General features: G+C 39.0%; 51 protein-coding genes and 1 pseudogene (2 of these 52 only partly in view). 38 read left to right on the forward strand and 14 right to left on the reverse strand.

The features are described 5' to 3' along the window. The 4 genes from AB1A65_RS10095 to AB1A65_RS10110 form a co-directional block, all read left to right on the forward strand. A protein-coding gene (locus tag AB1A65_RS10095; RefSeq protein WP_366588526.1) for a glycoside hydrolase family 3 N-terminal domain-containing protein crosses the window boundary here: on the forward strand, positions 1 to 957 show its final stretch. 1,905 nt of this gene lie to the left of the window's left edge; the window shows 957 of its 2,862 coding nt (coding positions 1,906-2,862); its start codon lies off the left edge, out of view; its stop codon occupies positions 955 to 957. Between the two features lie 29 nt (positions 958 to 986). Beyond that, positions 987 to 2,129: an N-acetyl-alpha-D-glucosaminyl L-malate synthase BshA gene (bshA, locus tag AB1A65_RS10100; protein WP_366588528.1), complete on the forward strand. Its 1,143-nt coding sequence runs from the start codon at positions 987 to 989 to the stop codon at positions 2,127 to 2,129. A gap of 65 nt (positions 2,130 to 2,194) precedes the next feature. Next, positions 2,195 to 2,575 carry a hypothetical protein gene (locus tag AB1A65_RS10105; RefSeq protein WP_366588530.1) on the forward strand — a complete coding sequence of 127 codons (381 nt, stop codon included), beginning with the start codon at positions 2,195 to 2,197 and terminating at the stop codon, positions 2,573 to 2,575. Positions 2,576 to 2,692: 117 nt separating this feature from the next. Further along, positions 2,693 to 3,868, forward strand: a complete 1,176-nt coding sequence (locus AB1A65_RS10110; RefSeq protein WP_366588532.1) for an OmpA family protein — start codon at positions 2,693 to 2,695, stop codon at positions 3,866 to 3,868. 91 nt (positions 3,869 to 3,959) lie between these two features. Here AB1A65_RS10110 and AB1A65_RS10115 read toward each other — a convergent pair whose 3' ends face one another. Then, positions 3,960 to 4,991: an ATP-grasp domain-containing protein gene (locus AB1A65_RS10115; RefSeq protein ID WP_366588534.1), complete on the reverse strand. Its 1,032-nt coding sequence runs from the start codon at positions 4,989 to 4,991 to the stop codon at positions 3,960 to 3,962. Positions 4,992 to 5,225: 234 nt separating this feature from the next. Then, positions 5,226 to 5,885, reverse strand: coding sequence for a NeuD/PglB/VioB family sugar acetyltransferase (locus tag AB1A65_RS10120; RefSeq protein WP_366588536.1), 660 nt, complete (start codon positions 5,883 to 5,885; stop codon positions 5,226 to 5,228). A 501-nt stretch (positions 5,886 to 6,386) separates the two neighbouring features. Here AB1A65_RS10120 and AB1A65_RS10125 point away from each other — a divergent pair. Both AB1A65_RS10125 and AB1A65_RS10130 read left to right on the forward strand, forming a co-directional pair. Then, on the forward strand, positions 6,387 to 7,928 hold the full coding sequence (locus AB1A65_RS10125; protein WP_366588538.1) for a fibronectin type III domain-containing protein: 1,542 nt from the start codon (positions 6,387 to 6,389) through the stop codon (positions 7,926 to 7,928). Positions 7,929 to 7,980: 52 nt separating this feature from the next. Further along, on the forward strand, positions 7,981 to 9,363 hold the full coding sequence (locus AB1A65_RS10130) for a tyrosinase family protein (RefSeq protein WP_366588541.1): 1,383 nt from the start codon (positions 7,981 to 7,983) through the stop codon (positions 9,361 to 9,363). Between the two features lie 79 nt (positions 9,364 to 9,442). Here AB1A65_RS10130 and AB1A65_RS10135 read toward each other — a convergent pair whose 3' ends face one another. Together AB1A65_RS10135 and AB1A65_RS10140 are read right to left on the reverse strand one after the other, a co-directional pair. Further along, on the reverse strand, positions 9,443 to 9,817 hold the full coding sequence (locus tag AB1A65_RS10135) for a heavy-metal-associated domain-containing protein (RefSeq protein ID WP_366588543.1): 375 nt from the start codon (positions 9,815 to 9,817) through the stop codon (positions 9,443 to 9,445). A 12-nt stretch (positions 9,818 to 9,829) separates the two neighbouring features. Continuing rightward, positions 9,830 to 12,001: a TonB-dependent receptor gene (locus tag AB1A65_RS10140; RefSeq protein ID WP_366588545.1), complete on the reverse strand. Its 2,172-nt coding sequence runs from the start codon at positions 11,999 to 12,001 to the stop codon at positions 9,830 to 9,832. Between the two features lie 236 nt (positions 12,002 to 12,237). Here AB1A65_RS10140 and AB1A65_RS10145 point away from each other — a divergent pair, with 236 nt between their 5' ends. Beyond that, positions 12,238 to 12,618, forward strand: coding sequence for a hypothetical protein (locus AB1A65_RS10145; RefSeq protein WP_366588547.1), 381 nt, complete (start codon positions 12,238 to 12,240; stop codon positions 12,616 to 12,618). A 40-nt stretch (positions 12,619 to 12,658) separates the two neighbouring features. Next, positions 12,659 to 14,017, forward strand: coding sequence for a CoF synthetase (locus AB1A65_RS10150; protein WP_366588549.1), 1,359 nt, complete (start codon positions 12,659 to 12,661; stop codon positions 14,015 to 14,017). Positions 14,018 to 14,050: 33 nt separating this feature from the next. Here AB1A65_RS10150 and AB1A65_RS10155 read toward each other — a convergent pair whose 3' ends face one another. After that, positions 14,051 to 14,674: a sugar transferase gene (locus AB1A65_RS10155; RefSeq protein ID WP_366588552.1), complete on the reverse strand. Its 624-nt coding sequence runs from the start codon at positions 14,672 to 14,674 to the stop codon at positions 14,051 to 14,053. 304 nt (positions 14,675 to 14,978) lie between these two features. Here AB1A65_RS10155 and AB1A65_RS10160 point away from each other — a divergent pair, with 304 nt between their 5' ends. The 17 genes and pseudogenes from AB1A65_RS10160 (at position 14,979) to AB1A65_RS10240 (ending at position 35,205) form a co-directional block, all read left to right on the forward strand. Continuing rightward, the gene (locus tag AB1A65_RS10160) at positions 14,979 to 17,021 is read left to right on the forward strand and encodes a hypothetical protein (protein ID WP_366588555.1); all 2,043 of its coding nucleotides are present in this window, start codon (positions 14,979 to 14,981) and stop codon (positions 17,019 to 17,021) included. 186 nt (positions 17,022 to 17,207) lie between these two features. Beyond that, positions 17,208 to 18,323 (forward strand): GDP-mannose 4,6-dehydratase, encoded by a 1,116-nt coding sequence (gmd, locus tag AB1A65_RS10165; protein WP_366588557.1) that lies wholly within the window; start codon positions 17,208 to 17,210, stop codon positions 18,321 to 18,323. 2 nt (positions 18,324 to 18,325) lie between these two features. Next, positions 18,326 to 19,411, forward strand: coding sequence for a GDP-L-fucose synthase (locus AB1A65_RS10170; RefSeq protein WP_366588559.1), 1,086 nt, complete (start codon positions 18,326 to 18,328; stop codon positions 19,409 to 19,411). Between the two features lie 49 nt (positions 19,412 to 19,460). After that, positions 19,461 to 20,786: a flippase gene (locus AB1A65_RS10175; protein WP_366588561.1), complete on the forward strand. Its 1,326-nt coding sequence runs from the start codon at positions 19,461 to 19,463 to the stop codon at positions 20,784 to 20,786. Between the two features lie 136 nt (positions 20,787 to 20,922). Beyond that, the gene (gene asnB, locus AB1A65_RS10180; RefSeq protein WP_366588563.1) at positions 20,923 to 22,776 is read left to right on the forward strand and encodes an asparagine synthase (glutamine-hydrolyzing); all 1,854 of its coding nucleotides are present in this window, start codon (positions 20,923 to 20,925) and stop codon (positions 22,774 to 22,776) included. A gap of 467 nt (positions 22,777 to 23,243) precedes the next feature. Beyond that, positions 23,244 to 23,528 (forward strand): annotated as a pseudogene (locus AB1A65_RS10185) (CatB-related O-acetyltransferase); the annotation flags it as partial. 1 nt (position 23,529) lies between these two features. Next, a complete protein-coding gene (locus AB1A65_RS10190; protein ID WP_366588566.1) occupies positions 23,530 to 24,690 on the forward strand; it encodes a hypothetical protein in 1,161 nt (386 codons plus the stop codon). A 1-nt stretch (position 24,691) separates the two neighbouring features. Continuing rightward, the gene (locus AB1A65_RS10195) at positions 24,692 to 25,867 is read left to right on the forward strand and encodes a hypothetical protein (RefSeq protein WP_366588568.1); all 1,176 of its coding nucleotides are present in this window, start codon (positions 24,692 to 24,694) and stop codon (positions 25,865 to 25,867) included. A gap of 95 nt (positions 25,868 to 25,962) precedes the next feature. After that, positions 25,963 to 26,841 (forward strand): hypothetical protein, encoded by an 879-nt coding sequence (locus AB1A65_RS10200; RefSeq protein ID WP_366588570.1) that lies wholly within the window; start codon positions 25,963 to 25,965, stop codon positions 26,839 to 26,841. Between the two features lies 1 nt (position 26,842). Continuing rightward, positions 26,843 to 27,964: a UDP-N-acetylglucosamine 2-epimerase (non-hydrolyzing) gene (gene wecB / locus AB1A65_RS10205; protein ID WP_366588572.1), complete on the forward strand. Its 1,122-nt coding sequence runs from the start codon at positions 26,843 to 26,845 to the stop codon at positions 27,962 to 27,964. Further along, complete coding sequence (wecC, locus tag AB1A65_RS10210) at positions 27,964 to 29,178, forward strand: UDP-N-acetyl-D-mannosamine dehydrogenase (RefSeq protein ID WP_366588574.1); 1,215 nt, start codon at positions 27,964 to 27,966, stop codon at positions 29,176 to 29,178. The genes wecB (AB1A65_RS10205) and wecC overlap by 1 nt, the downstream gene beginning before the upstream one ends. Before the next feature lie 24 nt (positions 29,179 to 29,202). Further along, positions 29,203 to 30,261, forward strand: coding sequence for a hypothetical protein (locus AB1A65_RS10215; protein WP_366588577.1), 1,059 nt, complete (start codon positions 29,203 to 29,205; stop codon positions 30,259 to 30,261). Positions 30,262 to 30,278: 17 nt separating this feature from the next. After that, entirely contained in the window at positions 30,279 to 31,289 is a 1,011-nt protein-coding gene (locus AB1A65_RS10220) for a polysaccharide biosynthesis protein (RefSeq protein WP_366588579.1), read from the forward strand. Beyond that, positions 31,282 to 31,710: a sugar epimerase gene (locus AB1A65_RS10225; protein ID WP_366588581.1), complete on the forward strand. Its 429-nt coding sequence runs from the start codon at positions 31,282 to 31,284 to the stop codon at positions 31,708 to 31,710. The genes AB1A65_RS10220 and AB1A65_RS10225 overlap by 8 nt, the downstream gene beginning before the upstream one ends. 5 nt (positions 31,711 to 31,715) lie before the next feature. Further along, positions 31,716 to 32,858 carry an NAD-dependent epimerase/dehydratase family protein gene (locus AB1A65_RS10230; protein WP_366588583.1) on the forward strand — a complete coding sequence of 381 codons (1,143 nt, stop codon included), beginning with the start codon at positions 31,716 to 31,718 and terminating at the stop codon, positions 32,856 to 32,858. Between the two features lie 20 nt (positions 32,859 to 32,878). Beyond that, a complete protein-coding gene (wecB, locus tag AB1A65_RS10235; RefSeq protein ID WP_366588585.1) occupies positions 32,879 to 34,012 on the forward strand; it encodes a UDP-N-acetylglucosamine 2-epimerase (non-hydrolyzing) in 1,134 nt (377 codons plus the stop codon). After that, a complete protein-coding gene (locus AB1A65_RS10240; protein WP_366588588.1) occupies positions 34,000 to 35,205 on the forward strand; it encodes a glycosyltransferase family 4 protein in 1,206 nt (401 codons plus the stop codon). The genes wecB (AB1A65_RS10235) and AB1A65_RS10240 overlap by 13 nt, the downstream gene beginning before the upstream one ends. Positions 35,206 to 35,275: 70 nt before the next feature. Here AB1A65_RS10240 and AB1A65_RS10245 read toward each other — a convergent pair whose 3' ends face one another. Both AB1A65_RS10245 and AB1A65_RS10250 read right to left on the reverse strand, forming a co-directional pair. After that, entirely contained in the window at positions 35,276 to 36,613 is a 1,338-nt protein-coding gene (locus tag AB1A65_RS10245) for a UDP-glucose/GDP-mannose dehydrogenase family protein (protein WP_366588591.1), read from the reverse strand. A 140-nt stretch (positions 36,614 to 36,753) separates the two neighbouring features. Continuing rightward, positions 36,754 to 37,779 carry an NAD-dependent epimerase/dehydratase family protein gene (locus AB1A65_RS10250; RefSeq protein WP_366588594.1) on the reverse strand — a complete coding sequence of 342 codons (1,026 nt, stop codon included), beginning with the start codon at positions 37,777 to 37,779 and terminating at the stop codon, positions 36,754 to 36,756. Between the two features lie 398 nt (positions 37,780 to 38,177). Between AB1A65_RS10250 and AB1A65_RS10255 the strand changes: the two genes are divergently transcribed. The 4 genes from AB1A65_RS10255 to AB1A65_RS10270 are packed head-to-tail and all read left to right on the forward strand — an operon-like array spanning position 38,178 to position 44,433. Next, a complete protein-coding gene (locus AB1A65_RS10255) occupies positions 38,178 to 39,311 on the forward strand; it encodes an aminotransferase class I/II-fold pyridoxal phosphate-dependent enzyme (RefSeq protein WP_366588596.1) in 1,134 nt (377 codons plus the stop codon). Further along, positions 39,308 to 41,257: a nucleoside-diphosphate sugar epimerase/dehydratase gene (locus AB1A65_RS10260; RefSeq protein ID WP_366588598.1), complete on the forward strand. Its 1,950-nt coding sequence runs from the start codon at positions 39,308 to 39,310 to the stop codon at positions 41,255 to 41,257. Before AB1A65_RS10255 ends, AB1A65_RS10260 begins: the two co-directional genes overlap by 4 nt. A 12-nt stretch (positions 41,258 to 41,269) precedes the next feature. Continuing rightward, the gene (locus AB1A65_RS10265; RefSeq protein ID WP_366588600.1) at positions 41,270 to 42,034 is read left to right on the forward strand and encodes a polysaccharide biosynthesis/export family protein; all 765 of its coding nucleotides are present in this window, start codon (positions 41,270 to 41,272) and stop codon (positions 42,032 to 42,034) included. Positions 42,035 to 42,072: 38 nt separating this feature from the next. Continuing rightward, complete coding sequence (locus AB1A65_RS10270; RefSeq protein WP_366588602.1) at positions 42,073 to 44,433, forward strand: polysaccharide biosynthesis tyrosine autokinase; 2,361 nt, start codon at positions 42,073 to 42,075, stop codon at positions 44,431 to 44,433. A 2-nt stretch (positions 44,434 to 44,435) separates the two neighbouring features. Here the strand turns inward: AB1A65_RS10270 and AB1A65_RS10275 are convergent, their stop codons facing one another. Further along, complete coding sequence (locus AB1A65_RS10275) at positions 44,436 to 45,179, reverse strand: CpsB/CapC family capsule biosynthesis tyrosine phosphatase (RefSeq protein ID WP_366588604.1); 744 nt, start codon at positions 45,177 to 45,179, stop codon at positions 44,436 to 44,438. A gap of 290 nt (positions 45,180 to 45,469) precedes the next feature. Between AB1A65_RS10275 and AB1A65_RS10280 the strand changes: the two genes are divergently transcribed. From AB1A65_RS10280 to AB1A65_RS10315, 8 genes are all read left to right on the forward strand, one after another. Then, positions 45,470 to 46,747 carry a HAMP domain-containing sensor histidine kinase gene (locus tag AB1A65_RS10280; protein WP_366588606.1) on the forward strand — a complete coding sequence of 426 codons (1,278 nt, stop codon included), beginning with the start codon at positions 45,470 to 45,472 and terminating at the stop codon, positions 46,745 to 46,747. Beyond that, positions 46,737 to 47,441 (forward strand): response regulator transcription factor, encoded by a 705-nt coding sequence (locus AB1A65_RS10285; RefSeq protein ID WP_366588608.1) that lies wholly within the window; start codon positions 46,737 to 46,739, stop codon positions 47,439 to 47,441. The genes AB1A65_RS10280 and AB1A65_RS10285 overlap by 11 nt, the downstream gene beginning before the upstream one ends. Positions 47,442 to 47,515: 74 nt before the next feature. After that, positions 47,516 to 47,749, forward strand: a complete 234-nt coding sequence (locus tag AB1A65_RS10290; RefSeq protein WP_366588610.1) for a hypothetical protein — start codon at positions 47,516 to 47,518, stop codon at positions 47,747 to 47,749. 76 nt (positions 47,750 to 47,825) lie between these two features. Beyond that, positions 47,826 to 48,920: a HAMP domain-containing sensor histidine kinase gene (locus AB1A65_RS10295; RefSeq protein ID WP_366588612.1), complete on the forward strand. Its 1,095-nt coding sequence runs from the start codon at positions 47,826 to 47,828 to the stop codon at positions 48,918 to 48,920. A gap of 5 nt (positions 48,921 to 48,925) precedes the next feature. Beyond that, positions 48,926 to 50,245, forward strand: a complete 1,320-nt coding sequence (locus AB1A65_RS10300) for a sigma-54 dependent transcriptional regulator (RefSeq protein WP_366588614.1) — start codon at positions 48,926 to 48,928, stop codon at positions 50,243 to 50,245. A 214-nt stretch (positions 50,246 to 50,459) separates the two neighbouring features. Then, on the forward strand, positions 50,460 to 50,879 hold the full coding sequence (locus tag AB1A65_RS10305) for a GreA/GreB family elongation factor (protein WP_366588616.1): 420 nt from the start codon (positions 50,460 to 50,462) through the stop codon (positions 50,877 to 50,879). A 36-nt stretch (positions 50,880 to 50,915) separates the two neighbouring features. Further along, on the forward strand, positions 50,916 to 51,260 hold the full coding sequence (locus AB1A65_RS10310) for a hypothetical protein (protein WP_366588618.1): 345 nt from the start codon (positions 50,916 to 50,918) through the stop codon (positions 51,258 to 51,260). A gap of 61 nt (positions 51,261 to 51,321) precedes the next feature. Then, the gene (locus AB1A65_RS10315; protein WP_366588621.1) at positions 51,322 to 52,014 is read left to right on the forward strand and encodes a hypothetical protein; all 693 of its coding nucleotides are present in this window, start codon (positions 51,322 to 51,324) and stop codon (positions 52,012 to 52,014) included. A gap of 195 nt (positions 52,015 to 52,209) precedes the next feature. Here AB1A65_RS10315 and AB1A65_RS10320 read toward each other — a convergent pair whose 3' ends face one another. The 6 genes from AB1A65_RS10320 to AB1A65_RS10345 all read right to left on the reverse strand — a co-directional run bounded on the left by AB1A65_RS10320 (position 52,210) and on the right by AB1A65_RS10345 (position 56,932). Continuing rightward, complete coding sequence (locus tag AB1A65_RS10320; RefSeq protein ID WP_366588623.1) at positions 52,210 to 52,851, reverse strand: DUF6266 family protein; 642 nt, start codon at positions 52,849 to 52,851, stop codon at positions 52,210 to 52,212. 177 nt (positions 52,852 to 53,028) lie between these two features. Continuing rightward, positions 53,029 to 53,685, reverse strand: coding sequence for a hypothetical protein (locus AB1A65_RS10325; RefSeq protein WP_366588625.1), 657 nt, complete (start codon positions 53,683 to 53,685; stop codon positions 53,029 to 53,031). Between the two features lie 211 nt (positions 53,686 to 53,896). Then, positions 53,897 to 55,549 carry a mercury(II) reductase gene (merA, locus tag AB1A65_RS10330; protein WP_366588627.1) on the reverse strand — a complete coding sequence of 551 codons (1,653 nt, stop codon included), beginning with the start codon at positions 55,547 to 55,549 and terminating at the stop codon, positions 53,897 to 53,899. After that, positions 55,549 to 55,905, reverse strand: coding sequence for a heavy-metal-associated domain-containing protein (locus tag AB1A65_RS10335; protein ID WP_366588629.1), 357 nt, complete (start codon positions 55,903 to 55,905; stop codon positions 55,549 to 55,551). Before AB1A65_RS10335 ends, merA begins: the two co-directional genes overlap by 1 nt. A 47-nt stretch (positions 55,906 to 55,952) precedes the next feature. Further along, positions 55,953 to 56,558, reverse strand: coding sequence for a mercuric transport protein MerTP (gene merTP / locus AB1A65_RS10340; RefSeq protein WP_366588631.1), 606 nt, complete (start codon positions 56,556 to 56,558; stop codon positions 55,953 to 55,955). Continuing rightward, positions 56,555 to 56,932 (reverse strand): metalloregulator ArsR/SmtB family transcription factor, encoded by a 378-nt coding sequence (locus AB1A65_RS10345; protein ID WP_320230523.1) that lies wholly within the window; start codon positions 56,930 to 56,932, stop codon positions 56,555 to 56,557. The genes merTP and AB1A65_RS10345 overlap by 4 nt, the downstream gene beginning before the upstream one ends. A gap of 630 nt (positions 56,933 to 57,562) precedes the next feature. Between AB1A65_RS10345 and AB1A65_RS10350 the strand changes: the two genes are divergently transcribed. Further along, positions 57,563 to 57,671, forward strand: partial view of a hypothetical protein gene (locus AB1A65_RS10350; RefSeq protein ID WP_366588633.1) — the 5' portion only. 50 nt of this gene lie beyond the right edge of the window; 109 of the gene's 159 nt are visible here — the first part of the coding sequence; its start codon is at positions 57,563 to 57,565; the stop codon falls past the right edge of the window.

The raw sequence follows: 57,671 nt of genomic DNA on the forward strand, positions 1-57,671 counted from the left end.
TTGATCATGAAAATGGAAGAAGAGGGTAAGATAGCGTTGAACGATACTTTCAAGGAATTGGTTCCTGAGTATGAGAGTACCGAATTAAAGGATGTAACCGTTTTGAAGGCCTTGTCTCATTATGGACGTTTGCCGGCTTGGATTGCCTTTTATTTGGATACGCTGACCAAAGACCGCAGACCTTCCCCCGATTTTTACAGCCGTAACCCCTCTCAAGATTTTCCGTATCAGGTGGCGGACCACTTATATCTTACCAATGCGTATAAAGACTCCATTTACAATCGCATAGGTCGTCAAAGTCTAAAATCTAACCGATACCGTTATAGTGATGTTGGCTATTATGTTTTCAAAAAGTATATTGAAGATATCTATGGCAAATCCATTGACAATTTGATCAATGAATTTCTTTACAAACCAATGGGTTTGCAGTATACGGCATTCAATCCGCTCCAGAAATACCCTAAAGAGAAAATTGTTCCTACGGAAGAGGATGACTATTACAGATACCAGACCATTCAAGGCTATGTGCACGACATGGGTGCTGCCATGCAGGGTGGAGTAGGAGGGCACGCAGGTTTGTTCAGCAATGCCAATGATGTGGCCAAAATAATGCAGATGTACCTTCAGGGCGGATATTATGGAGGAGAGCGATTTTTAAATGAACGGACCGTAAAGAAATTCAACACCTGTTATTTCTGCAATAAGAATGTTAGGCGGGGTGTCGGTTTTGATAAACCACAACTTGAAGAAAGTGGCCCAACCTGTGGATGTGTTTCTCCTAAAAGCTTTGGGCATAGTGGTTTTACAGGAACTTACACTTGGGCCGATCCCGATGCAGAGCTTGTGTATGTATTTTTGTCCAATAGAACCTACCCATCCGCCACAAATACGTTGTTGATCAGGTCGGGGTTGCGAACCAGGATTCAACAAGCTATTTATGATTCCATTATAAATTAGACAACAAATATTGACTTAGATTTGTAGTCATGAAAATTGCAATTGTTTGTTACCCTACATTTGGTGGTAGTGGTGTTGTTGCCACTGAACTGGGTATAGCTTTGGCCGAGAGGGGCCATGAAGTTCACTTTGTTACCTATAAACAACCGGTACGTCTTGGATTATTGGGGAATAATATCCATTTTCACGAAGTACACGTGCCAGAATATCCACTTTTTCATTACCAGCCCTATGAATTGGCTTTGTCCAGTAAATTGGTGGATACCATCAAGTTGTATGGTATAGAACTTCTTCATGTGCATTATGCCATCCCCCATGCTTATGCGGGTTATATGGCGAAGAAAATGCTTCAGGAATACGGTATTTTCATTCCTATGATCACCACGTTGCACGGAACTGATATAACCCTGGTTGGGAAACATCCATTTTACAAACCAGCGGTTACATTTAGCATCAATAAATCCGATGTGGTCACATCTGTTTCAGAGGCGTTGAAACAAAGTACCTTGGATATTTTTGATATTGAAAAGGAGATTGAGGTCATTCCCAACTTTATAGAAAAATCCAAGTATAGTACTGATTATACGGATTGTCAACGCTCCTTGATGGCCAAGGAAAATGAGCGAATTATAACCCATATTAGTAATTTTAGGAAGGTAAAACGAATTCCAGATGTAATTAAGGTCTTCCATAAGATCCAAGAAGAAATTCCTGCAAAATTGATAATGGTAGGGGAGGGCCCTGAAAAAGAAAAAGCAGAGCAACTCTGTGACAATCTGGGGATGAAAGACAAGGTTTTATTTTTGGGTAACAGCACCGAGATAGATAGAATTCTTTGTTTTTCAGATTTATTTTTATTGCCCTCGGAAACGGAAAGCTTTGGATTGGCAGCGCTAGAAGCCATGATCAATAAGGTGGCCGTAGTCTCCAGCAATACAGGCGGAATTCCCGAGGTTAACAAAGATGGCGTCTCTGGGTTTATGTCCAATGTGGGAGATATTGACGATATGGCATCCAAAGCGTTGCAGATTCTTCGGGATGATGCTGTTTTGGAAAAATTCAAACAAAATGCCTACAATGTTGCTTCAAAGTTTGATATTGTACACATTTTGCCTCTCTATGAAGAGTTATACGAGAAAGCCTTTAAATCCCGCTTTAAGAATACCTTTTAGGCATGAGATTTTTAATGCTCTTATTGCTTGCAAGCTGTTTGCTTTCATGTAAAGCCCAACAAAAGATGGCTGGAGAAGAAATGGAAAACCTAGTTTTGGTGACAAGTGATGGATATAGTGGGATTGTCGAATATGAGGTGATGCTCATCAAGGATACCAAATCTCTGAACAAGTTCTATTCGCAAGTCAACAAAACCAGAAAACCAGGCCTTCCAGTGCCGATGCTGGATTTTTCAAAAGAAATGGCCATTGTGGTTTGTTTGGGGGAACAAAAAGGAGAACGAACACCTCAATTGTCCCAACTCAGTGAAACTGAAGAAGAACGTACAATAGCCATTGAGTTATCTGATTCAGAAAAGACAGAAAGTTACATTTCCTACCCATTTTACGTGTACAAATTGCCGATTTCTTCAAAAACGATTAATTTTCAAAAAGTCGGTTGGTAAGAGTTTTTTTACAACCGTTTTTACTTCTTATCGAAAATAAGCGCACTTGAAAGTGCAAAATTTATCGTTTTAAACGGTTGACCTAGCTTTGTTCTTGATAACCTCAAATCTTACATAATGAATATTTCTAGATTGTCCTACGTGGCTTTGGCATGTATTTTAACCACATCTACTTTTTCACAAGAGCCGGAATTGGAGTTGACCAAGAAGGATAGTATTGTAAATAGCTATTGGCTGGTGACTTTGGGAACTAATTTTGTAGATGACTCTGGTGATGAATTTGGCGAACTGTTTGATTTTAGTGAAGGCTGGAACGCTGTTCCGTACCCATCCCGAATAAGTATTGGGCGTTATTTTAAAAATGGAGTGGGTCTAGAAGCCATTGGAACATACAACAAATACAAGGAGGGAAAAATAGTTGATAACGTAGTCAATCCAGAGGATGTGGATTATTTTGGTCTTGACTTTAGAGTAAGTTATGACCTTAATAAGATTTTGGGTGAGACTGGTTTTTTTGACCCCTATATAGGTATTGGAGCGGGGTACACCGATGCAAATAATCAGGGTAGGGGAACGTATAATGCCATAATTGGTTTTAGAACATGGTTTTCTGACCATTGGGGGCTTGATTTCAATTCCACTGGCAAGTGGACCATGAACACTGAAAACTCAACCAACCACATTCAGCATGCTGTAGGAGTTGCATACCGTTTTGAAGTTGAAAAGGAATTATCTCGCAAGGGTAAGGAAAAATTGGCTATGCTCAAAGAATTGGAGGAAGAGCAACAACGTGTGCAGGATTCCATTGCAAAGGCTGAGGAAGAAGCCCGTTTATTGGCAGAACGTTTGCAAAGAGAAAAAGAAGCTGCAGAACTGGCAGCCGCCGAAAAAGCTAAAAAAGATGCTGAAGATGCAAGACGTGCCGCGTTACAGAATAAAATCAACAATTTGGGCAATGTTTACTTTAAGCTAAACTCATCTTATCTCACTTCCAAAGACAAAGAATTATTGGATAAATTGGTTGCTATCATGCAGGATGAACCAAATATTACCGTTAAAATTACAGCACACACAGATTCTAGGGGAACTAAACCGTACAATCAATGGTTATCGGAGCGAAGAGCAGAGCGCACGGTGGAATATGTGGTATCTAGGGGTATTTCAACGAATAGAATCAGTCATGGAGCATTTGGCGAAACCCAATTGGTAAATGATTGTGAGGATGGGGTTCGATGCACAGAGGAGCAGCATTCAAAAAATAGGAGGTCGGAATTTGAGATTGTAGAATACTAATTGAAGGTAAAAACGAGGACTATTCATAGAAAAGAGCCGAGCTACATTTGTAGCTCGGCTCTTTCATTTAAGATTAAAAAGAAAATATCATTTAAGGGTTTATATTCTTTATCGGCATCATCCTGTCACATTTTGAAAACATAAGCCCCCCAACGAAGCTGTTATGATGGTCAACTGAATTTTCACCATTGAGCCATGCTATATAAATAGCAGGAGTGTTTATGCCTGCTTCATGTGAAAATGGGTATCCACCTCCAAATCGCGGATTCATTTCCAAATAGAATACTTCACCATCTTTGACAAAAAAGTCACAGTCCATATTACCTATATGCTTGGTTTTTTTAGCGATGGTTTCAGCTATTTTGGAAAAGTTGTGGTCAATCACTGAAATGGCTTTGTCCGTTTCACCAGATCTCATGGCTATTTTTTTTCGGATAAAAGAACCGTAATGATTGCCTTTAAAATCGTTTAAGATGTCTATTCCATATTCATCACCTTCTATTTTTTCCTGAATTAAAATACTTTTTTCAATATCACTGGAGCTCGCATTTTTTAATATTGACTTCTGAATCTTAATTCGCTGTAACTGATAGGCAAGTTCAAGTTCCTCTTCGTTTTCAACAATATCAATGGCAATTGATGCACTTCCCCATCTTGGCTTAACAATCAAGGGATAGTGAAGTTCACCTTTGTCCATAGCATTCTTGGCATCCTTTAAAGTTAAAAACGTTTTTGGGGTGCCAACACCAATTTCCTTAAAATAAGTAAATGTTTTCCATTTGTCAAAGGCAATGTCAATCACTTCTGGGTCGGAAACTATGACTTTGGCTCCCAACGATTCCAATTCATCTTTATGCTCAGACAGGAGAGGAAGCTCTAAATCATTCAGAGAGATAATGGCATTGATTTTATGGGACGCAACAATTTCCTTTAAATGGTCCATATACCCAGAGTCATAAATGGGAGGGACTTTGATGGCTACATCGGCATCAACAAGTGCGGGAGCAGTCAATTGGTTATCCACTGCGAACACACGCCCATTTCCATCTAGCGCATCTTTAAAATAATTGATCAAATAGTTTCTGCGACCTGCACAGGTGAACAGAATGTTGGTTTTTCTCATTGAATGGTGTTGTTTGGCTATTCGATTATGACCTATGTTTTAAAAAGGAAAGATTTAGGTTCCTTTATTTGAAACTTTGAATATACTAATCTTGTCGTCATAATCAATTTTCAATTATCCAAGGTCGATATATGGTTCAAAAAAATGGATAAAAGTGTGCTTGACAAGTAATTATGTATTGCTTAAGGTGTATCTTTTTTGGAAGGACCTATGTTCTTGAGTGGTTTTTTTATACTATTTTATGGATGATTTATGTTGTTTCATAAGCGAACGACCAGGATTTCCTACCATGGTTGTATGGGGCTCAACTGTTTTAATGATTACACTGCCCGCTCCAATGAGTGCCCCTCTCCCAATTTCATCGATATTGGACATAATTGTAGCCCCAATACCAATGTAAGAGTGTTCTTTGAGCGATAGATTGGCACCAATATTTACGCCTGAAGAAATAAAGACGCTATTTTCAATGGTTACGTGGTGACCAATCGTGGATCCTATGCTTATCATCACATAGTCTGAAGTGACCGTATGTGGCATTATTACGCTGCCTGCCAGAATATAATTGGCCTCACCCAGTTGTACACCGGGTCCTATTATCGCGGTATGATGGATGAAATTGGGGATATTGTATCCTAATCTTTTGGATTCGCTTAAATACTTTTCACGGACAATATTATCACCTATGGGACAGTAAACATTGTTTATCCACTCTTTAAAACTGTTTTTTTTAAGACTTTCAAAGTCGCCAATAACGGGAATACCCATTATCTCCTTTCCCCACAGATTGGGGTCGTCGTCAATGAAACCAATAATGTCTATGCCAGATTCAATCATGTATGAGGCGTAAGTTTGGCCATAGGTTCCAGCACCAATAATTACGGATTTATCGTTCATTTCTTTGGGGATTAAATAAATGATTGGAATACTTTGGAAAAGAAACTTTGTGTTAACCCTTTTCCCCGATATGGAAAAATTGAAAAACGTCCAGGCTCATTAGTATTTGGGTTTTCTTCATGATATTTGGCATTTGAGGTTAAAAAATGGGGCAAAATTTTAAAGAATTCAATCTTTATTAATTACAAATTACGTTAAAAATTCGGGATTTTAAGAATGAAAAGGGCATTAATTTTAGCCTTTTCCAGTAGGATTTTTGACGCAATCAGACAATAAGATCCACAAGTCACCTGACTTAATTATAGACGAATTGAGTAATCTTGTTTTTTCTAATTCATTCTGTCCAAGAATTTTATCTTTGGAAGCGCTTTTGGCAAGGGTGACATTTAAAGTATTTTTTTGCGTTTCATCGATAATTTATGCCAAAAAAATTGACTCGGTACAAAGAAGCATATTTTTGTTCTAAACCCCTGGACTCTCAACTTTAAATGCTCTTTGTAAATGTTTAAAAAATTACTTCTTGCTTCACTACTTTTCGGAGTTTCAAATACGTTTGCGCAAAACTTATATGACGACTCCAACGCTGCTTCACCAACCAACGAATCAAATACGACTACAGGTTGGAACGGAACCGCACTTCTATTTTCAGACAACTCTGATGCCCAATCTGGAGCTTTCTCCATTCGAGCGGAGTCCAATGGCAACAATGGGACTTATGTACAATACAGTTTCGATGCAGTTGTAGGTCAAACCTACACTGTTACGATTTGGGCTCGGGAAGGAGCCCAATCCAACCAACCGGCCTTTGCCAATTGGCAGGGATTAAGTGGATTTAGCACTACCGCTATTACTGGTGGTAACTGGGTTCAATATGTATTTAATGTTACGGCAACGTCAACTACTCCTGGCATTAGAGTATACACAAGTCCTTGGTCGGCAAGATTAGTTGCTGGAAATGCTGTTCTGGTTGATAATATTACAATCCTTCCTGAAGGTGCTACAACCGACACGGAGGCGCCTAGTGCCATCACGGATTTGGCCTCCTCGAACACGACATTGACCACCACGGACCTTACCTGGTCGGCCTCCATGGACAACGTAGGGGTGACCAATTACGAGGTGTTCAGGGACGGGGTCAGCATCGCCAATACGGGCACAGCCACGACCTTCAACGCAACGGGCCTTACACCAGGCACCAGTTATGATTTTACGGTGTTCGCCGAGGATGCCGCCGGCAACACCTCTGCGGTGAGCAACACCGAAACAGTGAACACTTTGCAGGCACCCGATACTGAGGCACCGAGCGCCGTCACGGATTTGACCTCCTCGAACACGACATCGACCACCACGGACCTTACCTGGTCGGCCTCCACGGACAACGTAGGGGTGACCAATTACGAGGTGTTCAGGGACGGGGTCAGCATCGCCAATACGGGCACAGCCACGACCTTCAACGCAACGGGCCTTGCGCCAAGCACCAGCTATGACTTTACGGTGTTCGCCGAGGATGCCGCCGGCAACACCTCTGCGGTGAGCAACACCGAAACGGTTAACACTTCTGCGGGTACAGGGATTGTTGACTATACTTCTGAAAATGCTAATTTGATTACAGTTGATTGGACCGCGAGGGATTTGTTTGCGGACAGGAATGTGGGTATTGGAACAACAGATACGCAAGGTTACCGTTTAGCGGTTGCTGGAAACGTAATTGCGGAAGGAGTAAAAGTAGAGCTACAAGGTAATTGGCCAGATTTTGTATTTACTGATGATTTTAATCTTTTGGACTTGACCGAAGTGAAGAAATTCATTGAAGAGCATGGTCACCTCCCCAACATTCCAAGTGCTGAACAAGTACAGGAAGAGGGAATTGATTTAGGTGCAATGAATGCCAAGTTATTGCAGAAAATAGAGGAGCTTACCTTATATATCTTATCGCAGGAGGAAGAGATTAAATCCCTAAAGGAAGAAAATGCAGTAATAAAGGATATAGTCAACCGACTGGATATATTGGAAAATAGCCAAAATAATAAAACAAAAGATTAGAGAAATAGGACTTCTTTCCAATAAAAAATAGAATATGCCCAGTTTATCTTATATGAAAAAAAACGCTTTGATAATTGGTTTGATTGTGAGCCTTTTTTTGGTCCAAACTTCGCTTGGCCAAAGTATTCGAAAAGGATTTGACGAAATGACAGATTATGAAATTTCTGAACTGGTAGATGCGCTCTACGAAATAAGGAATGGTCCCGATCTAATGAATGATTTGGCAAATTTCCACGGGCAGTTCTTCAATTTTGATAACACCGCGGATCCTACACGACTCGATTTACATTTTAATTTACCTGATGAATCAAGTAGGGAAATTTTCTTGGCTTGGCACCGAAGAATGATATTTGAAGTTGAACAGGCTTTGCAAGAGGTAAATCCAGAAATAAGCCTTGGTTATTGGGATTCATCCATATATCAGTCCCCAACTGATGCTTTATGGGATGAAGACTTTTTAGGGAGTTTTAATACCAATTGGAGTTTGGGCAGGAATTTAGGATCAAATGGTCCGCTTCCTACGGCCACAGATGTTTCCAATTTAATGGCAATGAATGACTTCCTCATATTTTCCAATGAATTGGAACGTCGTCCCGTTCACAGAGGTGCGCACGTCTGGACAGGAGGAGCCATGCCAACCCCACTCTCTCCAAGAGACCCGGTATTTTACTTTCACCATTCATTTGTAGACAAGGTGTGGCAAGATTGGGAGGAAATACATCAGAGTTCATCCTATATTATCACCTCAATGCTTCGTTATGACGGAACGTATGTCTTTGACGGTCAGACTTTGCCATCAGTTGACCCAAATGATATCACTGATTCCAGGGTCTATGGTGTTTTTTATGCAGAAAATCAGCTTGCACAGTTGGACAACTATATCGTTAGCAACACCTACAATCCAGAAGAGATTTTCTATTACCAATTTACTATAGACGCCGGGGACAATTTTTTGGTGCCTGCCGGTGCAGTGGCACGATTTGAGTCTGTGAATGAAATAAATCTAACCCCAGGGTTTGAAGCGGCTCCCGGATCATCGTTTCAAGCCGTTATTGATACCCAGAATGCAGGTGCTGGTAAAATAGCCCCTTTGTTTGCCCAAAACCGGGAATACAAGCCGTACCCTTTCTCCGAAAAGTTGTTTGAACCCATTGTTTGGGAGGAGGGAGGAGATCTTTTGGATGATAAGCCTATTATTATTTCTGCTGCTCCAAACCCCTTTACGGAGAAAATAACCATTAAGTTGAATAAGCGTAAGGATTGTGTGATTGAAGTCTTCAATATGATGGGAATGAAGATTAAGGAGGAAGCGTTCCAGAATACCGATACAATGGTGATAAAAAACCTCTATGGTTTATCGTCTGGATTTTATGTAATCCGGGTTACGGATGCCAATGGGGAAATTCTCGTGGTAAAAAGAGTTGTTAAGATGTAAAAAACTCCTTATAAAGAGAACATAAAAAAGGGAGCTAAATTTCAGCTCCCTTTTTATTGCTCATAAAAGTATAAAGAACTCATTTTTTATGGTTCCCCATATCGTGATCCAAATGAATGCTGTTGGGGTCTCTATATTTACAACATTCCGGTAACTTATCATAGACCTCTTCTGAAGCAGTAAATCCTTCAGAATCATGACCAACCTCAGCAATCCTCTCTTTAATAATATCAACAGAACATTTTCTTTCGTCAATAATGGCCTCAAAAGCTTTGGTATCTGGATTCCAGGTAGCATATTTCACACCCTTTAATTTAATGGCAGCTTTTTCGATGCGACTTTTACACATACCACAGTTTCCCTTTACCTCAAAAGACACAGATTTGTTCTTGTCCTGCGCATGTCCTGAGCTCATTACCATTAGAGCTATAAATGATAGTAAAATCGTTCTCATATACGTATTGGATTAAATTTTATATCTGAAACCTAAAAAATAGGTGCTTTTCAATACAGGACCATATAAAAGTGTGCTATCAAAATATGGTCCAAATGGGTCATTGCTCGATAGAATCGGCATATTTTGGGTAAAATTACCCATGTTTTCACCCCCTATATAACATTCAAACTTGCTTGAAAACACTTTGGTTACCTGAGCATTCATAATCAAGTAGGATGGTGAATAGGTGGGTAATTGATATTCATCTGGATTGCTCATAGTGTTTGGTAACCGTTGACTGCCCAACCAATTGGCGGTAAAGTCGAATCGCCATTGGCCTTCACTAACTTTTGGTGTCTCATAGCCAAGATTGATAAAAAACCGATACTTTGGCTGTAAGGGTCTTTCTAGAGAGCCTTCTACATCATAATCCGTAACCACATCAAAAAATTTGTAAGTAGATCTTAGATAAAAATCTTGAAGGATTTCATAGTTCAAGTCTATCTGCAGACTATTTGAATAGCTATTTCCAGTAAGGTTGTAAAAAGAAATTTCTCCAGGGGTTTCCCAATCCACCACCACCTGATCAATAAACTGTGTACGGTAAAAGTCAATGGAAAAATCCAAAACCCGGCTCCACACATATAATTTTTGGATAAAACTTACCCCATAATTCCATGCCTTCTCTGGCTTTAAGCCATAGTAGTTTCCATTACTTTCTGTAATTGCAATTTGTCTTGAAGAAGCAAATAATTGTTGATTCTCCGCAAAAATATTGGCACCGCGTTTGCCTCTGCCAAAAGAAGCCCTAAGACTGGCTTTATCCCAAAGTGAATACCTCAAATGAAATCGTGGTGTAACAAAGGTTCCTAGATTGTTATGTTGGTCAATTCGAAGTCCTGACTCAAAACTAAGTCCTTCCAAATTGTCATACGTGTATTCAAAAAAGGCTCCCAAGGAATTGTCATAACGACGGTAGGGCGTCTCATTTACCAACTCATTAAAACCATCATAAGTAAGACTTACTCCTGTCTTGAATTTGTGCAGGGTACTCCCAATGATACTGTTGAATATGAGATTGCTGTAAAATGATTTATGGTTGATGTCATAAACATTTAAGCCATAAAAAGCATCTTGGTCATGCGTGGTATAGGTTGTCTGAAAACCAAAACTTTGATAGGGAAGATCAGGAAATACATAGCCCAATTTGGCAGAAAGATCCAGCCGGTCTGTGTTGATGACACTTCCCCAAGCATTGGTGGTCAATTTATCCGTATTGACATTAAAATCAGTCTGTCCAATTTCCTTAGTATCTCCCAAATATTGAATATTGGCGTAACTGACCCACCCACTTTCAGGATTTAAATATTGCCAACGATTCATAATATTTATCTGTTTTGTCAATGGGGTGTCTAAAAAGGAATCACCATTATTGTCAATATAGCCATTCCTGAGGTTGGAATGGACATATAGGCCTACGCCAAGTTCGTCGGATAGGCTATGGTTAAATCGGGAATTAAATTCGTACCGCTCATAATTATTGGCGTACATGTTCAGAAAAAAACGCTTATCCGTTAAAGGTTTTACCAACTCGGAGTTAATATGTCCGGAGATGCTTTCAAAACCATTTAGTACACTTCCTGCACCTTTTGTTATTTGAATGCTTTCAATCCATGATCCAGGGGTGAAAGATAACCCAAACACTTGTGAAGCTCCTCTAATGGAAGGCATATTTTCTTGGGTGAACATAAGGTAAGGACTGTTTAGTCCCAACATTTGAATCTGCTTGGCACCTAGAATGGCGTCAGATACATTTACATCGACTGCAGGATTGGTCTCAAAACTTTCAGAAAGATTGCAACAAGCAGCTTTTAACATCTCTCTGCTATCCACAGAAACCACATTTTGTACCTTGAACAGTGATTTTTGAATAGGGGCCACCTCTTTTTCCACAACCACCTCGTCCAAGACCACATTAGGATATAATACAATATTGCCTAAATTAGGTCGGTTCACCGGAATTGTATCCGACCGATACCCCATAAGGCTAACAATTAGTTTTTTAGAATTAAGGTTAAATGGAATCTTGAAATTTCCCAATGAATCTGTGGTAGTGCCCTCTGTACTATTGGCCCAGTACACATTTGCGTAGGGCAAAACAATGGTTTTCCCCTTATCATTGTACTCAAGAACCTTCCCCACTACCTGAATTTGGGAATGGCAAAATTTTCCAACAATCATTAAGGAGAAAATCAGGAGAAACCTCATTTCAGCGAAAGTGATTTTATACACAAATCTACTGCATTAGACACTCATTGCATGATTATCGCCATGAATTTAACAGTCATGTGCAATTCATAGATTTTTTTGGAAGTTAACAGAATATTGATTTTTAATGCTTTGCTTAGCAGTACTTTTAAACAACTGTACATATCACTATGAACTTCATTAAAATTGGTTTCTTGGTCGTATCATTGATGCTTTGTTTTCTTGATGCCAAATGCAAGGATGAACATAGGCCATCTCAAGAAAATGTAACCAAAATAAGGGTCATCAATAATAGCGGACATCAATTTGAGCATGTTACCTTGTTTTCAATGAAGTTTGGGGATTTACAGCCTAATGACACATCGGAATATAAAATATTAAATTATGATTCCTTGCGCGATGACCCTTTGATTTATGCCGTTATGGAGGGTGATAATTTGGGAAGATATTTAAGAATACCAGATAAAAATATAAGACACTATACCTATGTTATGGATAGTGTAAGTAGTGGTATTTTATATGTGAGCTCTTTTGAAGACTCTGTTGATTAAGAAGTTCTATCAATTAAAATAAACGTACAACTAAATTAATATGGTCAAAGTTTTGGAACAGTTGCGAAATGTTGCTTTTTGGTCCTTGGATGCAATCAAGGGTGGTCACATAAGGAAACATTGTTCGGAAATTAGAATGGTACTGAAAGCTCCCGAGTCTGATGAATCGAGACTGACACGGGAAAATAACCTTGATAGGTTATTGGAGCACGCTGTACATACAGTTCCATTTTACTATGCCATAGAAAAACGACCATATAGCCTGCAAGATTTTCCCATTGTTGAAAAGGAAACTATTCAAAAAAAGTTTGAACTATTTAGAAGTGAAGTACATTTGAACGGGTACAATCATGAAGTTACCACCAGTGGATCTACTGGAAAACCTTTTAAAATCCTTCAGAACAAAGACAAAAGGAACAGAAATACCGCGGACACATTTTTCTTTGCGCAAAGAGCTGGATTTAAATTAGGCTCAAGACTGTACTACCTCAGATTATGGGATAAGCAATACAAAAAAAACAGACTACTGACCCTTCTCCAAAATATTGCTGCATACTCGGTAGATGACCTTACAGAAGCGAATTTGGCCAAGCTGGTACATGAGCTGGAACATAGCTCATCCAATAAAAGTCTGTTAGCATACACTTCTGCCTTGAACACGGTCTCCAAGTATGTTGAGCAACAATTGGGAAGGTCTTTACATTGTAAATTCGACTCCATCATATCTATAGCCGAAGCTTTGAATCCAGGTGTAAAGAGTAGGGCGGAAAAATATTTGGGCACTGAAGTTGTCTCCAGGTACTCGAACAGCGAAAATGGAATATTGGCCCAGCAAAAGGTGAACGATGGTACGGGGAACTTTGAAATTAATTGGGCGAGTTATCATGTGGAATTACTGGATTTGAATGAAGATAAACCTGCCAGGCCTGGTGAAACGGGTAGAATAGTGATTACAGATCTTTTTAATTATTCCATGCCCATGATACGTTACGATACCGGTGATGTGGGTGTAATGGATTATGACCCGGAAAAGCAAGCTATTGTCTTTACTAAAGTTGAAGGAAGAAAAATGGATATGTTCACCAATACAAAAGGGGACTACATATCTTCTCATATTATTCATCACATATTGCAGTTTAAGGGTATTGAACAATTCCAGTTTATCGAGGAAGAAGATGGTGATTATACAATAAAGTTGAAAGTTTCTCCTCTTTATGACCGGAATGATGAGGGAAGGATTCGAAATAAGTATATGGAATATTTTGGAGAAGATGCCATAATACATGTAGAGTATGTGGACGACATTCCGTTGTTGCCTTCAGGGAAAAGAAAATTGGTGATCAACAAAAATAAGGGGGCAATAAAACAATCATCCCCTCAGTTATCCCCCAAGATTTGATAGGGGCTATGCCAATAGGAATTTAGGTTTAATTTAAGCTTTAGGTTTGTTCATTCTTTCCTCATCAAAGCTTGGCATACCGGATTCGTTATCTAATGCAACATCTTTTCGTAACAAAACCTTTAGGGCGGTCTTAAATAAGATTTTCATATCCAAGGCGAAGGACAGGTTTTGCACATACTCTATGTCCTTTTGGAGTTTTGTGTCCCAATCTATAAGGTTTCTACCAGATACTTGAGCCAAGCCGGTAACCCCTGGCCTAACCGTATGCCTAATTTTTTCCTCTTCGGTATAATAGGGTAAGTACCTCACTCGTAAAGGCCTAGGACCAATTAAACTCATGTCGCCCTTAATGATGCTTAATAGTTGGGGAATTTCATCCAGTGAAGATTTCCGTAAAAAAGTGCCAAATTTGGTGACCCTTAACTCATCAGGCAAAAGTTTTCCATCATTATCGGTTTTATCCGTCATGGTTTTGAACTTTAGAATCGAGAAAACCTTCTCATTTTTTCCCGGTCTAGGTTGAAGAAAAAATGGTTTACCATTGTTGACAAAGAGCAGAACGAACCAAATAATAATGAAAATAGGAGATAACAGTACAAATCCAATAACCGCCAAGACCAAGTCAAGTACTCTCTTCAAAAATAGCTTATACATTACAAAAAGTTGAGTTTTGGTAATAACGTCGCTTTTGTGAAGCCATTGTATCGGGACATTAAAAAGTCAGTGTAATTTATCTTTAAGTCAAAATTAACAAAATGTTCTGTTTGAAAGTAGGACAAAGGCTTGGATATTAATAAATGTTAAAATATCTTGCCGTTCATCGATTTTCGGGTATCGACGAAATCCATTTGATCCTAAAATCACGTACTGGATGTGTATTTCATCGAATAATTTAGTTTTTGGACGAAATAAGTTTGAAGAAGTACTAATTTTAAAACCCGAAATCTCGTTTTAACCCATGAAGTTATCTTATTGTACCCCACGAGCCATGCTATTTTTGGTCACATTAGTGTTATTTTTTTCATCTTGTGCCAAAGATAGTGACCTATTTGATGAGTATGTAATCGAACCTGACGAAGAGGTTGTTGAACCTGGAGATCCAGATCAAGACCCGGATCCAGATGAAGATCCGAATCCAGATGAAGACCCAGACCAAGACCAAGATCCAGATGAGGATCCTTTTGACGGGATTGACTTTAGTACACCTGACAATCCTGAGAACACCAATAAAATTGAAGGAACTTATACGCCTACATCCATGGCAGATATTACCAATCCTGCCAATGCCAATTTAAAAGCAGTCATTTCCCAATCTTTCAATTGTAATTCCTGCACCTTTGCCGCTGGTCAAACCATTGAACCTGCAGGGGGTGTTATTTCTGGTTCCAATATTAATTTAAATGGAGCTTATATAGAAAATACCTATAAACAAGCGTTTGCTCCTTCAGTTACCTTCAGTGAAACATACAATGCCTCTAGGGTAAGCCCAGAAACGTTTGGGGCCAATGCTGGGGATAATTCAGATGATACAGACGCCATTGATGCAATGATCAACAACGTTGAGTTGGCTGTAACTGCCAATGGAGGTACCTACATAAAAAATAGGCCTACAAATTACAGAAGATCAGGTATCTTGGATTGGAACATGAATGGCGCAGTTCTTAAAGTTACTAGTGCTGCCGGTTTCAATACAGGTCAAGTTTCTGTAGATGCTGTTTTTGATATCACCAATTTATCACCGACCATTTACAATGGAGAGTTCGACGGAACAAATACCTATGGAAGACTGTTTTATTTGCATGGTCAGGAATATTTTAGGTTCCAAGATCTTTATGTGCACAATTTTTATGCATCTACCACCTACCGCGCAGTTGCTTTCAGATTTACCATAAACGCTTCAGAATCAGGATTTAAATATGGTGAATTTTCCAACTGTGTAATTGACCAGATTGTAGCCCAGGGTGATGGAAATTATAACAATGCACCTGCTGGTATCTCAAAAGGATGGTGGTATACAATTTCAGGTATCAATTACAGTGATCCTTTTACAGTATTGCACACCAACAATAAAGTCACCAATATTATTGGTGATGATGCTGAAGCATTCTATGCAATTCAAGGTGGAGGTTCACTTGATCACGATAGCAAATTTGTTTTTGACAACGAGGATTACAGATATTGTACAAGAAGGGCAATTAAAGCCTGTGTCTCCAATGTGGAAATTAAGAATAGTTACTTTGAGGAGATTCCTGAATCCATGTTTAACTCTGCCCAACAAATGGGGACTATGATTGACTTTTTTAGCACCCAGAGCAGTAATCTTATTCAGAACATTTATGTACATGACAATGTTATTAGAACTGTCCCGGGAAGTGACGCTCACTATTACCTTCTGTCGATGACCGAGGTTGATGGAGCTGTTATCACCAATAACACCTTTACCATGGAGACCACCGGAAATTATGGAGGTGTGCGGTTAGGTTCCAACACCAGTTCATACAATGGAGCACTGAAAAACATCAATATTACAGACAATGTGTTTAACAATTGCTATGTGAACGCCATGTACAATTATGCTCCGGTTGCCAATGAACCCATTAATGTGGATGGAAACGTTTTTAATTTCACCGCATCCCAAGGAATTGATATAGGTGCAATGCGTTTCTCACAGAATAGTGGGAGCCAAGGCTATGTTAATTTCATAAATAACGACATAAATGTAGACGCCTCATCTGCAAATGGTATTAATGGTGTCATTGCCAGCAATGGTGTTGATGTGGTTGGAGTTAATCTTGAAAACATCAATATAAACTACTCTAATTCGCAATCTTCAAGACCTTTTGGTTATTTAAGAGGTAATTTCAACAGTAGTAACACAATCAAGAATTGTAACCTTACTGGCGCCAGTGGTATAAACGCCTTAGAAGTGCTCGGCGGAACTCAATCGGTTCAACTTATAAATAGCACCGACGCTAGCGGAAACCCCATTACCATAAAATAGAAATTTAATCAACAAACTCACTTTATAGACAAAAAAGAGAAGCTTAACTAAGCTTCTCTTTTTTTTCGATTATAGGTCGTGCTTTTAATGGATTATTGACTCTCCATCCAGAAAAGAATACATTTCATATAATAATACTTGTCATATAGGGTTTAATACACATCTTTGTAATTAAATTTCAAAAACGTGGCAAAAAAAGCATTGATTACTGGGGTGACCGGACAAGATGGCGCCTATCTTAGTGAATTTCTTCTAAAAAAAGGGTATGAAGTACATGGTTTAAAAAGGCGTTCTTCCCTTTTTAACACAGACCGTATTGATCACCTGTACCAGGACCCACATGTAGAAAACAGAAATTTCATCCTACATTATGGGGACATGACTGACAGTACCAACCTAATTCGTTTGGTGCAAGAAATACAGCCCGATGAAATATACAACTTGGCAGCAATGAGCCACGTTCACGTAAGCTTTGAGACACCTGAATACACAGGAAATGCAGATGGTTTGGGTACACTCCGTATTTTGGATGCCGTTCGATTATTGGGATTAGGTGAGAAAACCCGGATTTATCAGGCCTCCACATCAGAACTATATGGAAAAGTCCAAGAAGTACCACAAAGTGAGACAACACCATTTTACCCCCGAAGCCCATATGCTGTGGCAAAAATGTACGCATACTGGATTACGGTAAACTATAGGGAGGCCTATAATATGTATGCATGTAACGGGATACTTTTTAACCATGAATCACCCATTCGAGGAGAAACTTTTGTGACCCGAAAAATAACAAGGGCCACTGCCCGAATCGCATTGGGACTTCAGGACAAATTCTATCTAGGAAATTTGGATGCTCAGAGAGACTGGGGCCATGCTAAGGATTACGTACGCATGATGTGGATGATTTTGCAAGCAGATGAACCTGAGGATTGGGTAATTGCAACTGGAAAAACAACCCCAGTTCGTGACTTTGTGCGCATGAGTTTCAACGAAGTGGGAATTGAATTGGAGTTCAAAGGAAAAGGTGTAGATGAAAAAGCCTATGTAAAGGCATGCCACAACCCAAATTACCAACTTGAAATTGGTAAAGAAGTGTTGGCCGTAGATCCACAGTATTTTAGACCAACCGAAGTCGACCTTCTGATAGGGGATCCAACAAAAGCAAAAACCAAACTAGGTTGGATACCCGAATACGATTTGGAAGGATTGGTAAAGGATATGATGAAAAGTGACCTAAAACTGATGCAAAAAGAACAATACTTGAAAGAAGGAGGCTATCGCATTCTAAATTATTTCGAATAAGTATGGAATTGAATGCAAAAATCTACGTGGCAGGCCACAGAGGATTGGTTGGAAGTGCCTTGGTCAAAAATTTAAAATCCAAAGGCTATCAAAACATTATTGTTAGGACACACGCAGATTTGGACCTGACCGATACTACGTCGGTAGCTGGGTTTTTCGAGAAAGAAAAGCCGGAATATGTTTTTTTAGCAGCGGCCAAGGTGGGGGGCATTGTAGCGAATAACACCTATCGAGGTGAGTTCATTTATGATAACTTGATGATTCAGAACAATGTGGTGCATCAAAGCTATCTAAATGGGGTAAAAAAATTAATGTTCCTTGGAAGTACCTGCATATACCCCAAGAATTGCCCCCAACCAATGAAAGAGGACTATTTATTGACCGATATACTGGAGTATACAAATGAACCGTATGCGATTGCAAAAATTGCGGGCATCAAATTATGTGAGAGCTATAATTTGCAGTATGGTACTAACTTTATATCAGTAATGCCAACCAATTTATATGGTCCCAATGATAATTTTGATTTGGAAAAATCCCACGTCTTGCCAGCGCTGATTCGTAAAATTCATTTGGGTAAAGCTTTGGAGAATGATGATTGGATCACCATAGACCGCGATTTTGATCAATTGCCCATTGAAAATGTTACGGGTAAGAGCACTAAAGAAGAAAAAAAGGCCATACTTAAAAAATATGGGGTAGAAAAGACTGGAGAAGGAACCGTAACTGTAGAGATATGGGGCAGCGGTAGACCTAGACGTGAGTTTTTGTGGTCTGAAGATATGGCTGATGCTTGTGTGTTTTTAATGGAGAATAGAAACTTTTCCGATACTTATGCCAATGGGCAAAAGGAGATAAGAAATACACATGTTAATATTGGAACAGGTTTGGATATCTCCATAGCAGACCTTTCCAATTTAATAAAAGAGCACATAGGCTTTAAAGGTCATTTTGTATTCAACACAAACAAACCGGACGGCACCATGGAAAAGCGTACCGATGTAACCAAATTGAACAACTTAGGTTGGAAACACAAAATTGAAATTGAACAGGGACTTTCTTTGATGTACGAACACTATTTAAATTAATGGACCCTAGAGCAATAGATTTGGTAATCTAACAATACTTACATTACACTTGATAGGCAAACTTTCTACGTTTTTAAACAAGAATTCGGGTTTCACCAGATACCTCAAAAATACCTCATGGTTAATGGGGGAAAAGGTTTTACGTCTTTTAATCGCATTGAGTGTTGGGGTATGGGTAACTCGGTATTTGGGCCCCGAACAATTTGGAATATTAAGTTATGCCCAAAGCTTTGTTGGCATTTTTAGTGCACTATCTTCCTTAGGACTCAACGATATCATAATTCGCGAACTGGTTAAATCTGAAGATAGAAAAGAGCTGATCCTTGGATCTTCCTTTGGTTTACAGACTTTGGGATCCTCCGTAATCATGTTGATACTTATTGTTAACATATATTACAATGATAATGAGCCGTTGACCAATAAAATCATTATAATATTGGGACTGCTTACTTTCGTTAATAGTTTTAATGTTATCGCATCCTATTTTCATAGTCAGGTGAAGAGTAGGTTCTATGCAATGGCCGGATTGGTGGGTGTATTTATTTCTGCCCTGCTGAAAGTATATTTGATACTGGGGGGCTATTCATTGATTTATTTTGTTTATGTACTTGCCTTTGATGTAATTTTTCTGTGTTCAGGTCTTGTCTGGTTTTATATGAAGTCTGGGCAGTCACTGTTTGCTTGGAAATTTTCTTGGCCCATGGCCAAAAATCTATTGAAGGATGCATGGCCATTAATTTTGAGCGGAATCATTGTTTCCATCTACATGAAGATAGATCAGGTGATGATTAAAGAATATTTGGGAAATAGCGAAGTTGGCCAATATTCTGCGGCGGTGCGACTCAGTGAGGCTTGGTATTTTATCCCGACCATAATTTGTAGTTCATTGTTTCCGGCCATCATTAATGCGAAATTAAAAGATGACACATTATATATGGAGAGGCTTCAAAAGCTGTATAACCTAATGGTTGTGCTAGGAGCTGTAATCATTGTGCCGGTATTATTGTTCAGTGATTGGATGATTAATATACTCTATGGTGAGGCATTCCAAAGATCCGCAGGGGTATTAAATATCCATATTCTGGGCAGTGTGTTCGTTTTCCTGGGTGTGGCAAACCAAAAATGGTTTATAAGTGAGAATTTCCAAGCATACAATATCATATGTTTGGGAATAGGTATGCTTGCCAACATAGCTTTAAACATACTTATGATTCCCAAGATGGGGATTATGGGCGCGGCATACGCTACTTTGGTTTCCCAATTTATGGCATCTGTCTTGGCACCTGTATTATTTACAAAGACCCGTAATTCATTTTATATGATGTTAAAGGCTTTATTTTTTGTGCAGGTTTTTAAGAAAGGAAAATTGGTGTAGAAGCAAAAAAATCTCCACATGTTCGGAGCAATTTTTGACCTGAAAATGAGTTGTTTAAATAGTCCGTTCAATTCAATAAACAGACTGATCGGAAGGATAGATATAAGTAAAAACCGAATAAAACAAACCAAATAATATGTGTGGAATATTAGGAACCGTCCCCGCCTCAGACCAAGGACTATTTAAAATGGCTTTGGATACCCTCACACACCGGGGCCCTGATAGCTACGGTATTGAGCATATTTCCGAAGAGGTTTCGTTGGGACACCGCAGGCTATCCATCTTGGATGTTTCAGAAAATGGCCATCAACCCATGTTACATGAAAGCAAAAGATATGCAATCATCTTCAATGGGGAGATTTATAACTTTTTGGAAATACAACAAGAACTGGAACTGTTGGGCCATAGATTCAAATCTTCTTCAGATACCGAGGTACTTTTAAAGGCCTATATTGAGTGGGGAGAGGATTGTGTATTGAAGTTCAATGGGATGTGGGCTTTTGCTATTTGGGATACAGAGACCAAACGCCTTTTCATGTCTCGAGACCGATATGGCAAAAAGCCATTGTTCTATGCGCAGGTCAATGGAAAATTTGTGTTTGCGTCAGAAATGAAGGCCATTTTTCCATTTATGGATCGGCTGGAGGTTTCGGAAGACTTCCACTGGATGAAAGAACACATTTTCTTTTACGAAGCTACTGAAAAATGTCTCATAAAGGGAATAAAACGGTTTCCAGCAGGACATAGTGGTCACCTGGATAATGGTCAATTGAATCTGTATCGCTATTGGAATACACTGGATCATTTAGTGGAAGTGCCAAAGACCTATCAAGAACAGGTGGAGCACTTCAGGGAACTGTTTATGGATTCCTGCAAACTTCGAATGCGCTCAGATGTGACCATTGGAACCGCACTGAGCGGTGGATTGGACAGTAGTGCCACAATAGCCGCCATGGCCAATTTGGCAAAAAACAATAACAGCTATTCCGATGACTGGCAACACGCATTTGTGGCATCGTTCCCAGGAACACCTTTGGATGAATCCCATTATGCCAAAATGGTTACCGATCATCTGGGCATTGGAGCCACATTTGTTGATATAGATCCCTTAAAACATTGGGATAATCTAGAACATTACTTTTACCTGTTCGAGGATCTTTATATTACCTCTCCTTTGCCCATGATTATGTTATACCAAGCTGTAAAGCAAAATGGCACTACCGTAACCTTGGATGGCCATGGGGCTGACGAGTTACTGAGTGGGTATCAACAAGGCACTTTGGAAAGTCTATGGGATGCCCGTTTCAGTCCAAGACATACACATGACATTTTGAACATTTATCAAGGGTCTATCAATGAAGATAAAGTTCAATATGATAGAACAGGTAATTGGAAATTGTATTCGAATTATATGGCCAAAAAGTTTGGTAAAAAGGTGCTTGGAAGGAAAATGCCCTCCAGAGATAACAATCATCCAAATTTCAAAAAACTGGACAATCTTACTCAGTACTTGTATGCAATGTTCCACGAAAATATTTTACCCACACTGCTTAGAAATTATGATCGATATGCCATGATCAATAGTGTTGAGATACGAATGCCTTTTATGGACCATAGGATAGTGAGTTTTGTGAATTCCTTACCGTATTCAAGTAAAATTGGGGATGGATATACAAAACGTATTGTAAGAGATGCCCTTGACCCCTTTTTGCCCAAAGAGGTAACATGGAGAAAGTCTAAAATTGGGTTCAGCTCTCCCATAGTGGATTGGATGCAAAATGATTTATCGGACTGGTTTATGGATGTGACACATTCACGTAATTTTCTGCAATCAGAGTTGGTTTCAGATCCCGTGTCTTTGCAGAACCGAATAAGCGCAATTGTAAAAGGTAAAAACCACAACTTTACGGAGGCTCAAAAATGTTGGACGGATTTATCTCCTTACATTTGGGAGAAAGCCATATTAAAGAAGAACCTAGTAAAGGTTTAAAAGTATCCGCGGGTATTTCTAGCCTTAACGTATAGAAACATAACATGGTCAACACTATTAAAAAATGGGTGCTCTCTAGTTCCTTACTTACGAATACAGCCATTTTTTTTAGACGTATTTACCTGAAAAGAAAAAAAGGTATTGTCTACCATAAAGGTGCATTCATTGGGTTTTCGGTAGATTGCGAAGGAAAGAATGCTTTTGGCAAGAATAGTTCCCTTGTTTCCTCGGCCATTGGTTATGGTTCTTATTTGGCTGAAGGGGCCATGTTGGCCAAAAGCAAGATAGGAAGATATTGCTCCATAGGTCCAAACGTCAAATGCATTTTTGGTAAGCATCCGGCAAGCACATTTGTATCTACCCACCCCTCTTTTTTTGCCTTAAAAACCCCAGTTGGATTTACGTATTCGGATGCACAATATTTTGAGGAATTTGCTGAGCCGCATAGCAGTGGCTATAGCATTACCATTGGCAATGATGTCTGGATTGGGGCCAATGTATCGCTTATGGATGGGGTGACCATAGGAGATGGGGCCATAGTGGCGGCCAATGCTTTGGTCACCAAAGACGTAGAACCTTATTCCATTGTTGGTGGAGTGCCCGCCAAAGTAATTAAAAGACGATTTTCAGATGAACAGATTGCATTTCTTTTAACCTTCAAATGGTGGGATAAAGAGGCAGCATGGATAAAGGAAAATGCGAAAAAGTTCAGAAATATTGACATATTTATGGAACAACTAACAGAAAGCTGAAATGAAAATTCCCATAGTAGTTGTTGCCTTCAATAGGCCCAGGTCATTGACAAGACTTTTAAAATCATTGGACGAGGCCGCATATCCGAATGAGGATATAGATTTAATAATTAGCATTGATAGGGCAGAGGATAATCAAGATGTTTTGGCTTTGGCCAATGCGTTTGAGTGGAAATATGGCATAAAGAAAGTAGTATATCAAGAAGTAAACCTTGGCCTGAGAAAGCATATTTTAAAATGTGGAGATATTAGTATGGATTATGGGGCGGTCATTGTATTGGAAGATGATCTGTTCGTTTCCCCAAATTTTTATGTTTTTGCAGAACAAGCGTTGAATTTTTCCTTAGCTGAACCAAACATTGGTGGTATATCATTATACAATCATCAGCTCAATGTGCATTCACGGGATAATTTTTCGCCTATCCAAGATGGTTTTGATAACTGGTATTTTCAATTTGCCTCGTCTTGGGGCCAGGCGTGGACCAAAGAACAATGGTCTAGATTTATGGAGTGGTACAATGCGGAACCAGCTATTGATGATAATGAAAATGTTCCGGAATATGTCAGAAGTTGGTCCCCAAAATCTTGGTTGAAATATAATATTACGTACTTAATAGAAAAGAACCTATTTTTTTTATATCCAAAAATATCGCTGACCACCAACTTTAGTGATGCAGGGACTCATGTGGGAAACGACAGTACTATTTATCAAGTTCCTTTGGATTATGGAGCCAAAAAAGACTATAAATTTTCAAAGGTTACTGAATCCACATCAGTATATGACGCTTTTTATGAGAATCTACATTTGTCTGATGCGGTAGGTGTGCAGAAAGATGAACTTTGTGTGGATTTACATGGGATTAGACCTGTTCAAGCCAAGCGCTATCTACTGTCGCCCAAGATTTTGGATTTTGCAATCATTACATCGTTTGGAAAATCGTTGAAGCCCCATGATGATAACGTCTTACGGCAAATTGATGGACATGAAATATTTCTTTATGATACTAGAGTTCCGTTAAAAAACAAGTATGACGTTGACTTTGAAAGAAAGGTCATGTATAATTTTAAACAAATTCCTTTAAGATATACCCGGGTGTTGTTTGTTAGACAAATTTTTGCAAAACTTAAAAATCTATTTAAAAAACTGGTAAAACTAGGATAAAGTGCTTAAGCAGATAAAAAAACTGGGGATTCCATTAGTGGCATTGTTTTTTATATACCTATTGAATCCAATGGGGTTAAATATTTTGGTTGGTTATGCCTTGTTGCCATTAGTGTTGCTCAAGAGGAATTTTCTGGTGGGGAATAGTGATACCGGGCTCTTATTGCTCTTATTGTTCTCATTGACCTATGCAGCTTTTTTCTCTTTTGACCCAATAGCAGGCAAACAATATATTATTGTTTATGCTCTTTTTCCAGGATTATTTTATCTACTTGGCAAATATTTTGCAGAAAAGCTCAAGGACAATCACATACACCTGCTGCTGTTTTTGTTGATTTCTTCATTGATTTTCTCTTTCTCCGCGGTTCTTTCGGTTTTTACGGATATACTTGAGAACGGCTATAATATTGTAGACCGAAATCTACCCAATTATTGGACAGGAAACATTATTCCTGCTACGATTATGGGGTCTTATTTTACGTTGATCATGGCCTTGCCCGCTCTTTTGGTTCCTCACATTAAGAAAATTAATATTATCCATAGGGTTGGTTTGCTATTCTACTATGTGGTAGCAATGGCATGCATATTACGTATAGGCAGTCGTACTCAAATAAGTATAAGTTTAATTACGCTTCTGTTTTCTTTGATTTATGTGATACCACGCCAGTCCTTGAGACGAAACCTGTTTATGTTCCTATTGTTTTTTCTGGGTACTTTTTATTTATTGAATACCGTAAGCTTTGATTTAAATCAAGATTGGTTATCAGCCTTTGCCAATAGAATGGAAGATGGTAAAGATGTAGCATCTGGCGGCGGTAGGACGGGACGTTGGGTAAAATCAATGGAGTATTTGTTTGAAAAGCCCCTGGGATGGAGTGAACATGAGTTTGGGCACTCCCATAATCTTTGGTTTGATGTTTTGAGGGTTGGAGGATTTTTATCCTTCTTTTTTCTTCTATTTTTCACTACAAACGCTTACAGTACCGTTTTTAGGGCTATCAAAAAAAATAAAAAACTGTATGCCTTCAATAACCAAATGATTGTCTATACTATGGCATTCTCTTTGGTTTTTATGGTAGAGCCCATCTTAGAAGGCATGTTCGATTTTTTCGCTTTTTTCTGCTTTTTTATTGGGGCGGTCAAAAAATATAATACCGATTATCCCGTAATTGAGTAAGGTCATCCAATAAATGCATTTCCCTTATAAACGATGCTTTACTTTTACACTAGTATTGAAACTAAATTAAGCAAACATTGACCATTATCCCCAAAATGAACAAACTTGCTGTACTTCTTACATGTTTTAACCGAAAGGATAAGACCATTGCAGCCCTAACCGCATTGCACCAAGCATATGAAAATGCGGAAAACGATTGGACGATGTCCATATATTTAACCGATGACGGTTCAACCGATGGAACATTCCAAGCCGTTTTGGATAAATATCCAGAGGTGAATATTTTAAAAGGCAACGGATCGTTGTATTGGGCTGGAGGGATGAGAAACTCATGGCGGCAGGCTGTGAAAAGCGACTATGATGCCTATTTGTTGTTAAATGATGATACCTTTGTATATCCTTCACTTTTTGATAAAGTAAAATCGACACATTTGCATGCTATTGACAATTTTGGAGAGGGCGGAGTTTATGTGGGATCTACTGTGGATTCAAAAACTAAGAAGCTTACCTATGGAGGATCTGTTTTCACCAATCGATTTCTAGCTACCATGAAGCGGTTGCAGCCTGGAGAACAACCTATTTCGTGTGAGTTGGGCAATGCCAACATTATGTGGGTCAGTAAAAATGTGGTTGAAAAAATTGGGATTCTCTCAGAAGGATATCTACATGGAATGGCCGATTTTGATTATACCATGAAAGCTACCAAGAAGAATTTACCAGTATTGGTTATGCCCGGAACTGTAGGAGAGTGTGTCAATGACCACAGCAACAAGTATGTTAAATTTGCGAAGCTCTCACTAAAAGAGAGGTATAAAATGTTGGTAAATCCCATTGGCTTCGATTTTAAATCCCAGTCTCATTACATGAAAAAACATTTTCCAATTCGATATCCCTTTGTCGTCCTTGCTGGATATTTTAAGGTACTTTTGCCCAACATTTATTACAAATTTTTATACGCGAACAGAAAAAGCTAATATGCCAAAAAAGAATCTAATCGTCTTTGGAACCAGACCGGAGGCCATAAAAATGGCACCACTGGTAAAGGCCTTTCAAAAATCAGAACTATTTGAAACCAAGGTTTGTGTAACTGCACAGCATCGCGAAATGCTTGATCAGGTTTTGGACTTTTTTGATATTACACCTGACTTTGATCTCAACTTAATGAAACCGGGACAGAATCTCTATGGGTTAACTGCGGCCATAATTACCAATATGCAACCAGTATTGGAGTCCTATAATCCAGATTTTGTCTATGTGCATGGAGATACCACGACTACCATGGGTTCAAGTATTGCCGGATTCTATTCGGGTGCCAAGGTATGTCATGTTGAGGCGGGATTGAGAACATTCAATAAATGGGCGCCCTTCCCTGAGGAAATTAATAGACGTATTACCGGACATGTTGCGGACTTTCATTTTGCACCGACCAGAACATCATCGCAAAACCTTAAAAATGAAGGAATTGATGAGGCTACAATTGAAATAACAGGTAATACTGTTATTGATGCTCTTCATGATAGTGTGGGACGTGTAAAAACCTTGAATACTCCAGAGTTGAATGCACTGAAGGCCAAGCTTACTCCCAACAAAAGGATTATTTTGGTTACAGGGCATCGACGAGAGAACCATGGTCAGGGGTTTATAAATATTTGTTTGGCACTTAAGGAAATAGCCAATCAATATGACGATGTTGAAATTGTTTATCCTGTGCATTTAAATCCTAAAGTTCAGAAGCCGGTTTATGAGCTTTTAGGAGGTATGGAAAATATAAAACTTATAGATCCATTGGCCTATCCAGAATTTGTATGGTTAATGAACGAAAGTTATCTGGTAATTACCGATAGTGGTGGGGTTCAGGAAGAAGCCCCCAGTTTGGGAAAACCGGTATTGGTAATGCGAGATACCACAGAACGCCCAGAAGCTGTTGAGGCAGGTACCGTCATTTTAGTGGGAACCGATACTAAAAAAATAATCGATGAAACCTCCTCCCTGTTATCAGATAATGACAAATACAAAGCCATGAGCAAACTTCATAATCCTTATGGCGATGGCGAGGCATGTAAACGTATTATTGAATTCATGAAAAATCAAATATAATGTCAGAAAAAGCAGTAACAATGATGGGTTTGGGCTATATAGGCCTGCCCACTGCTACATTGATTGCAAAAAATAAAACTATGGTACATGGGGTTGATGTGAATCCCAAAGTTGTTGAAACCATCAACAAAGGAAAAGTACACATTGTAGAACCGGACTTGGAAGAAGCTGTGTCCAAAGCTGTAAATGATGGGTACCTCAAGGCAAGTCTGGAGCCCAAAAAAGCAGACGCATACTTGATTGTGGTACCAACGCCCTTCAAGGAAAAAAATGAGCCGGACATTTCGTATGTGGAGGCCGCTACCAAAGCGGTTATGCCTTTATTAAAAGAAGGTGATCTCTATATCATTGAATCAACGTCACCAATTGGGACCACCGAAAAAATGCGGGACCTTATTTTTGCTTCACGTCCTGAATTAAAAGATAAAATTTATATGGCGTATTGTCCAGAAAGGGTATTGCCGGGCAATGTAATGTATGAATTAGTGAATAATGACAGGGTCATTGGGGGTATTGATCAAGAATCTACAGAAAAGGCTACAGCATTCTATGCCAGTTATGTAAAAGGAGAATTACATCCCACAAATGCACGGACAGCGGAAATGTGTAAGTTGGTCGAAAACTCTTCAAGAGATGTTCAGATTGCCTTTGCTAATGAGCTTTCATTGATTTGCGATAAGGCAGACATCAATGTATGGGAACTGATTAAGCTCGCAAATAAGCACCCCAGGGTTAATATTTTACAGCCAGGCTGTGGGGTAGGAGGCCATTGTATTGCCGTAGACCCATATTTCATTGTTTCCGATTACCCAATGGAATCCAAGATCATAGGAACAGCACGGGAAATCAACAACTACAAATCTTTTTGGTGTGCCGAAAAGGTACAGACCGAGAAATTAAAATTTGAGTTGGAATTTGGGTATAAACCTAAAGTTGCATTAATGGGATTGGCCTTTAAACCAAACATAGATGACTTAAGGGAATCGCCCGCAAAATATATCGTTCAAAAAGTATTGCAGAACACCAACAATGAAGAATATTTTATTGTGGAACCAAACATTGAATCACACAATGTATTTAAGTTGACCGATTACAAAACTGCGTATGAACAGGCTGATATTGTGGTCTATCTGGTAGCACATAATGAGTTTAAAAGCCTTTCCAAAGACTCAGGAAAGAAGATTATTGATTTTTGTGGGGTGCTTCAGGCATAACGATTGTTTAGAATCCGTTGCATTATGAAAACGCTAATTGTTTTGGCCCAATCATTGGAACAACCTAGGGTGGTAAAAAGAATAAATCAAAAGACAAAGGAATATGATAAGATTCATGTCTACGGTTTTACCAGAAATGTCCATGCTGTGCAAAACCAAAATATTTTGGGCGAAAACAAGAATATTTCAGTAACCATTGTAGATCAGATAAAAAACCAACAATATGTTCGTAGAATTATCAGCTTTATCAAGCTTATATTCCTTATTTACCGAAAATATGGTCTTAAAAGAAAAAGCTTATATGTCTTTGGCCTTGATTTAAGAATTTTAAGCACATTTTTGATCAACTCAGATGTATATTACGAAATAAGTGATATTGTTTGGCTTTATTCCAGTAAAAACAAGCGTAGAGTCCTAGGTTTTCTTGACAAATATCTAGCTGGTAAATCACGAAAAGTGATTTTTACAACTAAAAGCTTTTATGACGCCCACTATAAAAAACACATAAACGAAGAGCAACTTATTATCGCAGAAAATAAGTTAGAGACCTATAGTAGAGTGTTTCCTGTTGACAAAATGTACAAAGACCGAATAAGAATAGCTTATATAGGAGCTTTTAGGTATGTTGATATCATTGAAAATCTTATGGAATATGTATCTGGTAATAAAGAGGTTGTGCTTAATTTTTATGGAGCTACCCACGAGGGTAGGTTAATGAATTCAATAAATGCGGCCACCCAAGATAATCCAAATATAGTCTATCATGGACCCTTTAAGAACCCTGATGATTTAGAGCGCATTTATGGAGAAAATAACCTGAACTTTGTGGTTTATGATAATACATTGGAAAATGAAAAGGTTGCGATGCCCAACAAATTCTATGAATCTGGGTATTTCAATATTCCAATTGTATGTGCAACCAACACTTATGTAGGTAAAAGGGTTGTTGAGCAGGGAATGGGGTGGACAATAGACACGGATAAAGAGTCGATTTCTAACTTTTTGGATAATATTTCCACTGCGAAACTGTTTGAATATCACGAAAGAATAAAAACATTGGACAAAGCTCTTTTTGTAGCTTAGATTTAAAAAATAGTAAAATGTTCAAAGGCAAAACATTATTGATAACAGGAGGGACCGGTTCTTTTGGGAATGCCGTCCTAGATCGTTTTTTAACCACTGACATTGGGGAGATTCGCATTTTCAGTCGAGATGAGAAAAAACAGGACGATATGCGGAATCGTTTAAAGAACCCCAAAATTAAGTTTTACATTGGAGACGTAAGAGATTTCAATAGTATTAACCATGCCATGAAGGGGGTGGATTATGTTTTTCATGCAGCAGCATTGAAACAAGTGCCATCTTGTGAATTTTTTCCTATTGAGGCCGCAAAGACCAACGTTTTTGGAACACAAAACACCATAGATGCCGCTGTGGCCAATAATGTGGAACGGATAATTTGTTTGAGTACGGATAAGGCAGCCTATCCCATCAATGCCATGGGAATAAGTAAAGCTTTGATGGAAAAAGTAGCGGTTGCAGCTTCAAGAAACATTCCTAATGATACAACCAAAGTTTGTCTAACCCGTTACGGCAATGTTATGGCGTCTAGAGGTTCGGTAATACCCCTGTTCGTTGATCAGATCAAACAAGGCAACCCTTTAACCGTTACCGATCCCAATATGACACGGTTTTTAATGTCTTTGGAGGATGCAGTTGATTTGGTACTTTTTGCTTTTGAACATGGAAATCAGGGTGACCTTTTTGTAAACAAGGCCCCTGCCAGCACCATTGGTGATTTAGCTAAGGCTGTCCGCGATATCTTCAAGGCAGACAATGAAATCAAGGTTATCGGTACAAGGCATGGAGAAAAATTGTATGAGACTTTGTGTACCCGGGAAGAAATGCAGAAAGCAGAAGATATGGGCGAATTTTACCGTATACCTGCAGATAACCGAGATTTGAATTATAGTAGATACTTCTCAGAGGGTCAAAAAGACATCAATGCCATAGAGGATTACCATTCACACAACACAAAACATTTATCAGACAAAGAACTTGTGGATACATTGATGAACTTGGGGTACATCAAAGAACAATTAAATGCTTAGCAATTTTATCATCAATGTAGAAATTTTTAAGGACAGCAGGGGCACCATGCGTTTTGCAAATGCCTTTAACATGGACGAAATAGTCAGGTTTTATGAGATCGCACCTGCAAATCAAGAATATATTAGGGCCTGGCAAGGACATCAACAAGAAAAAAAATGGTTCCACTGTTTGTCTGGGGCGTTTGTGATCAATTTGGTTGAAATTGACGATTTTAGTGGCCCAAGTCCAGACGTTACCCCACTAAGGTTTGAACTGAACGCTATGGAACCCAATATTTTGGCAGTACCTAGCGGTTATGCTACAGGAATTAAAGCATGCTCAGAAAAAGCTCGCTTGCAGGTTTTTTCCAATGTAAGCTTAAAGGACTCGTCAGAAGACGATTATAGGTTCCCTTTAGAAACGTGGAAGGCAATATGGTAGAAATTATGAAAAAACATATAGTTGGAGTTACCGGTCAGGCGGGATTTGTAGGCAATCATTTGTATACCACCTTGTCACTACGGGATGACGTGGAGTTGGTGCCTTTTGAACGTTCTTTTTTTGAAAATCCTTCCGCATTGTCCGAATTTGTTTCTAAGTGTGATACAATTGTTCACCTCGCGGCTATGAACAGGCATGAGGATGCAAATGTAATTTTTAACACCAATGTGGCACTGGTGGATAAATTAATCACTGCCTGCGATACAGCATCATCATTACCTCACATTATTTTTTCGTCTTCTTCCCAAGAGGTAAAGGATAATCTATACGGAAAATCAAAATTGGAAGGTAAAAAACAGTTTATGGCCTGGTCTAAAAAGACGGGAGGAAAGTTTACTTCTTTGACCATTCCCAATGTTTTTGGGCCATTTGGCAAACCTAATTACAATTCAGTGGTGGCCACTTTTTGTCATAAAGTAGCCAACGGTGAAGAACCCACCATTATCAATGATGCCCAAGTGGGACTTATCTATATCAATGATTTGGTAAAGGTGTTTATTGATGCCATTTTTGGCGATGTCAAATGTATTGCTTTGGACAACAACAGCTTTGAGGTTGATGTTGAACCAAACCATCACATCAAGGTTTCCAAAATATTGGAGCTGCTACTAAAGTTCAAATCCGATTATATGGGAAATGGTGTTTTTCCCAATTTAGAAGATTACTTCGAAAAGTCCCTTTTCAACACCTTTCGCTGTTATGTGCCCGTCGATCACTATCCTGTCAAGTACACAAAGCATACAGATCCAAGGGGAGCGTTTGTGGAAATAGCCAAAACACAGACCTCGGGCCAGTTTTCGTTTTCCACCACAGTTCCAGGTATTACCCGCGGTAACCATTTTCATACCCGTAAAGCGGAACGTTTTGCCGTAATCAGGGGCAAGGCACGAATCCAGCTACGGCGAATTGGAACCAATGAAGTGATTAATTATGACCTTGACGGGGAGGAACCGGCATATGTGGACATGCCAATTTGGTATACACACAACATAACAAATACGGGAAAAGAAGAATTGATTACCTTATTTTGGATCAACGAACCTTACGACCCAGAGGATGCAGACACCTATTTTGAAAATGTTGAATAACTTATCCTAAACTAATACTATTGAAAAAGCTTAAAGTTTTAACCGTGGTTGGCACAAGACCTGAGATTATACGCCTTGCTTGTGTTCTCAATGCCTTGGATGCCAATGAAGCCATAGATCACACGTTGGTCCATACAGGGCAAAACTATGATTACGAGTTAAATGAGATATTTTTTGAAGACTTTGGTATTCGAAAACCAGACCATTTTTTAGGTGCTGCTGGAAAGAATGCCACAGAAACCGTTGGTAATATTCTTATCAAGATTGACCCGTTACTTGAGGAAATCCAACCAGATGCCTTTTTGGTTTTGGGCGACACAAATTCCTGTTTGTGTGCCATTCCAGCAAAAAAACGGAAGATTCCAGTGTTTCATATGGAAGCGGGAAACCGATGTTTTGATCAAAGGGTGCCTGAGGAAACCAATCGAAAGATTGTGGATCATGTAGCTGATATCAATCTTACTTATAGCGATATCGCAAGGGAATACTTGTTGCGTGAAGGACTTTCTCCAGATAGGGTGATTAAAACCGGGAGCCCAATGTACGAAGTACTGCATCAGTTTAAGAGTAAGATAGAGGCTTCAAAAGTACTAACGGATCTACACCTGGAAGAGGGAAAATATTTTGTTGTATCCTCGCATAGGGAAGAGAACATCAATAACCCAAAAAACTTTGAGGGACTAATGGAGTCATTGAACCGTATTGCAGAGGAATACGGTTACCCGGTGATTGTTTCCACCCACCCAAGGACTCGGAACATGTTGGATGCAAAGAAAGTGGTTACCCATAAAAATATCCAGTTTTTAAAACCCTTGGGCTTTTCGGATTATAATGCACTTCAAATCAACTCTTATGCTGTTCTTTCGGACAGTGGAACGATTTCAGAGGAATCCAGTATTCTTAATTTTAGGGCATTGAACATTAGAGAGGCGCATGAACGCCCAGAGGCCATGGAGGAAGCTTCTGTTATGATGGTAGGTCTTAATCCAGACCGAATTTTACAGGGGCTTAAAGCTTTGGAAAAACAAAAAAGAAATCCAGAACGTAATTTTAGGGAGGTATCCGATTACCAAATGCCCAATGTGAGCGAAAAGGTGGTTCGTATCATACTCTCTTATGTAGATTATGTAAACCGAGTGGTATGGCAGAAATAAAGAAGGTCATTTTCCTTGGTCTAGGGTTTCCCAATGTTGAAAAAAGAAATTTTCTGTATTCATGGTTGATGTTGGAGTTTAAACGTCAAGGACACGATGTACTGGTATTGACCGCAGATGATAATAGAAAGCATTCTGAAGTTTTAATGGAAGGTGGCTTGAAAGTACTAAGAGTCCCTTCTACTTCACTTTTTGGAAGCAATAAGCTGGTAAAGGGTATTTCCAACGTAATGTTGCCCTATTTATACAAACGTGCTTTGAAGAAGCATAATATTGCGATGGATTTTGACCTTATCTTGATGCCCACGCCTCCCATAACGTTGATCGATGTGGTCCTTTGGATCAAAAAGAAATCCAATGGGAAATTGTATTTGATTTTGCGTGATATTTTTCCGCAGAATGCCGTAGACCTCAAAATGATGAAACCAAAGGGTTTCATCCACTCATTTTTCCGTAAAAAGGAAATAAAATTGTACCAAGCCTCAGATTATATAGGCTGTATGTCTAAAGCGAACGTGGATTATGTAAAAAAACACAACGCATATCTAAACCCGCAAAAATTGCATTTGCTTCCCAATTGGGCAGAGTTGGCCGAGATAGACTATGCAGATCCTAATGCTACAAAGGCTCAATTTGGTCTTGAGGGCAAGATTATTGCCATTTTTGGTGGGAATATGGGAAAACCGCAAAAGCTGGAGAATATCATCAATTTGGCAAAGGAATGCCAAGATTTAGAGGACTTGGTCTTCTTTATGGTTGGTAGGGGAACCGAAAAACCGCGAATTGCCAAAATGGTCAAGGATTTTGGGCTTACCAATGTGATTATTAAGGATAGTCTGCCAAAAGAAGAGTACAATAATTTGTTAAGTTTAGCAGATATTGGTCTTATTTCCTTGAGCCAGGATTTTACCATTCCAAATTATCCTTCAAAAGTGTTGTCCTATTATATGTTTAAGAAACCTGTTTTGGCCTCCGTGGACATTAATACCGACTTCGGTACAGACCAAGAGAGAATTCAATGTGGATTATGGTCTGAGGCTGGTGACATTGATGCTTTTAAGAAAAACATGATGAAGCTTTATAAAGACGAAAACTTGAGAAAACAATTGGGTGAGAACGGCTATCAGTACGTGACCCAAAATCTCACTACCGAAATCGCATATAAAACCATAATGTCGCAGTTATCGCAATAACACTTATGACAAAAAAAAGGCCGTCAACTTATTTTGACGGCCTTTTTTTATAACAATTACTGTACTGGGTTTATCGGGAAACCTGTTTTCCTATCTGGTAGTATGTAAATCCAAGGCCCTCCAATCGATTACTGTCAAATTGGTTTCTGCCATCAAATATTATAGGCTCCTTTAAACTACTTTTTATTTCCATGAAATCAGGAGACCGGAATTCTTTCCATTCCGTCAACAAAAGAAGAGCATTCGCCCCGGAGAGCGCACTATATTTTGAATCAGAATAAGTTACACCAGGCACATCTTTCAAATAGAAGGTCTGGGCTTCATGTACGGCTTTTGGATCATAGGTTTGAATCTTTGCTCCCAGTTCGGTCAGTTTTTTAATGATATAAATAGAGGGTGCTTCTCTCATATCGTCTGTTCCTGGCTTAAAGGAAAGACCCCATACGGCAAAGGTTAGTCCGGAGAGGTCTTCTCCAAAATGGGCAATTACCTTATCTGCTATCACATATTTTTGACGGTCGTTCACATCTTCCACTGCACTCAACAATTGTGCTTGATATCCGTGTTGTTCTGCTGTTTTCTTCAATGCCTTGACATCTTTTGGAAAGCATGAACCACCATACCCGCTACCTGGGTAAATGAAGCTATAGCCAATGCGACTATCCGATCCAATACCTATTCGTACTTTATTGACATCAGCACCGACCAATTCGCAAATATTGGCAACTTCGTTCATAAACGAAATCTTGGTGGCTAGCATGGCATTGGCAACATATTTTGTCATTTCGGCTGATCGAAGATCCATGACCAACATCCTATCCATGCTACTCCTAAAGAACGGAGAGTAAAGTTGACGCATGGCTTCTGCAGTTTCTTTATGGTCCGTACCAACGACCACACGGTCTGGCTTCATAAAATCGCTAATGGCATCTCCTTCTTTGAGAAACTCAGGGTTGGATACCACATGGAACTCAATAGTGACATTTCGTTTGGCCAATTCTTGTTCAATAACAGTCCTGACCTTGTCTCCGGTCCCTACAGGAACGGTGGATTTATCCACAACAATCAATGGAGTGCTCATATGTTGCCCTATTTCCTTAGCTACCTGCAGCACATACTTAAGATCTGCGGAACCATCTTCACCCATGGGCGTTCCCACAGCAATGAACACCATATCGGAGCCATGCAAACATTCCTTTAATTCGGTATGGAACAGAAGGGTTTTATTGGCAACGTTCCTCATAACCATAGGCTCAAGACCCGGTTCATAAATTGGGATAATGCCATTCTTTAAATTATTTATTTTCTGTTCATCAATATCTACGCAGGTTACATTGTTCCCCATTTCAGCAAAACAGGTTCCAGTAACAAGGCCTACATATCCAGTACCAACAACGGTTATTTTCATTTTATTTTTTTATTTCAGATTACAAATATGCTATAAACAAGCTAAAACTTACCCTGGTTTTGGATGAACTTTTCATAAAACGGGATAAGCGTCAATAAAGTCAAACTAATTTTGGTATTGGGCGAAGGAATTAATGGGTCTTATACCCCATAGAAGCTTTTATACCAATCAATGAATTTATGCACACCTTTTTCAATGGGAGTATTTGGGCTGTAATTATAGTCTTGTTCCAATCCAGAGACGTCTGCCCAAGTCTTTGTGACATCACCAGGTTGCATTGGCATCATTTCTATTTCAGCCTTTTTACCCAATTGAGTTTCAATGGCACCTATAAATGCCATTAATTTTACGGGTTTGCTATTTCCAATGTTGTAAAGATGGTAAAGCTTTTCTTTGTTGTAATTTGATGTGTATCTTTCCTCAACAATGGGTAGCATCCCTCGTATGATGTCATCTATATAAGTAAAATCTCTCTCTAGATTTCCATTGTTGAAAACAGATATGGTTTTCCCTTCAATAATTGCTTTAGTGAACATGAACATTGCCATATCTGGTCGCCCCCAGGGACCATAAACTGTAAAAAAGCGTAAGCCGGTAGCCCGAAATCCGAAAAGATGACTGTAGGTATAAGCCATTAATTCGTTACTTTTTTTAGTAGCCGCATATAAGCTTATCGGTTTATCCACAGAGTGTGATGTTTTAAAGGGAACCGCTTTATTAAGTCCATAAACACTGGAGCTGCTCGCATATATCAAGTGTCTGATTTTAAATTGCCTACAACATTCCAAAATATTGACAAACCCGACTAAATTACTTTCAACATAAGAATCAGGATTTTCCAAGCTGTACCTTACTCCAGCCTGTGCTGCAAGGTTGCAGACAATTTCAAAATTTCCTTCTTCAAAAACTTTAAGGACTGCTTTTTTTGTATCTAACGAAGTTTTTATGAATCGAAAGTTTGGGTGAAGAGTGCTTGAGCATAATTGTCCTTCCAATCGGGCACTCTTTTCATCAATTCCGAGCTCCTTTAATCGCTTTAATTTAAGGTCAATATCATAGTAGTCATTAATATTGTCCAGACCAGTTACATCATGATTATTTTTGAGCAATTGTCTTGCTAGGTGAAAACCAATAAAGCCTGCACAACCTGTGACTAAAATTTTCATATCAGTAGCGTTTCTGCAAAGATGGCAAACAGTGTTGAAACATTGTTGACGAATTGCAAGAATATTATCTAATTCTCCAATACGTTCTCGATGGATTCATGTGACTCCGCTAAAAACAGGTTGAATATAAGGGTTCCAATGATGATTCACTTTACTTTTGTAGAACATATAAACACCAAGGATATGGAACCTTTTTTACAGGAAACCAAGGTATTAATTGTCAATTGTAAACTTTTACTTATAAATGATGAAATCTGCTGTTTGAGCAATGTACAGTTAATCGATTTTTTTTCATCTTGGGCGAATAGTGAAGGGATTTCAATGACTGGGCGATTTTAACCATTACTTTTACGTTGAGAAGTAAATAGCTCACCTACTTATATCAACCCAAAACTGAAATGGAAACCACAGTATTGAAAAAAATTTGGTTATCACCCCCGCACATGGGAACCAATGAGGAAGTATACGTCCAAGAGGCTTTTGACACCAACTGGATTGCCCCTCTTGGACCAAATGTGCAACAGTTTGAAACTGCCATAGAAGAATTTATAGGAAAAGATATCCATTCTGCGTGCCTAGTATCTGGAACAGCAGCTATTCATTTGGGATTGCAACTATTGGGTGTAAATCGAGGGGACGAGGTCATTTGCCAAAGTTTCACTTTTGCAGCTTCAGCCAATCCCATTGCCTATTTGGGTGCTTCACCAGTCTTTGTTGATAGTGAAAGGGAAACATGGAACATGTCACCTGAACTTATGGAAGAGGCTATTATCGATGGTATACACCGAGGTAAGAAGCCAAAGGCCATTATTCCCGTTCATCTTTATGGTATGCCTTACAAAATAGATGAAATACATGCCATCGCCAACAAATACGATATACCCATTTTGGAAGATAGCGCAGAAGCATTGGGAAGTTCGTATAAAGGTCAAATGTGCGGAAGCTTTGGTGAAATTGGCATTTTATCCTTTAATGGAAATAAAATTATTACTACATCAGGTGGTGGAGCCATGCTTTGCAAGTCTAAATCATTGAAGGAAAAGGCAGTTTTCTTATCCACTCAGGCTAGGGACAATGCACCTCACTATCAACACTCCCATATTGGGTACAATTATAGAATGAGTAATGTAGTTGCCGGAATTGGTAGGGGGCAAATGGAAGTTTTGAAAGATAGGGTAAAAGCGAGGAGAAGGAACTTTGAATATTATAAGCGGTACCTTTCAGATTTAGGTGGAATTTCTTTCTTGGAAGAACCTGAAGGAACATACTGTAACAGATGGCTTACATGTATACTTACCCCATCTTTTGAAATAAGAGAGCAATTAAGATTAGCTCTTGAAAATGAAAATATAGAATCCAGACCTTTGTGGAAGCCGATGCACTTACAGCCTGTATTTGAAGGATACAAGTCTCATGAAACCGGTGTTAGCGAAGAACTCTTTAATACAGGTCTTTGTTTGCCAAGTGGATCTAGCATGGAAATCGAAGATTTGGAAAGAATTTGTAAAATAATTAAAAACAAGTTTCAATGATCAGAAAATTCTTGTTTAGAAACGGTAGACGCTACGCTTCCAAATGGACAGTGCTGCTCATCGATCTGGGCATTGTAGCTGTGTCCTTCATCTTAGCATATTTTATCCGGTTTAATCTTAGCTTTAATTTTGATGTTCAAAAGTTATGGACGCAATTGCCAATCATCATTGTGCTTTTTACAATGGCGTTCATGATTTCTGGAAGTTATAAAGGCGTGGTCAGACACACGGGCATTAAAGACGTTTATGCTATTTTTAATGCGGTTTGTTTGGCAAGCATTGGGGCAATTGGTGTGGTATTGGCCAATAGGTACGCAGGTTTTGTAGATGGATTTACAATTCCTTTATCCATAATAATCATTAATAGCTTATTGACCTTTATTTCACTGTCTACTTCAAGGTACGTGTTCAAGATTGTTTACGAAACAATGATGAACGGAAGTACATCTCCCTCAAAGAACTTGATTATTTATGGCGCCGGAGAATCAGGTATAATAACACACAATACACTCACCAATCACTCCAAAATGAGAGCCAAGGTTGTTGGTTTCGTGGACAACAATCTTCAGAAAGTGGGTAAACAGATTAATGGTGTAAAAGTTTACGATAAAGCCATTTTAACCCCAGAATTTGTAAGGTTCAATAACATTTCCGAGATAATTTTCTCTATACAGAGCATAAGCCCAAAGCAACTTAGGGTCTTGGTGAATGAAGTTGTTGATCTGCCCGTTAAGGTTAAAATTGTACCTCCTGTTGAAGATTGGATCAATGGAGAACTAAAGGTTTCTCAGATTAAGAGGGTTCAAATTGAAGATTTATTGGATCGCCCACCTATTGAGATAAGGAACAGCAAGGTGTTGAAGGATTTTGAGGATAAGGTAATCATGGTTACCGGTGGGGCTGGCTCAATTGGTAGCGAACTTGTTCGCCAAATTTGCAAATACAATTACCGTACATTAATTGTTGTTGACCAAGCAGAATCTGCACTCTACGACCTTCAGCAGGAATTGAAACAGATTGGTTATTTTAATTTTGTACCAATTGTAGGGGATATTCGTGACAAAAACAAAATGCGCGTATTGTTCCAAGAATATAGACCAGACAGGATTTTTCATGCCGCGGCCTATAAACATGTACCCTTAATGGAGCAAAATCCTTATGAAGCTGTAAAAATCAATGTTGCTGGAACAAAAACCATAACCGATCTAGCGGTGGAATTTGAGGTGGAGAAATTTGTGTTTGTTTCAACTGACAAAGCGGTTAATCCGACCAACATCATGGGAGCAACAAAACGTATAGCGGAAATGTACATTAGTTGCAGACAACAAGATGGCAAAACAAAATTTGTGACCACACGTTTTGGCAACGTACTTGGGTCAAACGGTTCTGTGATTCCATTGTTTAGAAAGCAAATAGAGAAGGGCGGACCTCTTACGGTTACGCACAAGGATATTACTCGTTATTTTATGACCATCCCAGAAGCTTCACAATTGGTCTTGGAAGCTGGAGCAATGGGGCAAGGAGGTGAAATTTTTATTTTCGATATGGGTGAATCAGTCAAAATCATGGATTTGGCTAAAAATATGATCAGACTTTCTGGTCTGCGATATCCAGAAGATATTGACATAAAGATTACCGGGTTGCGACCTGGTGAAAAACTATATGAGGAACTATTGGCCAATGGTGAAAACACCTTGCCTACCTATCATGATAAGATAATGATCAGTAAGGTGCGGGATATTGACTATTCAGCAACAAGAACGATGATAGATGAACTTTGTATTTCAAATTTGTTTTTTAAAGACAATGTTGTTCAATTGATGAAAAGTATTGTACCAGAATACATTTCCAACAATTCCGATTTTTGTAAATTGGACAAAAAGAAAAATACAAGTGGCGTTCACGACAAACCGTCAAAACCTGAAATTCCTCAATTCAACAACTAAATGACCAGATCAATGTATCAAAAAATCAAAGTCGCATGCTTGGTATCGGTAGTATGCTTGATTGCTTCCTGCAGCCCATCAAAGGATGTTGTCTATTTTCAAGACGCCAACCAATTTGAAACCTTGGTGGATAACAATACTTCAAACACAAAATTCAAGGTGGATGATCTTGTGAGTATCCATGTTTCCGTTCTTGATCCAGAGGCCAGTGCACCCTTTAATTTATATAGAGGTTCACAAGAAGGAGGAATGAGGCCTGAGCAGGTGGATTATCTGGTGGACAAAAATGGGGAAATAGATTTCCCTGTAATAGGTAAAATAAAAATAGCAGGACTTTCACCAAGTGAAACTCAAAAACTACTAGAAGAAAAACTGTCGGATTACCTTGTGAACCCCATAATCAATATTCGGATAAAAAATTTCACTGTAACAATTTTAGGGGCGGTCAGTAAACCTGGCACGTACCCCGTGAATGGTGAACAGATAACTATAATGGAAGCTTTGGGTATGGCTGGGGATATTACCATTAAGGGAAGAAAGGATAACGTTATGGTAATCAGGGATTTTGATGGCACCAAGGTTTATAATAGAATCAATTTAAATCAAAAGGATGCACTTAAATCCCCAGTGTTTTATTTGACCCAAAACGATGTAGTATATGTTGAGCCAAATAAATCTGGTAAAACCGCTTCTAGTTTAGATCAAAGAGCTTCCATTGCAGTTTCCATAATTTCGGTTTTGGTGACCTCTACAGTTGTGTTGCTGACAAGAAATTAAGTTTACTTCAGTTTAAAGCCCCAAAAAGATAATCCATAATGTCAAGTAGCTCTGAATTAGACCTTAAAACACTATTTAAGATTTGCCTTAGGAATTGGAAATGGTTTGCTCTTTCCATTATCATCTGTGTAGCCTTGGCTATGGTATATCTGAGGTATACAGTTCCTGAATATAGTGCAACCGCTAAGATTCAAATACTTGAAGAATCAAATCAAGCCTCAGAACTAAGCGTTTTACAGGATTTAGACATGTTTTCTACAGGGAAGTCTCAAATTGAGGATGAGACGGAATTGTTGTCGGCAAGGGATAACTTTATCCATATTGTACAGCAATTGGACTTAAACATTCAATTTTTTATTCTGGGCAACATAAAGAATACCGAAATATATAATAAAAAGAACGTCCCTTTTTCGGTCAATTTTCTATCAAATGACTCTATTGTCAACAATGCCAAATTTGATTTTTATGTCCGTATCCATTCAAAAACCTCTTTTGGCTACAAAGAAAAGGAAGATGGTGCTGAGAAAAAATATGACTTTGGAGATAAGGTAAGTACTGAAATTGGCGACATTATTCTGACTCCAAAGGACAAGTTGGCTATTTACAAAGACAGACCATTGCATGTAGTGATTAGACCCGTTGAAATGGTTGCCGATAGATACCGAAAAAAAACGATTATCAGTCCTAATGATAAGAAGCTATCAAATATTATCAATATAACGCTTACTGACCCTATTGAGCAAAGGGCAATTGATGTCATAAACAATTTGATTGGTGTAAACAATGCCAATGCCGTTGCTGATAAGAAGGCCATAGCGGATAGAACCACAAAATTCATCAATGATAGGATTACAGAAATTTATTCCAATCTTTCCGAAGTAGATCAAAGTGCTGAGAGCTTTAAGGAGAGTAGGGGTATTGCCGATTTAGGCTCACAGTCCAATGTAAATTTTAACATGAGTGCCTCCAGTGAGCAAGAATTGCAGAATGCCAATATTCAATTAAGTATTGCCAATTCCATGAAAGATTTAATTGATGGGCAAGAAGGCTTTGATATAATACCCGAAGTTGGTTTGGCGGACCAAGGTATCTCTTCCAATGCCCAGCGATATAACGAACTAGTTGCGCAACGGAATAGGTTGCTGGAAAGCTCCAATGAAAAGAATCCGGTAATTGTAAAGTTGGATCAACAACTTGACGATTTAAGACGAGGAATGAAGTCTAGTTTAAATAATGTTACCAACAACTTGAATCTTCAGGTAAACAGTTTGAGCAAACAATTGTCTCAAATCAATTCTAGAATTTATGCCGCGCCCAGCAATGAAAGAGCCTTGAGGGACATTGCTAGAAGACAACAAACCACAGAATCACTCTATCTGTATCTACTACAGAAGAGAGAGGAATCCCAGATTACTTTTGCCTCTGCGGTACCTAAATCCAAGATAATCGACACGGCCTATGGTTCCAATTTTCCCGTTTCACCAAAGAAAAACGCTATAGCGCTAGCTGCCATGATCTTGGGTCTTCTAATCCCATTTTCCATAATTTACGTTAAGGACATGTTGGATGACAAAATCCATAATAAAATTGATCTTGAAGCTATTTCCTCCGATGTACCTGTAATGGCGGAGTTGCCAAAATTGGGCAAGAAGGAAAGTAAGATGGTGCTAAGAGAAGATCGCTCTGTTCTGGCAGAATCTATGCGGATTTTAAGGACTAACTTGGATTATACTTTAAAGTCCAGATTTAAGAGCAAAGGGCAAGTTGTATTTGTTACCTCCAGTGTGCCCGGAGAAGGAAAAACATTTGTTTCCTCCAATTTGGCCTTAATATATGCTAATGCCGGTAAGAAAGTCCTTCTTATTGGAGCCGACATTCGTAATCCTAAACTTTATACGTTCTTTTCAAGTAAAACGGCAGATAGTAAAGAAAAGCCCAAGCGTAATGTGGGTAAAGGTTTAACAGAATACCTCTATGATAGTACCGTGTCTGAGAAGGACATCATTGTAAGTTCAAATTTAGATAGTGGGGTCATTGACGTGATTTATTCTGGAAAAATACCACCAAACCCTTCAGAATTGTTGATGAGTGATCGTATGAAGGAACTTTTCGATCAAATGACAGTTTCCTATGATGTTATAATAGTTGACACCGCACCTATGATGGTGGTTGCCGATACACTTCTGATCAATCAATATGCGGATCAAATTCTTTATGTAACAAAAGCGAATGTAACTGAACGAAAAGTTATTGAATACCCTCTTAAACTAAATAAAGAGGGAAAACTCAAAAACCTCGCATTTATTGTCAATAATGTAAAACAGACCAATCTGGGCTACGGGGGGAAATATGGCTACGGATATGGGAAGACCATTAAAAAATGGTGGAGTTTTTCGTGATATCAATAAAAGGTATAAATAGTATGCTCAATAATAGGCAAAAGCCGTTTAAGCAGTTTTTTTGATATCCTTGTTTCTTTCAAGACTGCAAGTTGTCTAATGTTATGAATATCCGTACCTACAAAATTGATGAGTTCATCATCTATTAGCTTTCCAGCCATTTTGGTTGTCGCATCTCCGTAGGAATCAGGGGAAAGCGATAAAAGATTAAGTTGAAATTGAATGCCCGATGATTTCATATGTTCGTATTTTCCATATTTGGGATGCAGGTACATATAACGTTCTGGGTGCGCCAATATGGGGAAAAGTTGATTTTTAGCAATTTTACCTACCGCCATTTCAAAATTAAGTGAAGGTTGTAGATATGACATTTCAATTAGAATATATTCTTTTTTAAGGGGCATAACCTCGCCCTTCTCCAACAAATCCTCAAAGTTGTCATCAATCATATGCTCTGCGGCACAGTCAATATTCACATTCAGAAGGTTCTCCCCAACAAGCTTGTTTTTTAGCTTTTCGTATGACTGTTCAATTGTTTTAGGGGTGTTGTCATAATAGTTGTGCATAATATGCGGGGTGCAGATAAAATTAGTTACCCCAAACTCACCAAACCCTTTCAGTAGTTCAATGGATTGCTCCACTGTTTTGGCGCCATCGTCAATGCCAGGTAAGATATGATTGTGAATGTCAACCAGCCCATGCAGATAGTCGGCCAAGTAAACTTTCTTTTCAAAAAAACTGAACATGCCTAAAATTTGGACTGCAAATATAATGGATATGACAGTTAACCAGACCAACTTTCCGAACACATTAACACTGCAAAACAGGATATCTAAAAATATAAAACCGGCCAATTGGCCGGTTTTATATGTATCCTTTCTATGGATGTAACGCTACTTATGACTAACTAAACTCAATGCTAAACTAGAATATTTTATGAAGCAAAGAGGTTAACGAAAGAACAAAAAGATTAATGAAAGATTAATGGGGCTAAGGATAAAGTAAAATGCTTGGCTTTTTTTGCTTACTTCGTACTATGTTGACAAAAAGGAATGTTTATGTCATTGTATTTGTGGTCTCTGTAATAGGCCTCTTGGTGGTTCAGTACCAATATCTTAGAGTTGGATTAGGACTAGCAAGGGTACAATTCTCACAAAAAATCGACGATGTACGAGACAATATAAACAGTGAGCTTTCAGAGGTCAACTCACTTTCATATACTTTGGGCAGCACCCTTCAAAAGGATAATTCGGAATTAAAGATTAGTTTGGATAGTCTGGAAAGGCTCTCACAATACTATTTGAACGACTATATCTCCTATCAGCTTGGAGTTTCGGGAATAGATGCACCATTCACATATTCCTTATATGCTAGGGATTCCACCCAATACCTTTCTTCACATACACCCCATATAAAGGATGATGACATCCTCATATACCCTATCAAGATTGAAGGTTACCTTCCCAACCTATTGAATAAAGAACTGGTGTTGGAGCTGGGCTTTGAAGACATCAACACCTATTTTATGGGCCAGTTGAACGGATTAACAATTCCAGGGGTTATTTTTCTATTGGCAATAATTGTGGTAGTAGTTTGGGTATTGCGATCATTTTATTGGCAAAGCAGTTTGATCACCACAACCAATGACTTCATCAACAATCTTACCCACGAATTAAAAACACCGGTATTTTCGATTGGTCTGGCGAGCAAAATATTGGAAGAGGGAATTTCGGAAGAGAAGAAGCCAGTTTTGGAGCTGATTCGGCGTGAAACAGATAGATTAAGAAAGCATATTGACAAGGTATTGGAATTGGCCAGCTTGGAATCCGGAAAAAAAATAATGCAGTTTGGCCAGATTGATTTTAAACCTGAGTTGGAGCGTATTTGTAAAGACTTTAAGATTCTTTCGGAATATGAACAGGTCAACTTCTCGTATGAACTGGTCGGGGACGCCTATCCATTGCGGGCTGAAAGATTCCATTTGGAGAATGCCATTGGGAATCTGCTCGAAAACGCCAAAAAATATGCTGATAATCCAGTCATTCGTCTGTTTGCGAGAGTGCATCATAAAAAGTTATTGATTGCCATTTCCGATAACGGTCCGGGAATTGCCCAAAAAGACCAAAAAAGGATTTTTAGGAAATATTACAGAATAAAAAATGGTGATGTCCATAAAGTAAAAGGATATGGACTTGGTTTATCCTACGTGCATAAAATTATAAGTATGCACAACGGTAAAATTACGGTAGATAGTAAATTGGGAGAGGGCACAACATTTGTCATTTCCCTAAAAATGAGCAACAATGGAGAATAAATACAAGTTGATTTTGGTGGAAGACGATGCGTCTTTAGGTTACCTGCTCTCCGAGTATCTTGGCATGAAGGGATTTGGCGTTACCTGGACAAAAAATGCACAGGAAGCCCTGAAAAAAATTGAAACCAATGTATTCGATTTGGCGATTCTGGATGTAATGCTACCAGATATGGATGGTTTTGAACTTTCGCAGAAGGTAAAGGCCATTAATCCGGAACTTCCCTTTCTCTTTTTAACGGCACGTTCCCTAAAAATTGATGTTCTAAAAGGATTTTCCCTAGGGGCGGTGGATTACCTAAAAAAGCCAATAGATGAAGAAGAACTTGTTGTTCGAATCAATGCACTCTTATCCCGTTTGGTTTCAAACCCGGACTCTGAACCGCAAGAGACCAATTTTAAAATTGGAGACTATACATTGAATACAGAAAGTTTTGAACTCAGGTATAATTCAGAACCCATAAAGTTGACCGGCAAAGAATTTGACTTACTTACACTATTGGCCAAGAACATGAATCAATTGTGCACCCATAAAGAAATTTTGACCACTATTTGGGACAAAAACGACTACTTTAATAAAAAGAGCCTTAACGTTTTTATTTCGCATTTGCGCAAGCATTTAAGCAGGGACCCTAGAATCAGTATTATAAATGTCAATCGTAGAGGTTTTATGCTGAAGGTGGAAGATAACGTATAAGGTCAAGTGTGACTTTAACAATTATGGCTTGGTTTTTGTGGATTTCTATATAGTCCAACCAACCCCAGATTAAAATGTTCAAATTTATTCGTTTAAAGTCCAGGGAAGTTTCGTTGTGCCACTTGGATCGCCTTTTTGGTCAAACCATATCCAAGCTACCGGTAAAGGAACAGATAGCCTATTGCCAAAGGCTTATTGAAAGATCAGAATACCAATTGTCCCAACATTGTCCTAAAAAAGATTCAGAACAACTGAAAGATTTAATTTCAGCGGCAACAATGGAAATTCAACGATTGGATTCAAGATAATGTTGGTGGATTTTAAAAGTCCCTCTTTCATTTTAAGTATATAGGAATTTAGTAATTTACGGGCAAAGACAAGACCTTGCACACCGCCGAACAGAAACTTAAAGAACGTATTAAAGAATTAACCTGCCTTTATGAGGTAACCTCTTTGATTGTTAACAGTGATTATGAGCAAATTGAAGAAGTCCTCAAGGCCATAGCCAACTGTTTGCAAGTGGCTTGGCAGTTCGATGAGGAAACCTACGTGGAATTGGAAACACCAACAATTTCAATTCAAACCGAAGAAAGGGGTGAGGCCTACGTTTTTTTGGAGTCTCCCATTAAGGTTTTTAATGAGCCAAAAGGTGTTATTCGTGTAGGTTATCCAACACCAAAATATACGTTAGAGGATTTCTTGGTGGAAGAACAGCAATTGTTGGATAACGTTTGCCTGGAAGTGGGTAATCTTCTGGAGCGAAAGGAAATCAAGGACAATCAAGAAAGTATCCGGCGACAGGTGGAGCAAGCGGACCGCCTTAGAATTTTAGGTGAGATAACTGCAGGCATAGCCCATGAGCTCAATACCCCCTTGGCCAATATTTTGGGTTTTGCCGAACTCTTGCGCGAAAGAGTTGAAAACGACTCTTTGGCTGTAAAGGATTTGGATAAAATCATAACCAATACCATTTTTTCCCGGGAAGTGGTAAAAAAACTCATGTTCTTTGCTTGCGAAATGCCCGAGGAGCGCAGCACTATTAATATTGTCCCAGTCATTGAAGATGCCATTGACTTGCTTCGGGCTACCTTGGCCAAGAATGAGATCTCTTGCCAATTGGACATTAGTTCAGAAAATATTCAACTAAGGACTGATAAAATTCAACTTACCCAAGTCTTGTTCAACCTTATTGTAAACGCAATTTACTTTTCGCCACCACAAAGTAAAATTAAAGTGAAGGTTACAGATAAAAAGGATAAGGTGGTCATGGTGATTTCTGATGAAGGTTCTGGAATACCCAAGGATAAAGAAAACAGCGTGTTCGAACCTTTCTTTACCACCAAGCCCGTGGGTGAGGGCAGTGGCCTTGGTCTTAGCGTTGTGCATGGTATCATCCAAAGTCACAAGGGTCGCATATCACATGCCCCAAATAAGCCAACAGGGACCATTTTTACTATTGAATTACCCAAAATCAAATAGATCACATGCTCAGAAAGGAAAATATTTTGTTGGTGGATGACGATATTCAGATTTTGGAACTGCTCCAAAGGCACCTCGGTGGCATGCACTACCATACATACAGCGCTGTATCGGTCAAGGAAGCCCTTTACATTTTGAAGGACACAGAAATAGACCTCTTGATTACAGATATTAATATGCCTGAGATTAATGGCATACAATTGATCAAGTACACGGCGGAACATTTTCCGGATATGCCCAAATTGGTGGTGACGGGTTTCCCTTCCATCGATGACGCCATGAGCGTTATTAAATCAGGTGTAACGGAATACCTTACCAAACCTTTCACCAAAGCAGAGCTGGAAGATGCCGTTGAAAAGGCCCTAAAGACCATTATCCTAAAAAGAAAGGATGTAAAACCAGAACCACAACTCCCAAAGGCATACGGGGAAATGATAGGTGCCTCGGAAGCTTTTGAAAATATTACGCAAATCATTGAACGGGTAAAGGACAACCATGCCACGGTGCTCATTCGGGGTGAGAGTGGAACGGGAAAGGAGCTTGTGGCTCGCGCTATTCATTATTCGGGCAGATTTTCACGAGCTCCGTTCATAGCAGTCAATTGTGGAGCCATTCCAGAGAATTTATTGGAAGCAGAGCTTTTCGGGTATACAAAGGGAGCCTTTACTGGAGCCAATGAAACCCGAAGTGGTTTTTTTCAGGCCGCAAACAATGGAACCATCTTTTTGGATGAAATTGGAAATGCGCCGCTAACCGTTCAGACTAAACTGTTGAGGGTTCTTCAAGAAAAGGAGGTGATTAAGGTGGGTTCCCAAAAACCTGAAAAACTGAACGTCAGAATCATTGCCGCCACCAACAGCAATTTGGAAGAAATGATTGAGGGTAAGCATTTCAGGGAAGATTTGTATTACCGTTTAACCGTGGTTTCCATAAAGGTACCACCGTTGCGCGATCGCATTTCTGATATTCCACTTTTGGTCAACAAGTTTCTTCAAAAATACGGTGTGGAATATCGGGATAGACTGGTGAACATTACCCCAGAGGCTGTTCAAGTACTGCAGCGCTATTCATGGCCGGGAAATATTCGTGAACTCGAGAATATTATCCAACGAGCTGTTATTATGTGCGATGGGCAAGTGACCGTAAATCATCTGCCTGAGCAGGTTAAGTTTAAAATTGACTTCCCAGAGGAATCTTTAAAACCACTAAGACAGGTTGAAAAGGAATACATCCAAAAAGTGCTGGCCTCCACTGGAAACAACAAATCCAAAGCTGCAAAAATTTTGGGCATTGACCGAAAAACACTTCGTGAGCGACTCAAATAGACTGGGGAATATTTCCTCACATGGGTAGGATCTACCCACTTAATTTTTTTGTTCTCTTCTTTTAAGTCACGTCAAGTAACTGATAAACAGTTTTTTATACCTAAACTCTATTTCAGGTATTATTTAGGCACGGGCTTTGTCTTAATAAGGCAAACAGAATAGCCATGCTGATTTTTATACCGGCCGTTAGTGTTAGAACATACAAATCCAAGTCATGAAGTTTGGTGAAGTAACTATGGAAAAGACGGATTATTTGGCCCTGAAAAAGATACTGAACTTTCACAAGCATTATCATGACTATCTCCAAAAAGATGCTCTGGATATGCTTAAAGAACGTTTGGAACATGCCAAAATTTGTGATGGCTCAGAACTCCCTGAAGGTATTATTCGACTATACTCAAAGGTAACCGTGGCCAAGAAATCCGGTAAAAAGCAAACCTTTCAGTTGGTGCTTGAACCTGAAAGCGTTAATGACCCTTCTAAAGTTTCGGTGCGAAGCATTTTGGGAGCAGCTTTGATAGGGAGTGCAGTTGGAGATGAAATACGGATTCCAAATACAGATTCAAGGATTATTGAACATGTAGAGTGGATGGGACAGAAGGATAATATTGGTCATTCAATAAAAAGTATATAAAGTAAAAATTTTTGTATAACCCTTAAATAGTCAAATATGAATAAGTACATTTTAGTAGTAGCGTTTATGTTCGGTGCCTTCAGCCTTAACGCGCAGGAAGTTTCTGTTGGTGATGTTTTTGAAATAGGGAGACCAGATGCCCCTCAATATGAGCATATCGATTTTCCCCGACCCAACTTCATTATAAAAAGGGGAGGTATTGCAAACTACAAGAGAGTGGAAGGAAACAAAGTGGTTGTCACTTCCGTCAAGGAACAGAAAGATGGCACCCTAAAAGTTAAGATTAAACGAGCTGATGGCAACCGTTTCTTTGGAAGCCACTGGCAAGTTGCAGCGAACTTTAAAGAGGCCATGGAATCTGGTGAGCTGATAAAAGCTTAAGTAGTGGTTAATTGATTGGTTGTGTTTTGCTCAGCTTCAACGTTCCAGAATTGCTGGATAAATGGTCTTGAGGCTGGGCTCACTTCCAATTAAGTCACTATCCGAAGGAAATAATGGTTCCGTTGTGCTAAAAACAATCTTCATATCCAAAGAGCCCAAAAGGAAGAAACGTCTGCGATTGCTTCTGATTTTGGCCATCTCATTTGTGCTTATAATGGTGGCCAACCTTATGGATTACGGATATATTTTACGGACCCAAGACACAGTGAATTCTGTCTATGAAGATCGGGTGGTTGCCCAAGATTACATTTATCATTTAAGTGGATTGTTTCATAAAAAGGAACTCTCCATAGGAGACGATGAGCTTATTTTAGGGGCCACAAATGACTCTATTGTGGCATTGATGTCGCGCTTTGAAAAAACCAAACTTACCCAGAGTGAATCGGATTTTTTTATCGATTTAAAGAAAAACTTTATGGAGCTTATCTCACTTGAGGATAAATTGGCGGGACAAAAAGAACCGCGGATGTCGACCTTAAGTGATATTCAAATAGAGTTGTTGGAAATAAGAAGAAATTTAGACAACCTGGAAGGAGTTCAATTTACCGAAGGTGGCCATATGACGCAACTTTCAAATAGGGCTTTGGGAATGAACACCCTGCTTTCACATGTGGAGTTGGTATTTTTGGTCATTATCGGATTTATTGTAATGTATATAGTTTTGCTTGGAACCCATCGCATGGGTGTAAGGTGAACTAGTTTTATTTCCCGATACAAAATGTAATGTACTACTGATTATCAATTAATTAGCTATCAATAGATACAAATAAGCAACAAAAAGTGCTGAATTATAGCTAATTAAGGACTAAAGATAGGAAAATCGAGAGGTGTAAAGATAAAAAAACCGCCCCTAAAAAAGGACGGTTTTCCAAGAAAACGTCAATCGCTATTAAGCAACTGTTACAGAACCTAAATAAGAGCTATTCGCTACTTTAGAGCCATCTTCTGAGATAAACCCTAAGAATACCTCAACATCTTCACCAGTGTATTCAGAAGGCACGGAAATACTTTCTGTTCCGGCTGACCTTACGGGTCCAGCTGTTGTAAATACACTTTCACCTCTTGTAGCGTTGTAAAGCAAAATCATTGCTTTATCAGTAGCTAAGGCACTACCACTTCCAGAGTTATCTGTCCAGGTTACATCTACTGTTGCTGCACTTGGAGAAGAAACCGCTCCATCTACTGCACCTGTAAGATTACCACGAGTTACCAATGAATTTGCGTAGTCAATCGCAAAGTTTGGATAAGCTCCTGTAATTGCGTTGTTCAAGTTGTAAGACATTGCAGCGTTAAACTGAGTCATCTTGTTAGCATACAATTTGAAACCAACACGCAAGAAGTCTGTCATTGGTTGCAGGAAGCGAAGCACGGTTGAAAACTTTGAACGTTGGTCAACTTGTCCTTCGGTTCTTGGGTTCGCTACACTGGAAGGTTTAATTCTTAGGTAATCAATGCCCTTCCAAGTTCCACCGATTACATTCCCAACCTGTCCTGAGACACCACCGAGAATACCTTGATTAATTTTTCCCATCTTTTCTAATATTTTTGGGGTTAAACAAATGTTCGGACTTGGCACGGACTTGACTCGGCTTTGCCCTTTAATATCTAAGATACTTCAATAAGTGTGCAGTAGTTCAGTCAGGGTTTCTGTTGCTTTTCTTTGCTCTTTTTTGCCTTTAAGAAATTGATTTTATGACAGATGCAGTATTTAAACTACACCTGTTTTATTCATCAACTTATAGAAAATTGCCTTTTTAGCGGTATTTATCATTTTTAATGAAAGTTTGAGTTTTTCCTCATTTACTTCCAACAATTTCAAGTGGTGAATTGACTGGTGAAATAACTGAGGATGTTTGCTTGCTATACATTCATTATCCCGAAGATGCTTTTTTATATCTCCAATCGTGATGAATGGAATTACAGAGCCTTTCAGGTAGTAATGGAAAGATTTAGACTTCCATAATCCGAAGCAAAGCCAATACATAAAATCCTTATCATTTTCATTGGTAGTGATACAGACAAAGCAATTCGGACAAGGTTCATTCAGCGGTTTTCCGCTATTCAATCCTTTATTCATTATAAAGAAATGAGGTTCAGAATAATTCTGGTTTAATCGGTGAGTTATGATGCGAAACGTTTTCATATAGTAAGCCATTAAATATTTGCTCGCTACGCTTCGCTCATTCATTTTTAAAAGAGAAAAGAAAAAAGGGAAAAAAAGAAAAGAGAAAGCTCTTGAAAAGGCGTGTTTGGGAGGGTTGTCAAGGTTTTTGGAAAAAATACTACCCAAAGGGTGGAGATTTTTTTCAAAACCCGTAGGGCTTGACCTTGATAATCCGTTTGTGCGGTGGGCTTGAGCGGACACGCCTAACTTTGCTATTCTCTTTTTTAATTTAGCCTGTGATGATTAAAAGAAAAAGCCCCCTAAAAAGGAGGCTATGAAAATTACAATGTAATATTATAGTGATTTAAGATTTAATATTTTATTCTAAAATTTAAGATAACATTGTACATTGATATAAAAATAATTATAGTGTTTGCTTGCAGATGGTTAAAGAAAATACAGTTGTATATAATTAAGAGGCACAGCAACTCAATTTCGACACATCTTTTCCGAAAGTTATCGCTGCTAATTTGATGCCTTCTCCCAAAGTCAAATAGGGATAGAAGCTTTCTGCCAGGTCTTGCACTGTTATTCCGTATTTGATTGCCATACTTAATTGCTGAATCAATTCTCCACCTTCAGGTGCAACTACTCTTGCACCTATCAGTTTATCGGTTTCGGTATTGCGAATGAGTTTAATAAATCCTCTGGTGTCGTTTGCTGCAATGGCTCTCGGCACGTCTTTAAGCTCTAATCTTGAAACTTCAAACGGAATGCCTTTGGCTTCTGCCTGTACTTCATCTACGCCTGCACCTGCAATTTGAGGGTCAGTAAATACCACCCAAGGTAATGAAGAATAATCTGCCTTGTTGTCCGTTCCTGAGAAAGCATTTTCAACGGCAATTTTACCTTCAAATGCAGCTGTGTAGACAAAGGCAGGGGTGTTAGTTACGTCACCTGCTGCGTAAATGTAGGATAGATTGGTTTCCATTTTTTCATTCACCGCAATGTGTCCACTTTGAGTGAGTTCTAATCCAATGTTTTCTAATTCCAATTGGCTTGTATTGGCTTTGGTTCCTGTGGCAATAACTACTTTTCCTTTTTCTATGATTTTGGTAAATGAGCCATCAGGACATTTGCAATGAATGATGGTTTCGTTCCCGTTCTTCTCGAATTTTACGGCTCTGAAATTGGGTAAAATTTCAATGCCTTCTTCTCGCATTTGGTGTTCCAATGCTTCACTGATGTCGGGTGTTTGTGTTCGTAGTACTCTGTCTGTAAATTCAATAATGCGGACTTTCACACCTAAACGATTGTATGCCATTGCGATTTCCAATCCGATGTAACCTGCTCCCATAATGGTCAAACTTTCAGGTTTTTCTTCCAAATCGAAAAGGGAAACATTTGTTAAATATTTAATTTCGTTCAATCCTTCAATGTTAGGAATATTGGTGGTTGCACCTGTTGCAATGATAAATTTTAGGGCTTTATGTTCTTTTCCATCAACTTCAATGGTTTTTTCATCTTTGAATGTTGCCCAACCTTTCAGCATCGTCAGGTTTTCAAAATCGCTCACCACATCCATATATTTTTTCTCTTGCAGTGTGGCTACCAATTTTTTTTTGTCTTTGATGATTTGAGTGAAATCAATGTCCACGCCTTTTGGTTTGATACCATTAAAATTGGAATGGGTAGCGTGATAGACCGTTTCACCTGCACGAATTAAATTTTTGGAGGGTACACAACCCACATTTACACAAGTGCCGCCAAAGTCCAATCCACCATTTACCATTAATGTGGTTAACCCCAAACTTTCTGCTTTGATAGCTGCCGAAAATGCTGCCGAACCACCACCAATAATGATTAAGTCAAATTGATTATTCGCACTATTCTCATTTCTGGGTAGTTCACTTTTTACCCGATAATTTTTTGTGCTGTTGATGGTGTTGATGATTTCTTCTTTGCTTGTCTTAGTAGGGTCAAAAGAACATTCGCAAGTGGCTTTCGGATAGCTCACATTGGCTTCTTTTACTCCCTCGTTTTTAGAAAGAAGTTTTTCAATGCCTATGGCACAATGGTTGCAGGTCATGCCTGTGATGTCGAGTTTTATTGTTTCTTGCATCATTAGGATTTCTTTTTTGGAGTTTCTTTAATAATCTCGGCTTTATAGCCTGTCTTTTCAATCACTTTGATGATTGCTTCAGGGTTCGTTTTTTTCGGGTCGTATTGAATGGTTGCCAAATCGCCTGGATATTCCACCTTATGTTCAATGATGCCGTCCACTTCTTTTAGCGTATTTGAAATATGGTTGGAACAACCAGCACAAGTCATTCCCGTGATTTTCAGTTTTAGGGCTTTGCTAGCTTCTTGGATTGTATTTATTGTTTGTGCTTTATGGTCAGTCGGCTTGCAACATTGAGCATTAACCTGAGTAATTCCAATCAGGAATAATGCACTCCATAGAATCAAATTCTTTTTCATTGTGTAAACATTTAATTAAGTTCTTAAATACGGATGGCAAAAAAATACTATTTCTTGCCAACCACTTTGTAACCTGTGCCGTTGATGGCTTCCTCAATTTGAGCAAGGCTTACTTTGGATTGGTCAAACTCTACTTTTGCAATCGCTTCTTCGTAGCTCGCATCCACTTTAACAATGCCCGGTAATTTGTTCACGTCATTTTCTACGTGTGAAGCACAGCCATTGCAAGTCATCCCTTTTACCTCAAAAGTTACCGTTTGAATATCCGAAGCATTTACGATTATAACTTCTTTGTTGTCCTTTGAAGGATAGAAAATGTGTGCATAGTTTGGAAAAGCAAGCATCAAGGCAGCAAAAACGGTTACTATTCCTAAAAATGTTTTGGTCTGCATAAAAGGTTTCTTTTCGTCTTCTTCGCAAGCACATTCTATTTCTTTAGCTGTTCGTGGTTTGAGTTTCTGATACCAGGCAAATCCCAAAACCAAAACGGTGATGCCGATAAGATAAGGTCTTGCAGGTTCCATCCACGAAAATGTAGATGCCACTCCTGATGCTCCTGAAATAAGAGCTAATACTGGGGTAATGCAGCAAAGCGATGCTGCTACTGCCGAAAGCACTCCCGCTCCGACTAGTCTGTTAGATTTTTTGTTCATACCGTTTCCTTTTTTGAGTTGTTTATGATGTGTTTAAAGAATGGCCTAAGTAGAGTCAGTTGCTCTTGTTTCAAAGAGTAGAAAATGGTTTGTCCTTCTCTTCTTCCTTCAATGACGTTACCGTCTTTGAGTTTCCGTAGGTGTTGTGAAACAGCGGGAATGCTCATTCCTAAAATGTCCGAAAGGTCACAGGGACAGAGTTCGTTTTCCTCTTCCAAAAGAAATAAAATTTTCAACCTTACTTCGTTTCCTGCTAATGCCAAAAGTCCACTCAGTTGTGTGAATGCCTTTTCGTTTGTTTGTAGGATTTCTCTACAATTGTCGATTTGAACCTTGTCGGCAAACACTCTTATACACGATTGATTGTTTTCCATAATCTCTCTCTTTTGGATTTAATAACGCAGTAAAGATACAAATAGTTTTCTTATTTAAGCAAATTCTTAAATATAGTTTTAGGCTTGAATGTAAAATGGTATCATAGTGTGAACGCAGGTAAAAACAGCCCTGAGCAAATCGGCTGGACAATGGCTGCAAATAGTGAGGTACGAACGGTTTGCGGACATTGGACAAGCAACGCGAGCCGCCTGCGAGTGGAGCAAGGGTGCTACCAACAGTAACCCTGATAAGGGTGGTTTGTAGCTATGTGTGAAGTGGAACGTAGCCTTTTTGTAATTTTTCTTTACACAAAAAGGCGGAGTGCAACGGAACTTACACAAGGCTTACCGCTTTAATAGCCATAGCGATAGCGGAGGCAAATCAATCAGCATTAAGCCGCAGTCTGCAGCGACCCGCAGGCGAGCAAAATTATGGGTAGTGGTTGGATTTTTTGCGACTGACTGGAGGAACGGAAGGAAGTGGCAAAAAAGACAAGGGAACTACCGTGACAACTGACAGAGGAACGCAATAAAAGTGACAAACTGCGTAGCTTTAGCGAAGCACCCGTAGGGCATTATAGCTCTTTTTTTGACCTTTAAAAATTGAAGTATTCCAAAAAATGTGCTGTAATGGTTTGGCGATTTTATTTGCTGACGACTGAAGGTGGAACACCGCTTTACCTGCGTTTGGATGTGCGTGGGGAAAAGCAAGTGCAGGACGGAATGGATTGTAGTGCAA

Source organism: Allomuricauda sp. ANG21 (assembly GCF_040705235.1).
Classification (GTDB): domain Bacteria; phylum Bacteroidota; class Bacteroidia; order Flavobacteriales; family Flavobacteriaceae; genus Flagellimonas; species Flagellimonas marina.

What these genes read in the sequence shown, in the direction of transcription:
- bshA (WP_366588528.1), top strand. Translation starts at nt 987, where the DNA reads ATGAAAATTGCAATTGTTTGTTACCCTACATTTGGTGGTAGTGGTGTT.
- AB1A65_RS10105 (WP_366588530.1), top strand. Translation starts at nt 2,195, where the DNA reads ATGGCTGGAGAAGAAATGGAAAACCTAGTTTTGGTGACAAGTGATGGA.
- AB1A65_RS10110 (WP_366588532.1), top strand. Translation starts at nt 2,693, where the DNA reads ATGAATATTTCTAGATTGTCCTACGTGGCTTTGGCATGTATTTTAACC.
- AB1A65_RS10115 (WP_366588534.1), bottom strand. Translation starts at nt 4,991, where the DNA reads ATGAGAAAAACCAACATTCTGTTCACCTGTGCAGGTCGCAGAAACTAT.
- AB1A65_RS10120 (WP_366588536.1), bottom strand. Translation starts at nt 5,885, where the DNA reads ATGAACGATAAATCCGTAATTATTGGTGCTGGAACCTATGGCCAAACT.
- AB1A65_RS10125 (WP_366588538.1), top strand. Translation starts at nt 6,387, where the DNA reads ATGTTTAAAAAATTACTTCTTGCTTCACTACTTTTCGGAGTTTCAAAT.
- AB1A65_RS10130 (WP_366588541.1), top strand. Translation starts at nt 7,981, where the DNA reads ATGAAAAAAAACGCTTTGATAATTGGTTTGATTGTGAGCCTTTTTTTG.
- AB1A65_RS10135 (WP_366588543.1), bottom strand. Translation starts at nt 9,817, where the DNA reads ATGAGAACGATTTTACTATCATTTATAGCTCTAATGGTAATGAGCTCA.
- AB1A65_RS10145 (WP_366588547.1), top strand. Translation starts at nt 12,238, where the DNA reads ATGAACTTCATTAAAATTGGTTTCTTGGTCGTATCATTGATGCTTTGT.
- AB1A65_RS10150 (WP_366588549.1), top strand. Translation starts at nt 12,659, where the DNA reads ATGGTCAAAGTTTTGGAACAGTTGCGAAATGTTGCTTTTTGGTCCTTG.
- AB1A65_RS10155 (WP_366588552.1), bottom strand. Translation starts at nt 14,674, where the DNA reads ATGTATAAGCTATTTTTGAAGAGAGTACTTGACTTGGTCTTGGCGGTT.
- AB1A65_RS10160 (WP_366588555.1), top strand. Translation starts at nt 14,979, where the DNA reads ATGAAGTTATCTTATTGTACCCCACGAGCCATGCTATTTTTGGTCACA.
- AB1A65_RS10170 (WP_366588559.1), top strand. Translation starts at nt 18,326, where the DNA reads ATGGAATTGAATGCAAAAATCTACGTGGCAGGCCACAGAGGATTGGTT.
- asnB (WP_366588563.1), top strand. Translation starts at nt 20,923, where the DNA reads ATGTGTGGAATATTAGGAACCGTCCCCGCCTCAGACCAAGGACTATTT.
- AB1A65_RS10190 (WP_366588566.1), top strand. Translation starts at nt 23,530, where the DNA reads ATGAAAATTCCCATAGTAGTTGTTGCCTTCAATAGGCCCAGGTCATTG.
- AB1A65_RS10200 (WP_366588570.1), top strand. Translation starts at nt 25,963, where the DNA reads ATGAACAAACTTGCTGTACTTCTTACATGTTTTAACCGAAAGGATAAG.
- wecB (WP_366588572.1), top strand. Translation starts at nt 26,843, where the DNA reads ATGCCAAAAAAGAATCTAATCGTCTTTGGAACCAGACCGGAGGCCATA.
- wecC (WP_366588574.1), top strand. Translation starts at nt 27,964, where the DNA reads ATGTCAGAAAAAGCAGTAACAATGATGGGTTTGGGCTATATAGGCCTG.
- AB1A65_RS10215 (WP_366588577.1), top strand. Translation starts at nt 29,203, where the DNA reads ATGAAAACGCTAATTGTTTTGGCCCAATCATTGGAACAACCTAGGGTG.
- AB1A65_RS10220 (WP_366588579.1), top strand. Translation starts at nt 30,279, where the DNA reads ATGTTCAAAGGCAAAACATTATTGATAACAGGAGGGACCGGTTCTTTT.
- AB1A65_RS10225 (WP_366588581.1), top strand. Translation starts at nt 31,282, where the DNA reads ATGCTTAGCAATTTTATCATCAATGTAGAAATTTTTAAGGACAGCAGG.
- AB1A65_RS10230 (WP_366588583.1), top strand. Translation starts at nt 31,716, where the DNA reads ATGAAAAAACATATAGTTGGAGTTACCGGTCAGGCGGGATTTGTAGGC.
- AB1A65_RS10240 (WP_366588588.1), top strand. Translation starts at nt 34,000, where the DNA reads ATGGCAGAAATAAAGAAGGTCATTTTCCTTGGTCTAGGGTTTCCCAAT.
- AB1A65_RS10245 (WP_366588591.1), bottom strand. Translation starts at nt 36,613, where the DNA reads ATGAAAATAACCGTTGTTGGTACTGGATATGTAGGCCTTGTTACTGGA.
- AB1A65_RS10250 (WP_366588594.1), bottom strand. Translation starts at nt 37,779, where the DNA reads ATGAAAATTTTAGTCACAGGTTGTGCAGGCTTTATTGGTTTTCACCTA.
- AB1A65_RS10255 (WP_366588596.1), top strand. Translation starts at nt 38,178, where the DNA reads ATGGAAACCACAGTATTGAAAAAAATTTGGTTATCACCCCCGCACATG.
- AB1A65_RS10260 (WP_366588598.1), top strand. Translation starts at nt 39,308, where the DNA reads ATGATCAGAAAATTCTTGTTTAGAAACGGTAGACGCTACGCTTCCAAA.
- AB1A65_RS10265 (WP_366588600.1), top strand. Translation starts at nt 41,270, where the DNA reads ATGTATCAAAAAATCAAAGTCGCATGCTTGGTATCGGTAGTATGCTTG.
- AB1A65_RS10270 (WP_366588602.1), top strand. Translation starts at nt 42,073, where the DNA reads ATGTCAAGTAGCTCTGAATTAGACCTTAAAACACTATTTAAGATTTGC.
- AB1A65_RS10275 (WP_366588604.1), bottom strand. Translation starts at nt 45,179, where the DNA reads ATGTTCAGTTTTTTTGAAAAGAAAGTTTACTTGGCCGACTATCTGCAT.
- AB1A65_RS10280 (WP_366588606.1), top strand. Translation starts at nt 45,470, where the DNA reads ATGTTGACAAAAAGGAATGTTTATGTCATTGTATTTGTGGTCTCTGTA.
- AB1A65_RS10285 (WP_366588608.1), top strand. Translation starts at nt 46,737, where the DNA reads ATGGAGAATAAATACAAGTTGATTTTGGTGGAAGACGATGCGTCTTTA.
- AB1A65_RS10290 (WP_366588610.1), top strand. Translation starts at nt 47,516, where the DNA reads ATGTTCAAATTTATTCGTTTAAAGTCCAGGGAAGTTTCGTTGTGCCAC.
- AB1A65_RS10300 (WP_366588614.1), top strand. Translation starts at nt 48,926, where the DNA reads ATGCTCAGAAAGGAAAATATTTTGTTGGTGGATGACGATATTCAGATT.
- AB1A65_RS10305 (WP_366588616.1), top strand. Translation starts at nt 50,460, where the DNA reads ATGAAGTTTGGTGAAGTAACTATGGAAAAGACGGATTATTTGGCCCTG.
- AB1A65_RS10310 (WP_366588618.1), top strand. Translation starts at nt 50,916, where the DNA reads ATGAATAAGTACATTTTAGTAGTAGCGTTTATGTTCGGTGCCTTCAGC.
- AB1A65_RS10315 (WP_366588621.1), top strand. Translation starts at nt 51,322, where the DNA reads ATGGTCTTGAGGCTGGGCTCACTTCCAATTAAGTCACTATCCGAAGGA.
- AB1A65_RS10320 (WP_366588623.1), bottom strand. Translation starts at nt 52,851, where the DNA reads ATGGGAAAAATTAATCAAGGTATTCTCGGTGGTGTCTCAGGACAGGTT.
- merA (WP_366588627.1), bottom strand. Translation starts at nt 55,549, where the DNA reads ATGATGCAAGAAACAATAAAACTCGACATCACAGGCATGACCTGCAAC.
- AB1A65_RS10335 (WP_366588629.1), bottom strand. Translation starts at nt 55,905, where the DNA reads ATGAAAAAGAATTTGATTCTATGGAGTGCATTATTCCTGATTGGAATT.
- merTP (WP_366588631.1), bottom strand. Translation starts at nt 56,558, where the DNA reads ATGAACAAAAAATCTAACAGACTAGTCGGAGCGGGAGTGCTTTCGGCA.
- AB1A65_RS10345 (WP_320230523.1), bottom strand. Translation starts at nt 56,932, where the DNA reads ATGGAAAACAATCAATCGTGTATAAGAGTGTTTGCCGACAAGGTTCAA.